At 51.6% G+C, this 41,985-nt stretch carries 32 protein-coding genes and 1 pseudogene (1 of these 33 only partly in view); 17 read left to right on the top strand and 16 right to left on the bottom strand.

Annotation, left to right across the window (positions count from 1 at the left end):
• From ACUVOF_RS13220 to ACUVOF_RS13205, 4 genes and pseudogenes are all read left to right on the top strand, one after another.
• Positions 1-380: pseudogene (locus ACUVOF_RS13220) on the top strand (FAD-binding oxidoreductase); the annotation flags it as partial.
• A 14-nt stretch (positions 381-394) separates the two neighbouring features.
• The gene (gene hglS / locus ACUVOF_RS13215; protein ID WP_447044802.1) at positions 395-1,756 is read left to right on the top strand and encodes a 2-oxoadipate dioxygenase/decarboxylase HglS; all 1,362 of its coding nucleotides are present in this window, start codon (positions 395-397) and stop codon (positions 1,754-1,756) included.
• A gap of 243 nt (positions 1,757-1,999) precedes the next feature.
• Positions 2,000-2,086, top strand: coding sequence for a hypothetical protein (locus ACUVOF_RS13210; protein WP_447044814.1), 87 nt, complete (start codon positions 2,000-2,002; stop codon positions 2,084-2,086).
• Positions 2,087-2,569: 483 nt separating this feature from the next.
• Positions 2,570-2,734: a hypothetical protein gene (locus ACUVOF_RS13205; RefSeq protein ID WP_447044801.1), complete on the top strand. Its 165-nt coding sequence runs from the start codon at positions 2,570-2,572 to the stop codon at positions 2,732-2,734.
• Positions 2,735-3,105: 371 nt separating this feature from the next.
• Here the strand turns inward: ACUVOF_RS13205 and ACUVOF_RS13200 are convergent, their stop codons facing one another.
• The 3 genes from ACUVOF_RS13200 to amaB all read right to left on the bottom strand — a co-directional run bounded on the left by ACUVOF_RS13200 (position 3,106) and on the right by amaB (position 7,513).
• Positions 3,106-4,503, bottom strand: coding sequence for a Na+/H+ antiporter NhaC family protein (locus tag ACUVOF_RS13200; protein ID WP_447044800.1), 1,398 nt, complete (start codon positions 4,501-4,503; stop codon positions 3,106-3,108).
• Positions 4,500-5,798 carry an NAD(P)/FAD-dependent oxidoreductase gene (locus ACUVOF_RS13195; protein WP_447044799.1) on the bottom strand — a complete coding sequence of 433 codons (1,299 nt, stop codon included), beginning with the start codon at positions 5,796-5,798 and terminating at the stop codon, positions 4,500-4,502. Before ACUVOF_RS13195 ends, ACUVOF_RS13200 begins: the two co-directional genes overlap by 4 nt.
• Positions 5,799-6,019: 221 nt before the next feature.
• A complete protein-coding gene (gene amaB, locus ACUVOF_RS13190) occupies positions 6,020-7,513 on the bottom strand; it encodes an L-piperidine-6-carboxylate dehydrogenase (RefSeq protein ID WP_447044798.1) in 1,494 nt (497 codons plus the stop codon).
• A 124-nt stretch (positions 7,514-7,637) separates the two neighbouring features.
• Here amaB and gcvA point away from each other — a divergent pair, with 124 nt between their 5' ends.
• Positions 7,638-8,522, top strand: a complete 885-nt coding sequence (gcvA, locus tag ACUVOF_RS13185) for a transcriptional regulator GcvA (protein ID WP_447044797.1) — start codon at positions 7,638-7,640, stop codon at positions 8,520-8,522.
• Positions 8,523-9,335: 813 nt separating this feature from the next.
• On the opposite strand, the gene ACUVOF_RS13180 is transcribed toward gcvA, so the two are convergent.
• Together ACUVOF_RS13180 and ACUVOF_RS13175 are read right to left on the bottom strand one after the other, a co-directional pair.
• Positions 9,336-10,693 (bottom strand): IS3 family transposase gene (locus tag ACUVOF_RS13180; protein ID WP_447044796.1). Its coding sequence is split into 2 segments (ribosomal slippage): positions 9,336-10,228 and positions 10,228-10,693, totalling 1,359 coding nucleotides; the frame shifts between segments, so codons are not numbered across the junction.
• 492 nt (positions 10,694-11,185) lie between these two features.
• Positions 11,186-11,968, bottom strand: coding sequence for an alpha/beta fold hydrolase (locus tag ACUVOF_RS13175; RefSeq protein ID WP_447044795.1), 783 nt, complete (start codon positions 11,966-11,968; stop codon positions 11,186-11,188).
• 484 nt (positions 11,969-12,452) lie between these two features.
• Here ACUVOF_RS13175 and ACUVOF_RS13170 point away from each other — a divergent pair, with 484 nt between their 5' ends.
• The 4 genes from ACUVOF_RS13170 (at position 12,453) to ACUVOF_RS13155 (ending at position 19,049) form a co-directional block, all read left to right on the top strand.
• Positions 12,453-12,647, top strand: a complete 195-nt coding sequence (locus ACUVOF_RS13170) for a hypothetical protein (protein WP_447044794.1) — start codon at positions 12,453-12,455, stop codon at positions 12,645-12,647.
• A 1,189-nt stretch (positions 12,648-13,836) separates the two neighbouring features.
• Positions 13,837-16,113, top strand: a complete 2,277-nt coding sequence (locus tag ACUVOF_RS13165; protein ID WP_447044793.1) for a copper amine oxidase — start codon at positions 13,837-13,839, stop codon at positions 16,111-16,113.
• Positions 16,114-16,182: 69 nt separating this feature from the next.
• A complete protein-coding gene (locus ACUVOF_RS13160; RefSeq protein WP_447044792.1) occupies positions 16,183-17,538 on the top strand; it encodes a hypothetical protein in 1,356 nt (451 codons plus the stop codon).
• A gap of 101 nt (positions 17,539-17,639) precedes the next feature.
• A complete protein-coding gene (locus ACUVOF_RS13155; RefSeq protein ID WP_447044791.1) occupies positions 17,640-19,049 on the top strand; it encodes an aldehyde dehydrogenase family protein in 1,410 nt (469 codons plus the stop codon).
• A 58-nt stretch (positions 19,050-19,107) separates the two neighbouring features.
• Here the strand turns inward: ACUVOF_RS13155 and feaR are convergent, their stop codons facing one another.
• Positions 19,108-20,022 (bottom strand): transcriptional regulator FeaR, encoded by a 915-nt coding sequence (gene feaR / locus ACUVOF_RS13150; protein WP_447044790.1) that lies wholly within the window; start codon positions 20,020-20,022, stop codon positions 19,108-19,110.
• Between the two features lie 323 nt (positions 20,023-20,345).
• Entirely contained in the window at positions 20,346-21,023 is a 678-nt protein-coding gene (locus ACUVOF_RS13145) for an IclR family transcriptional regulator (RefSeq protein WP_447044789.1), read from the bottom strand.
• Between the two features lie 145 nt (positions 21,024-21,168).
• On the opposite strand from ACUVOF_RS13145, the gene ACUVOF_RS13140 reads away from it, so the two are divergent.
• The 3 genes from ACUVOF_RS13140 to ACUVOF_RS13130 all read left to right on the top strand — a co-directional run bounded on the left by ACUVOF_RS13140 (position 21,169) and on the right by ACUVOF_RS13130 (position 25,358).
• Entirely contained in the window at positions 21,169-23,508 is a 2,340-nt protein-coding gene (locus ACUVOF_RS13140) for a cytochrome P450 (RefSeq protein WP_447044788.1), read from the top strand.
• A gap of 118 nt (positions 23,509-23,626) precedes the next feature.
• Positions 23,627-24,685: a TRAP transporter substrate-binding protein gene (locus tag ACUVOF_RS13135; RefSeq protein ID WP_447044787.1), complete on the top strand. Its 1,059-nt coding sequence runs from the start codon at positions 23,627-23,629 to the stop codon at positions 24,683-24,685.
• 229 nt (positions 24,686-24,914) lie between these two features.
• Entirely contained in the window at positions 24,915-25,358 is a 444-nt protein-coding gene (locus ACUVOF_RS13130; protein WP_447044786.1) for a hypothetical protein, read from the top strand.
• Between the two features lie 57 nt (positions 25,359-25,415).
• Here ACUVOF_RS13130 and ACUVOF_RS13125 read toward each other — a convergent pair whose 3' ends face one another.
• A complete protein-coding gene (locus tag ACUVOF_RS13125) occupies positions 25,416-26,201 on the bottom strand; it encodes a helix-turn-helix transcriptional regulator (protein WP_447044785.1) in 786 nt (261 codons plus the stop codon).
• Positions 26,202-26,367: 166 nt separating this feature from the next.
• On the opposite strand from ACUVOF_RS13125, the gene ACUVOF_RS13120 reads away from it, so the two are divergent.
• Together ACUVOF_RS13120 and ACUVOF_RS13115 are read left to right on the top strand one after the other, a co-directional pair.
• A complete protein-coding gene (locus tag ACUVOF_RS13120) occupies positions 26,368-28,068 on the top strand; it encodes an FAD-dependent monooxygenase (RefSeq protein WP_447044784.1) in 1,701 nt (566 codons plus the stop codon).
• Complete coding sequence (locus ACUVOF_RS13115) at positions 28,068-28,289, top strand: hypothetical protein (RefSeq protein ID WP_447044783.1); 222 nt, start codon at positions 28,068-28,070, stop codon at positions 28,287-28,289. Before ACUVOF_RS13120 ends, ACUVOF_RS13115 begins: the two co-directional genes overlap by 1 nt.
• A 3-nt stretch (positions 28,290-28,292) precedes the next feature.
• Here the strand turns inward: ACUVOF_RS13115 and ACUVOF_RS13110 are convergent, their stop codons facing one another.
• Positions 28,293-28,781, bottom strand: coding sequence for an Lrp/AsnC family transcriptional regulator (locus ACUVOF_RS13110; protein WP_447044782.1), 489 nt, complete (start codon positions 28,779-28,781; stop codon positions 28,293-28,295).
• A 177-nt stretch (positions 28,782-28,958) separates the two neighbouring features.
• On the opposite strand from ACUVOF_RS13110, the gene ACUVOF_RS13105 reads away from it, so the two are divergent.
• On the top strand, positions 28,959-32,471 hold the full coding sequence (locus tag ACUVOF_RS13105) for an indolepyruvate ferredoxin oxidoreductase family protein (protein WP_447044781.1): 3,513 nt from the start codon (positions 28,959-28,961) through the stop codon (positions 32,469-32,471).
• Here the strand turns inward: ACUVOF_RS13105 and ACUVOF_RS13100 are convergent.
• The 7 genes from ACUVOF_RS13100 to ACUVOF_RS13070 form a co-directional block, all read right to left on the bottom strand.
• Complete coding sequence (locus ACUVOF_RS13100) at positions 32,460-33,686, bottom strand: multidrug effflux MFS transporter (protein WP_447044780.1); 1,227 nt, start codon at positions 33,684-33,686, stop codon at positions 32,460-32,462. The genes ACUVOF_RS13105 and ACUVOF_RS13100 overlap by 12 nt on opposite strands.
• 164 nt (positions 33,687-33,850) lie before the next feature.
• Entirely contained in the window at positions 33,851-34,495 is a 645-nt protein-coding gene (maiA, locus tag ACUVOF_RS13095; RefSeq protein WP_447044779.1) for a maleylacetoacetate isomerase, read from the bottom strand.
• Positions 34,496-34,509: 14 nt separating this feature from the next.
• Entirely contained in the window at positions 34,510-35,538 is a 1,029-nt protein-coding gene (locus ACUVOF_RS13090) for a fumarylacetoacetate hydrolase family protein (RefSeq protein ID WP_447044778.1), read from the bottom strand.
• A 74-nt stretch (positions 35,539-35,612) separates the two neighbouring features.
• Positions 35,613-36,923: a homogentisate 1,2-dioxygenase gene (gene hmgA / locus ACUVOF_RS13085; RefSeq protein ID WP_447044777.1), complete on the bottom strand. Its 1,311-nt coding sequence runs from the start codon at positions 36,921-36,923 to the stop codon at positions 35,613-35,615.
• Positions 36,924-36,942: 19 nt separating this feature from the next.
• Positions 36,943-37,158 (bottom strand): DUF2783 domain-containing protein, encoded by a 216-nt coding sequence (locus ACUVOF_RS13080; protein ID WP_447044776.1) that lies wholly within the window; start codon positions 37,156-37,158, stop codon positions 36,943-36,945.
• Complete coding sequence (locus ACUVOF_RS13075) at positions 37,145-38,866, bottom strand: FAD-dependent oxidoreductase (protein ID WP_447044775.1); 1,722 nt, start codon at positions 38,864-38,866, stop codon at positions 37,145-37,147. Before ACUVOF_RS13075 ends, ACUVOF_RS13080 begins: the two co-directional genes overlap by 14 nt.
• A gap of 82 nt (positions 38,867-38,948) precedes the next feature.
• Positions 38,949-39,917, bottom strand: coding sequence for an MBL fold metallo-hydrolase (locus ACUVOF_RS13070; protein ID WP_447044774.1), 969 nt, complete (start codon positions 39,915-39,917; stop codon positions 38,949-38,951).
• 293 nt (positions 39,918-40,210) lie between these two features.
• Here ACUVOF_RS13070 and ACUVOF_RS13065 point away from each other — a divergent pair, with 293 nt between their 5' ends.
• Together ACUVOF_RS13065 and ACUVOF_RS13060 are read left to right on the top strand one after the other, a co-directional pair.
• Complete coding sequence (locus ACUVOF_RS13065; protein WP_447044813.1) at positions 40,211-40,723, top strand: MarR family winged helix-turn-helix transcriptional regulator; 513 nt, start codon at positions 40,211-40,213, stop codon at positions 40,721-40,723.
• A gap of 411 nt (positions 40,724-41,134) precedes the next feature.
• On the top strand, positions 41,135-41,985 hold the 5' portion of the coding sequence (locus ACUVOF_RS13060) for a TRAP transporter substrate-binding protein (RefSeq protein WP_447044812.1). It continues 202 nt past the right edge of the window; only the first 851 of its 1,053 coding nucleotides appear in the window; its start codon is at positions 41,135-41,137; its stop codon lies beyond the right edge, outside the window.

Genomic DNA, 41,985 nt, shown 5'->3' with positions numbered 1-41,985 from the left:
GCGCATTAACGCTCACCGACCCTGGCTTTAAGCTGCTTTCCCACTGCACGGAAAAAACCAACGCCCCCGGCAGCCCCAAAGCATGGCAGCAGGTATTTGCCGCGTTTGGATTAGAGCTTGAGCTAATAGCAACCGGCTGCTGCGGTATGTCGGGCACCTATGGTCACGAAACACGCAACGCCGCCACCTCAAAGGCTATCTATGCGCAGTCCTGGCAGCCGCAGGTGGAAGCGAGCACAACCGAAGGCAAGCTATTAGCCACTGGCTACTCATGCCGCACTCAGGTGAAGCGCTATTCAGCGCAAACTCTGGCCCATCCTCTTCAGGCACTACTGGCGCAATTAAAGTCGGCATCCCATCTTTATCCCAAAAATCTGTAATAAAGAGCTACGAAATGACCCAAATAGACCTACTTTCAACCAATGATGTTCGCGACCGTTTTTCTAAAGCTATGTCGGCCATGTATCAAGCAGAAGTGCCGCAGTACGGCACGCTGCTTGAACTTGTCGAGTGCGTTAACCAAGAAACGCTTAGTCAGCAGCCTGAACTGCGTCGCCGCTTGGAAGCACAGGGTGAATTGGCTCGTTTGAGCGTAGAGCGCCACGGGGCAATTCGTGTGGGGACCGCTGCAGAGCTTTCCATGTTGCGTCGCCTGTTTGCCGTCATGGGCATGTATTCGGTCGGTTATTACGATCTTTCCGAAGCGGGTGTTCCGGTTCACTCAACAGCCTTCCGGCCCATCGACGATGACGCGCTGGCAATGAACCCTTTCCGTATTTTTACCTCGCTCCTGCGTTTAGAGCTTATCGAAAGCGAGACGCTGCGCCAGCGCTCAGAGGAAATTCTGGCCAAGCGAGATATCTTTACCCCAGGCGCGCGGGAACTCATTGAGCGTCACGAAACTCAGGGAGGATTAACCAGTGACGAGGCCGACCAGTTTATAAAAGAAGCTCTGGAAACCTTCCGTTGGCACCAAGACGCCACTGTCGATTTGGATACCTATCATGCGCTTCACGATGAGCACCGTTTGATTGCCGATGTGGTGTGCTTCCGTGGGCCACACATTAATCATCTGACGCCACGCACCTTGGATATCGACGAAGTACAACGCCGCATGCCGGACATGGGCATGAACCCCAAAGCGGTAATTGAAGGTCCGCCCCGTCGCGAATGCCCCATTTTGCTGCGCCAAACCAGCTTTAAAGCGTTAGAAGAATCGATTCGCTTTGCTGGTGATGCGCAAGGTACCCATACCGCTCGTTTTGGTGAAATTGAGCAGCGTGGTGTGGCGCTAACGCCGAAAGGTCGTGCACTCTATGACCAGTTGCTTAACGAAGGTCGCAAGCAAACCACTGGGTTGGATAACAACGCACACCAAACGGTTATGAAAAATGTATTTGCTAAGTTCCCTGATAACGACGAGGCAATGCGCCGTGAGAAGTTAGCGTATTTTTACTATCATTTGACCGAGAAAGGTCAGGCTGCTAAAGATGCTGGCAATGCCGATATTGAGGCGTTAATCGCGCACGGGCTGGTGGAAGCACAACCGATTACCTATGAAGACTTTCTGCCGGTCAGCGCGGCGGGTATTTTCCAGTCAAACCTGGGTGGTGCAGAGAGCGAAGCCTATGCCGGTAACGCTAATCGCGATGCCTTTGAAGAAGCGCTGGGTGCTCAAGTAACGGATGAGCTATCGCTCTATGCTGAACGAGAGCATATGTCAAAGCAGAAAGTGCTGGCTGCACTGGTAGGTTAAACACGCTTTTCTTGCTCTATCAAACACTTTAACTGCATAAGGCTGCGGTCTGAGTGTTTGATAGCCAGTAGATATATATTCAACTTATCGCTTTTAAACGGTATTCTCCTACTAAAATAAGTATACATATTGAGTTAAAAAAGGGCGGTCTCAATAATCAGATGCAACACCTGACTCACTTGATAAGCAATCACCACAACTTATCTCTATCACCATCTTTCCACTGGAGAACGTGCTGCTTTAATGTTGATGTACGCGAAGCCCTCATTGCGTGATATCGCTCGCCACCTTGGCCGCTCTGCGAATATCGTATTGCGCGAGATATGGTAATCTCTCCATTTTTAGAGGGGGCACATTCAACCCGCCACTACACCAAATCCCTTCATACTGAAGCATATGTACCCCTATAACCCAAAACGCCACGTCTCGTATAAGACCATCTAAAATGCGCTCCATGTGATAGCTCAAGAGAATGAGTTCATCGCTTGTCTATCTCATGAAAGATGTAAGTGACGTTCTCGCAGTCGATGCAACGACAAACCCCAACGAATTTCAAAGCTAGTGAGTATGCGCATGTGACCGCCTGAAATGGACGTTAGCCTAACGACTAACTATTGTGAAGGTGTCCAATAGTTCTGCTATAGACACGTTATGAGGGCGCATCACCCGGCTCGTCATTCTGGCGAGGCTAGAGTGCACACTGCAACAGCTGTTGCTGTGTGTTTTAGCGACAAACTGAGTGAAGTGCCGAGGGCCTAGTCTCTGCCCATGACTTACGATTAAAGGCACGGAATGGTAAAGTAGGAGGAGATTATGCAGCGCAAGAGCAGCACCACCATCTACTTTGCTGATCCGCGCTACCCTTGGCAACGTGATTCAAATGAGAATACCAAAGCCTTCACCGCCAGCACTTACCGAAAGATGCCGACTTGCCGGTGTACAACCAAGAAGAACTCAATGAAATTGCAGATTAGTTGAATACCCGGCCAAGAAAGATACTAAACGCACGGATGCCTTTAAAAGGTAACGTTGACGTAATAAAGAAAACGATACCCTACATCCAGCTCTTATAATAGTACTGTGCTTAGAGCTTAAGGCCGCCCAGTATACAGTTAATTGTATCTAGTTCCGGAGGTACTTTAGCAATACGTTATTTATTGAGAGGTTTGTATTGACATATGGGATTGGCTGAGGTGGGAAAGTAGCTTGCTGATATAGGTAGGAAAAACGTACTTATGGCAATATAATATAATGTTAAATTTATTTAGTTCAATTTGATTATGGGTCAATTAATTAGCTATTTCTAATTAGCCCATAATAGTTCTAACGCATTTGATAAAATGTTAATTTTATAATATAAAACCGGCAGCCAAATAAAAGATAAAGCTAATGAAAGCTACCAATAATGCATATGGGAACTGTGTTCTGATGTGATCCATATGGTCTGAACCCGCACCAATGGATGCTAGAACAGAAGTGTCTGAGAGGGGAGAGCAATGATCTCCAAAAACGCCCCCTCCAGTGGCTGCTGCAATTGACATAAAGACCAACGGATTATACATGCTGCCAGTAAGCTCCATTGACATTGCTAGTGCAATAGGGATGGTAATAGCAAATGTTCCCCAAGAAGTGCCCGTTGAAAATGATATTACAGCAGCCACAAAAAATATGATTGCCGGGAGAAGGTTCGGAGTAATTAAACCCTCAGAGATGGACACCAAATAATTTGCTGCACCTGAATCTTTGGTAATGCTGTTTAAAGCATATGCGAAAAGCAATATGAGCACGGCGGGGATAACAGCCTTAACTCCTGAGACTACGGCTTTAGATAGCTGTTTGGTTCCGAATTTTTGTAGCGACATCGTTATGAAAAGGTAAAGCAAAGCTGCAGAGAAAGACTCTACGATTTTAACACCGCCTATAACGATGTAAGTGGTAACGTTTATTCCGATGATTAAAATGACGGGTATAAGAAAGTTTAAAGTAAAGCTTGGCGAAGCGCCTGCAGGTTTTTTAAGTACTTTAATCTCTTCACCTATCATAGGAGTTGAGCCATCTCGAACAAGTTTTCCTTGCTCGAAAGCTCTGTCTTCAGCTTTTTTCATAGGCCCAAAATCTTTAATGACTCCAAAGCTAATTAGCCCTACAAAAATTACTGATAAAATTGCATAAAAGTTATAAATTATCGAGCTTGCAAATACTCCAATTGCCTCAGAGGACGACAGACTTGGAGACTGATCCCCAATGATTCCAGAGATATAGAGAGCCCATGAGGTAAATGGAATTATGACAATAAGAGGTGATGACGTAGAGTCGGCTATATAGGCAAGTTTCTCACGTGAAATTTTCACTTTATCAGTGATTGGTTGAAGCGACGTCCCTACAAAAACCGGACTAAAGTAATCGCTGAAAAATACACACATACCCGCTAGCCAAGCGTATATTTGTCCTTTTCTTCTTGTCACTTTCTTTCTTTGAGCTATAGCTGAGAAAATATTTGGGACATCAGATAGTTGAAATAAGGCAATTAAAATTCCAATTTGTATCTCAATATAAAATACCCAAGCAAAACTGTCATTTGCAATAGTTTCAATAAGGAATCCAGGATAGTCCCATAAGGCCCCACCAATAAAGAAGAAACCAAGAAGACTAGCAACAAACAATGCTATTATTGCGTCCTTAGTAATAAATGCTAATAAAATTGCAATTGCCGCCGGCAGTATGGACAAAATGCCTATGTTATTCATTTTTTACTCCAATAATTGTTTTTGTGGGATCTTTCTTTCATGTAGTCTTTTGCAATGTATCGTTTATAGGTTGCTTCAACTGCAATTTTACCGAAAACGCCATAATTTTTTTGTAAGTTGAAATTTTTAAAGAGCTTTAATTGGTCTGTTTTCCCTAATACAGCTTTTGCTATAATATTTCCACATGCAGTGCCGGATCCTAGGCCTCTTCCACCAAAGGCGGTGCAATACCATATCCCATTTTTTAACTGTCCAATATATGGCATTTTATGTGTTGCGTACCCCATTACCCCGCTCCAAGAGTAAGAAAATTTTATATTTGAAAGATCAGGAAAGACATTAGAGATATCTTTTCTTATTTTGTTTTCTATTGTTTTTGTATTGTTGGCTGGAAATGCAGTTATTCTTCCTCCCCATAGAACTCTATTGTTGTCTACTAATCGATAGTAGTCTGAAGCTCTTCTGTTATCTCCGAGAGCATATTTGGTTTTTATGTAATTATTAGGTATTTTGTTGTTTGGTTCACTCGTTACGACATAAGTTGTAATAGGGAGGATTGATTTTTTAATTTCCCGAGGTTCATCTCCAGGATACCCACCTGTGCAAACAACAACTTCTTGACATGTTATTTCTCCCCTGGAACAAATTGCTTTAAAACCGCTCTCGGTTTTTTTTATAAATTCGACTTTGCTTCTTTCATAGAACTTAATTCCACCTTTTTCGAGTTGGCGTGCCAGCCCAAAGCCATAATTTAAAGGATGTATATGGAATCCTTCGGGGTGAAAGAAACCATGGCAGTAAGCATCTGTATTTAGGAGACCTTGTACTTTTTCCTTCTCCATTTGTTCAATCTTATAACCATAATTTCTGGCCATCATTTCTGGATAGTTAAGCTCTTTTGTTGAGGGCCGGTATCTCAAAAGGTCAAGCTTTCCAGGCTCCATTTTAGCACTGTCAATTTTGTATAATAAGATGTTGTTTTTAACCTTGTTGACACCTTTGATGGTTGCTTTAAATAATTCTTTTGCATCTTCAAGACCTACTTTTTTTTCTATTTCATTAAGGCCCAATGCGTATCCAGGGACAACAAAGCCACCATTTAGTCCAGAGGCTCCAGAAAAAACTTGTCCTTTTTCTATAATTGCTACACTTATGCCATTTTTATTAAGAGTTTGAGCACATGATAGCGCAACAATGCCTCCTCCTATAATGCATACATCAGTAATTAAGTTTTCGCATAGCTTGCTTGTAGAAAATTTTTCTTTTGCTGTGGCTGAGTAATATGATTCGCTCATAGTCTCCCTCTAGAAAATTATTCTTGGTTATAAATAGGTTTTACGAGTTAGCTTATGTCTAGTAATGAATATCAATATGTGCTTCTTTGCACTAGATGTGTAGCTGCAGAACCTTTTGTTAGTTAATGAGTAAAGTGCCAATTTTTGCCATTTTAAGTACGTTAAAGATTCTGGCGAGAGTCTGGGTAGAGCGGGCTCTCGCCTTTTTAAGTAAGCTTGTATTAGTCGAATTTAATACCTTGGGCTAACGGCAGTTCACGGGAGTAATTCACGGTGTTAGTTTGACGACGCATATAGCTTTTCCAGACGTCGGAACCGGACTCGCGACCACCGCCGGTTTCTTTCTCGCCCCCGAACGCCCCACCAATTTCAGCACCACTGGGGCCGATGTTGATGTTAGCAATGCCACAATCACTACCTACTGCAGATACAAAGGTTTCTGCTTCGCGAACATCGGTTGTAAAGAGGCAGGAGGAGAGTCCTTGGGGAACGTCGTTATTAGCGGCAATGGCCTCATCCAGCTCCTTATAGGTGAGCACATAGAGAATGGGTGCAAAGGTTTCGTGCTTGACCAGCGAGTTTTGCTCGGCCACTTCAACAATGGCGGGTTCCACGTAGTAACCTTGTTCGCCGTTAGCGATCTCGACACGCTCTCCACCGAAGACATTGGCACCATGTTTGCGCGCTTTGGCCAGAACACTCTGCATCGCATCAAAGGCTTGATGATCAATCAGTGGGCCGACCAAGTTGCTTTTCAGCGGGTTGCCAATGGTAATTGCGCTATAGGACTTTTTCAGGCGGGTCAGCACTTCATCTTTAATGGATTCATGAACTATCAGGCGGCGCAGAGTGGTACAACGCTGGCCAGCGGTGCCCACTGCGGAGAATAGGATTGCTCGGGTTGCCATATCCAGATCCGCGCTTGGCGCGAGAATCATCGCATTATTACCGCCCAGCTCAAGAATGCTGCGACCAAAACGTGCCGCCACTTTAGGCCCGACTTCGCGACCCATACGAGTGCTGCCGGTAGCGCTGATAAGTGCTACACGTGAGTCATCTACTAGCTGTTCACTTACCGCTCGCTCACCAATAATCACTTGGCTCAAATGCTTGGGCGCTTCAACACCGAACTCTTCTATGGCGCGCTCTAGCAATGCTTGGCATGCCAGTGCCGTTAACGGCGTTTTCTCAGAGGGTTTCCACAGCAAGCTATTGCCACACACCAGCGCTAAGGCTGAATTCCATGCCCAAGGGGCAACCGGGAAGTTGAAGGCGGTAATCAGGCCAATTGGACCTAATGGGTGCCAGCTCTCGCGCATATGGTGACCCGGACGCTCGGAAGCGATGGTCAGCCCGAATAACTGACGGGATTGGCCAACGGCAAGATCACAGATGTCGATCATTTCCTGCACTTCGCCCAGGCCTTCCTGAAGAATTTTGCCGCACTCCCAGGTCACCAGCTCACCCAATGACTGTTTATGCTGGCGCAATTGCTCGCCAAACAGGCGAACCAATTCACCGCGACGTGGTGCTGGTACACGCTTCCAGGTTGAAAAAGCTTTTTCTGCATTCGCGATAGCGGCATCCACTTCGCTGCTGGAGGAGGTTGTTAGGCGACCAATCTCGCTGCCATCAATGGGGGTATTAACAACGAGGTCACCGCCTTGATACTGTTCTTTTGTGACGCCCATTTTTTCCATCAGGGAATGAATCATTGCTTCACCAAATATTTAGTTGTGAGTAAATTGATTACCGGGTCAGTATTGCCAAGCTTGTGGTAGCTCATCAAACGATGTTTGTGAAAAACATCATTCCTTAATTTCATCAAGTAGGGTTGCTATGCGTCGTCGAAACTTACCTTCTTTGACCAGCCTGAACTGCTTTGTAGCAGCGGCGAGACATCTCAGCTTTACGCGGGCCGCGGATGAACTTAGCCTGACGCAAAGTGCGGTGAGCAAACAGGTGTCGCAATTAGAATTGACGCTGCAACATCCATTATTTAGGAGGGTGAGAAAGCGTCTCCACTTGACGCCAGAGGGGGCGGTCTATCTTGGCGAAGCGCGTAAAATATTAGCTCAGGTCGAAATGTCAACGCACTATATGCAGTCTTACGGGGTAGAGGCCGATGTGCTTAATATTGCTACGTTACCTACTTTTGGGGCGCGATGGCTGATCCCACGATTGAACGGGTTTCGTTTTAAACACCCTAGTATTAACCTCAATATTTCTAATCGTTCCGAGCCTTTTGATATGCAAAAGGAGCGTATTGAAATTGCCTTCTTTTTTGGTCATGGGGTATGGCCACGTGCCGAATGCATTAAATTACTAGATGAGGAAGTAGTCCCTGTCTGTGCGCCTGCTGTCATGAGACAAACGGTAGTCAATGACCCGCTAGCGCTAACGAAAATGATTCTGTTGCAGGTGTCTGCTCGGCCAGAAGCCTGGCACGAATGGTTTGAAACCCAGCATCTCTACACCGAACACAGCTACCATGGGCCAAAGTTCGATACATTTTACATGGCGCTTCAAGCAGCGCGATCAGGTTGTGGTGTAGCATTAGTACCAAAATTCCTTGCTCAAGAAGAACTTGATGAAGGGAAATTAGTCATTCCTTGGCAGTTTTCATTGAACAGCCAAGATGCTTACTATATGGCCTACCCAGAACATATGGCTGATCTGCATAAGGTCAAATCCTTTACCGAATGGATTAAAGTGCGACTTTAAGTGTTAAGAAGCTTGTAGTATTTTAGGCACATAAAAGTTTGCTTTTCAGCCATGAGATTGACGGCAGAGCCAATGATAACCCCCTCTCAATATCCATCATTTGGAGAATCAAACTGTTGGTAGCTCTGTTATTTTAATGAGTGATGTCGCGAGTGCCCCTGTATAACAGATAAAATTATGGGGTAGTCAGAGGCAAAAGCCAGTTGAAGAATTGTCGGTTTTTCTTTGGCCCCAATGCAGACTACCGTAAACGCAAAATAGATATGCCTAATCCGGCAAAAGCACCGTCCAAAATGCGGTTTACCCATATCACTCTGCGTGTAATGTTCAACCAGCACGAGAGGTGGTTAGCGAGATGTCCGTGTTCTGATTGATAAGGCACTTAATAAAGGGTGTCTTATCGCCTTATTGAGCAGTTTATCATGCTGCCAGAAGGGGAAAAGGGGGACAAGATGGTCATCATGGTATGAAGAACCGCAAGTAGGGCACTACCGCCAAAGGTCAAAACCATCCGAAAGCCGGACATTTTAAAATCACGCTATGTGACCGTTTTGATGGTGGCGAAGGGTAGCAGTCGATGTCAATCGGAATAAAGCGAGAAACGCTATTAGCACTCTATATTTTATTAAGCGTATGTTTTTATTAAATTAAACCGAAGTTTGTCAATAAAGTTTCTTTTCAGGTAAGCTTAATTAGAAGGCTTGAAATTAGCCTCCGAAGCCGAGGGTCGCATGTTCAAATCCTGCCGGGCGCGCTAAATTGTAAATGCCCACGACTTTGAACTGACCCTCAATAGTTGGACGGTTGGTTCTCTCAACTGGCGGCCATGGCCTGAGTCCTGTATTGCACGGGACTCAGGCCTTTTAGTTTCTGCTTGATCCGCTGATGATTATAGTAATGGATGTAGTCGACAATGCCTCGCTGCAACTGCTCAATGGTCGTGAATCGGTTCAGATGAAAGTACTCGGCCTTCAGAGTGCCGAAAAAACTTTCCATGGCAGCATTATCCAAACAATTTCCTTTCCTAGACATACTGCGGAGTATCCTTTGCTTCACCACCAAGCGACGATAGTTAGGGTGACGGTAATGCCATCCCTGATCCGAATGCAACAGAGGCCGATCGCCTGGTCTCAGACGATCAAAGGCGTCCTTCAACATGTGCTTTACTAGCCCGAGTACCGGTCGTGGCCCAGTCTGGAAGGCGATAATTTCGCCGTTATACAGATCCATGACCGGTGATAGGTAGAGCTTCTGATCATTGACATTGAATTCGGTAATGTCCGTCACCCATCGCTGATTAGGCCCGTTGGCCTGAAACCGGCGCCGTAGCGTATTTGGAGCAGCGTAGCCTTCTGCTCCTCGATAAGCACGATATCGTTTGGGGCGGACAAGGGATCTCAAGCCTAGTTGTTGCATTAACCGCTGGACGGTCTTGTGGTTGATCACTTCGCCTGTCTGCCGCAGTACCGTGGTGATGCGGCGATAGCCATAACGTCCCTGGTGGCGATCATAGATCGCCTGGATAAGCGTCTTCACAGACGCATACGAGTCGCCAGCGCCCAGAGCCTTGAGCTGGTAATAGAATGTGCTGCGCGGTAGGGCTGCCGCACGTAGCAGCAAGGCCAATGGATGCTTATGCCTTAACCCTTGGACGGCTTGGGCTTTTTGCCCCGTGTCGTCCGCTTCTCCTGGGTCAAGGCATCGAGCTTTTTTAAATAGTCATTTTCCGCCCGCAGATACGCTAACTCCTTACGCAATTCTTCGTGAGGACGCTCTTCATCAGGGAGTGACGGTGTTGAAATAGGTTTCTTATTCATCGGGCGTCGTCCTTTGCGCTTCGGCGCTAATGCGCTTGGCCCTCCACTATGATACTGCTGCTCCCATCTGCCAATAGCACTACGCTCACGAATATCAAACAGGGCCGCTGTCTGGCGTTGTGACAAACCATCTCTCCACATTCTCTCAAGCACTTCCAGTTTGAAAGCCACACTGCGGTGTGTGTATTTCTTTCTCAGCCCTCTCATACCATGCTGTCTATAGGTCTCTACCCATGGCCTTACGGTAGACTCGTCTACGCCGTGTTGATAGGCCACGTCCTTTAAGCTCGTCTGATCGTGTAAATACTGTTGCACCAGCAGCAGCTTAAAATCCTCGTCGTATTGCTTACTCATAAAAACACCCCGAAGATTGGATTGAGCGTCCAACTTTCGGGGTGCAGTCCATTTAAAGGGGTGGGATTTTTTGTTTTGCAGGGCATGGCGCGCAGCGCCTTCTCAGGCGCTATCTAATCAGCTGTGGTAGCTCTGTAGAGAGTACGCCAGTCCAACGGCGCAATCGGGAAGCCGTTGACCAACAGTCGCCCAGCTTTACATTTGCAGATAACGGCGAACAGTAAATGTTTGAGATGACACCGGCACAGGTAAGAGTTGAGGAACATAATGTAGAGAAAACACTGTTTTGTTGCCCCTGGTAGTATCAATCGACTTGTGAGCTGTAGCTGTTTAAAGTCGCCATGGAGTACAGAGTCAACGTGTAGAGCATCCCCTCTCCATAACTAGGGCGAAAATAGCCTTTTTCCTAGCTTATCTTACAAACAATAAGGCTGCCGCCGCTGTGTTGCTTCACTGCCTTGATCGCTAAGTGGAGGCCAAAAGAGGTAGCCTCTAACCCAAGAATGACCATAGCTCAGCCACTACCGAATCAGGCGCACTGTAGATGACATTATGACCCCAGTTAGGGATGGTCACTACCCGCTCCGCGCCAGTCATTTGGCTCGCTTGGTCGAGCCAGCGTTGTGGCGCGATCTTATCCCGTTGGCCACGAACCAGTAACACAGGCTGCTCAATGCAAGAAAGCTTCTCTTCGATAGGATAATTGAGCATGGCGATCGCTTCGGGCCAGAGCCGCGTTCCCATGCGCCAATAATCAGCCAGGACATGCAGGAGGAGCCCAGGGCGCTCGAAGGTACAGGCGTAGAGCGCCCGAGGCAGCTGAGCGCGGATGTTGCGATGTGAAGGATCGACTGTCGGCCCTATCAGGGCCAAGCGTCTTACCCGAGTGGGGAAACGAACAGACACATCAGACGCTATCTGACAGCCCATTGAATACCCCACCAGGTCGGCTTGTGCAATGTCCATGGCATCCAGCCAATCGATCAGGGCATTAGCCAAGCCGAGCATGTTCAAGGGCGATTCGGGTGTATCACTTTTGCCATGGCCGGGTAGATCGGGCACGTAAACGGCAGCACCCTTTGCGGCGAGTCGCTTTGCAGTGGGCATTAAATAGTCACCGGACATTCCCAAACCATGTACCAGCACGATCGGATTTATCCCCGGCGCTGAGGCAGTAAGGCTGCGCCTGGTGTGGTAAGTCATACCTCCCACATCACAAAAGAGACTTTCCCATTGCGCTTCGTCTCGCAGAACATATCCTGGCAGGCTGGTCATGCAAACGTTCCTTATCGCCATGGTCCATTGGTAATCGTGACACATTAGCCTAGTCGTGTTCTTCGAATTCACGATGGAGCAATTGCTAGGATTTTCTACCCTTCTACCCCCTTCGTGCAGTAACCCTTTATGAGCGGCGAGGAATCTGCGGACATTGAAGCAAGCGATGCGCTTTCACCCGGTAAGCCCAGGCACGTGGATTTTGAGGCCATCACAAAAAAAGTGGCGTAATAAGGTTAGGTCAAGTGTGTCAATTTAAGAGCTTGAGTTTTTATTAGCCTTTTTAAATTACTCTGCATATACTTTTATTTTCCTTTTGTTACATTATGGTGGCGTAAAGGATGGCCTCAGAGCGGCTGGCATAGAGCTTGACGGGTATAAATCGGGCAAGCAAACCCGAAGCCGCTCCAATAATAAGCAATATGTATAAACGAAGTGATTCGTGAAGCCATGACGCAAAATTAAGCAGAGGAAGGGGATAGAAATGATTAACCACATTGAACAGCAACAGGGACATTTTCAGCGAATTTTGGCGTTACTTGAAAATATTCGTCGATATGAAGGCGACAAAATGAATCCCGTGACTAGCGCATTAATTGAGGAAGCACTTTCTGAAGCCGCATTAGGCCGCGAATATGCGCAGCTAGTGTTAGACAGCATTGCCGAAAAAGCAGCTTAATTTAGAAAGCCCCCTGTATCGGGGGCAACGGCACTGAAGTATGACATCGAACCTGAGGAGATCACGAGACAATTCACTATTGCTTGAGCATCACCGTGAGGCATTTGCTGAAGAAAGCCGTCAGCACGACTATATCGTTAAGTGGAACCAGCGCAGCTCAACCCGAGACAATTTCGCCGCCTAGCGTCCAATTGCCGAGGACTATCGGCAAGCAGTACGTCCATGCCCAGAACACGTATTGGCTTCTCTCCCGCAGGAAAACAAAACCATTCAGACGTTTTATCAGCCTACCAATGCGGGCGGAAGGGACCGGTAGGACTTAAGTTTTTAATCAAAGGTAAAACCGAAATTTCTGTAACGGCCAAGGGGCAAAAACGTCCTAATTCTGGACATGTTAAAATCAAGCTATAAGCCGGTATTGTACCCTCAATAGGCACAGCACGGCGTTAATGGATGTGGAACTCCCCATCTTCAATAGGCATTTTTTTACATAAGTTTCTGAACTTAATATTATTTTAGATTTTCCCGATAATGAAAAAAGTGAGGGTAGCTAGAAATGGCCTCCGAAGCCGAGGGTCGCAGGTTGAAACCCTACCGGGCACGCCATAATTTCAAGGGTTTACGTTAATGCGTAGGCCCTTTTATTATTTGGTGCTAATGGCTGTAACCACGCTGGTAATTGCATTCGGCAATTCCAAGCCGTTTTTTATCGGCGCTATCCTGTGACCTCGTTCACTAAGAGAGTTGTGTAGCGGGTAAGCCGTTGGATGCTTCGTAAGCGTTACGTTTTGATTATTTGACCTTTCCCCGAAGTTAACGCTATGAACTTGCTATTTTTGTCGACATAAGCGGGATTTGGCAAAAAAGCGACAATGATTCAGTTCTTCCTATGGCAACTAATAGCAGCTTGGCGATACCCGCAGAGGCATGAGATGACGTAACAAGCGGTAAGGCATTCGTAGAATCTCTTTTTAAGCTTTCTGTAATTTTCCGGTTAGTTTCTATTTTTAGCCGGAATATATCGCTTTTCCTCTGCTTGGCACGTTTCCATAAGGCTCTGGCACCACCTCAAAAGTCCCTAGGCTCCAAAACTGATATTCCTATTGTTAACAAAACTTGGTTGGAGGCTATCGCTATCTTAACGGTATCGAACCTTCATCTAACATTGGAACCAGTGTCAGGAGTGATCATGGACAACAAGAAGACCTTACTCGCCCTATCGCTTGCATCATCCCTTCTACTGACGAGCCCTGCCACCATGGCCCATGGTGGTTCAGCAGATTATCTGCCAATAGATCAGGTGCTCAGTTCTTCAGGAGCAACCTATGAACTTAATGATGACAACAGTGAGCTGCTGATCACCTCCGGGGAGGCCGAAATAAGGGTGCCCCTGGGCGGGACTCAGGCGCTTTACAACGGGGAACCCGTTGAGCTTTCTGCTCCACCAAAACTGCATGACGGTGAAATCATGGTAGAGCGCAGCTTCGTGCACGATATTTTCAAGGATCATGTACCGCAGACCCTACGCACGGAAGGCCGGAATCATCCTCTCGACTCACTGACAGCCGAGGAGATTAGCCAGGCCGCAGATGCAGTTAAAGCATCGACGCACTACAAGGACAACATGCGTTTTACCGAAATACGGTTGGCGGACCCAGACAAGGGCAATGTCTGGGATTGGTCTTTTGGTGGCTCTCATGACTTTGAACGCCATGCCGAATTCACCGTTCTGGACGGAAGAAAAGTGATCGAAGGCACCCTGGATCTAAGCTCTGGCGACATACTTCGATGGGAACATATCGAGGGCGCGCACGGCATGGTCACGTTTGATGACTTCATGGCTGTGCAGGCGATCATCTCTGAGAGCGAGGCCTACAAGGAGGCGCTGAAGAAGCGCGGCATCGACGATATTGATAAGGTCGTCGCCACTCCACTGACCGTAGGATACTTCGAGGGTGAGGATGGTCTGGAGCATGAGTCGAGACTGTTGAAGGTGGTGTCCTATCTTGATGTCGGCGATGGCAATTATTGGGCGCACCCGATCGAAAACCTTGTTGCGGTCGTTGACCTGGAAGACAGCAGCATCCTGAAAATTGAGGACGAGGGCGTTGTTCCCATACCCATGACTCCACGCCCTTATGACGGGCGCGACCAGAATAATATAGCCGAAGTCAAACCGCTGGTGACGATGGAGCCGGAAGGGCAAAATGTGTCCATGTCGGACAACATGATCCACTGGCAGAACTGGGACTTTCACCTCAAACTGGATTCTCGCGTCGGCCCCGTCATCTCGACCCTTACCTATAACGACCAGGGTGAGAAACGAAAGGTCATGTACGAAGGCTCATTGGGCGGCATGATCGTGCCTTACGGTGATCCTGATGTAGGCTGGTACTTCAAAGCCTATCTCGACTCCGGTGAATATGGGATGGGTAATCTTACTTCGCCACTAGTACTCGGTACCGATGTTCCTGCCAATGCCACACTCCTGCCGGCAACGCTGGCGGATAATGATGGCAATCCCTTTACCATTCCTAATGCTATAGCAGTGTTTGAGCGTTATGCAGGCCCTGAGTTTAAACACACCGAAATGCTGGGCAGCAGCCCCGGCAACGAAAGCCGCCAGCGCCGCGAACTGGTTGTCCGTTGGGTCAGTACCATTGGCAACTACGATTATATGTTCGACTGGATTTTTATGGCCAACGGCAATATACAGTTGACGGTCGGAGCATCTGGCATTGAAGCGGTCAAGGCCGTGAGGTCACGCACCATACACGACGAGACTGCCGAAGAAGATACCCGCTACGGCACACTGATTGACCACAATATCGTAGGCACTACACATCAGCACATTTATAACTTCCGCCTGGATCTAGACATCGATGGCGAGCAGAACAGCCTAACGGAAATTGACCCGGTCGTTGAAGAGAATACCGCTGGCGGCCCCCGCAAAAGTGTCATGGTTACCAGAGAGCGCGTCGTTCCTACGGAGCTTGAATCCGTGCAGAAGTTCGACCCATCCACCATCCGCCTGATAACCAATCCAAACGAAGAAAATCGTATGGGCTATCCGGTGGGCTACCAAGTTATACCGTTCGCTGGCGGTACCCACCCAATCGCCAAGGGGGCGTTGTTCAGTGAGGATGACTGGCTTTTCAAACGCGTCAATTTCATGGATAAGCAAATATGGGTTACCCAATACAACCCTGATGAGCGTTTCCCGGAAGGTAAATATCCGAACCGGGCCGAAGCGGATACTGGCCTGAAAGCCTTTGTCGAGGATGATCAAACCATCGAGAACGTCGATACCGTGTTGTGGATGACAACAGGTGCTACTCATGTGGCTCGCGCCGAGGAGTGGCCAATCATGCCGACGGAGTATGTTCACTCCATGCTCAAACCATGGAATTTCTTCGACCAGACACCCACATTGAACCTGCCCGAGCCGGAAACCCCGGAGAACTGATCGAACTAGGTAAAGCCTGACCAGGCAGAAACGCCTGGTCACAAATCGGATCTCCAGGAAGTGAAGCTAATGAGAACAAAAATCTTTATTCAGCGTATAGCGGGCCTAGTCAGTGCCGCTACGGCGGTAGCGGCATTCTCCACGCCCTCTCTGGCTTACAACATTTATGAAAAAGACAGCACTGAACTGAATGTCGATATCGAGGCCGTTTTAGGCATTTTCTACAGTGAAGAGAGCTACAGCCTTGGCGCCAAGTCCGAAGCTGGCGATGCCAAGTGGCAAGAGGGTTATATCAAGTACGGGCTTTCTGGAAGCCAAGCGATGGGCGCGGGCAGTGGATTGTACGGTGCCGTCAGCATGGTGACGTCAGGCACTTGGGGTGATGGCGACGCGGGGGGATTTACCTCGGGCAATGAACGGGAAACCGAGCTGGAAGATGCCTATGTCGGTTGGCGTTCAGGCAATCTGATTCCGGCGCTTGGTGATGATGGTCTTGATATTTCCATAGGGCGGCAACCGTTCACTATCGGCGATGGTTTTCTCATCAATGACGATGCATTGAATTTTGGCGATGCACTTAGTGCTCCCGGCCTGGATTTTGATCGGGGTGGTGCGTACTGGCTTGCAGCGCGCAAGGCCTTTGATCAAACGGCCATTGCGCGTATTGGCGGCTCGGATGGGCTGCGTGCAGGCCTGTTTTGGCTGTCGTCCGATAACCGGGCACAGGCAGAGATGGAGCTTGCAGGTGCCAATGCCGAGTACGTTAGCCAGAGGGGCACCTTTGGCCTGACATATATTGAGGGGCTTGATGTAGACGATACCTTTGCCCCCGTCACCGGTTACAGCTCACGGGATGGACAGCAAACGGCAAGCTTGCGCTATCAGGGAAATGCCGGTGTTGAGAACTTTTTCCTGTCAGCGGAATTTGTTAACCAGAAACCGGGGGACAGTTCCGGCAAAGACGCTAACGCATGGTATGCCGAAGCAGGTTGGACCTTCAGCGACGTTCCTTGGTCGCCCAGTATTAACTACAGGTTCTCAAACTTTGACCAAGGCTTCGACCCACTGTTTTTTGGCTTCAATCGTGGCTATGGCACTTGGTTTCAGGGTGAAGTCGCGGCCAACTATGCGGGGCCTTTCAACTCCGATGCGGAGGTGCACCATCTGGGCCTAAAGGCAACGCCATCGGAGACACTCAGTGTTGGTGCGCTCTTCTTCGACTTCAGTGACACGGCGGGCGGTACAGGAAGCCTGAACGCTCAGGAAGTGAATCTTTATGCCGAGTGGGTGGCAACTCAACATCTGATTATCAGCCCGGTGGTTGGGTTTTATAACCCCAACAAAAGTGCTGCTGAAGGTGGTAGCCAGATCGGGGGTAATGACACCAGTACCTATGCTCAAATAATTGCGATTATGCCGTTTTGAAGCAGCACCGCTAAGCCCATGACCCTAAGCTTTCTGGCTTGATTCATGGCTCAGACGGTAACCGGCTCACAGCTCGAACACATCTTCAGAAGAGTAATATTATGCAGACCTATCATAATACGGTGAGTGGTAAACAGGCTGAAGCAGCCGATCACCAGGAGATCTTCAACCCCGCCACGGGCGCCTCCCTGGGGCTTGCGCCCCTTAATAGCGAACGCGACGTAACTCTCGCCGTAGACGCTGCTCGGCTGGCTCAGAATGCCTGGGCCAGTGTCAGTGACCAGGAGCGCCGGGAGACCGTAGAGAGAGTCGCCCAGGTGCTGAAGGATAACTCAGAATATTTATCCAAGTTGATTACCCAGGAACAGGGCAAACCTTTGTCCGGTCCCGGTTCGCGCTTCGAGATGCAAGCATGCGTAGGTTGGGCCCAAGTCCCTTCTGCCCTGGAGTTACTACCTGAAGTTGTATATGAAGACGATGAGCGTAAGGATGTGCTTTACCGTCGCCCCCTGGGCGTCGTAGCCGCTATAGCGCCCTGGAACTGGCCAGTGATGATCGCCATCTGGCAGATTATTCCAGCCATTCGAATGGGCAATACAGTAGTGCTCAAACCCTCTGAATACACGCCTATTGCAACGCTGGAGATGGTTCGGCTGATTAACCAAGTACTGCCCCCTGGCGTACTCAATACCGTTTCTGGCGATGGTCGTATAGGTGCTGCACTGACCAGCCATCCTGATATTAACAAGATCATGTTCACCGGCAGCGAGTCGACAGGGCGACGTATTATTGAGGCATCCTCACGAAACCTCGCCCCTATTACTCTGGAGCTCGGCGGCAATGATGCTGCCATCATCATGCCGGGCACGGACGCCAATGCCATATCAGAAGGGCTTTTCTGGGGTGCCTTCCTCAATGCAGGTCAGACGTGCGCCTGTATCAAGCGCCTGTACGTTCACGAGAATGACTATGACTCAGTGATTGCCGCCCTTAGCGGCTTTGCTCGCCAGGTGCCCATTGGCGACGGTATGGACGAGAGCAACTTGATTGGGCCTCTGCAGAACATGATGCAGTACAATAAAGTGAAAGAGTTGGTGTCCGATGCACGGGCCAATGGCTGCGATGTCATGGAATTTGGTGATGTTCCGGAGACTGGCTACTTTCTACCACTGACACTAGTGGGCAACGTCCGGGATGGTCAGAGGCTGGTCGATGAAGAGCAATTCGGTCCCGCCCTGCCCATCATCCGTTACGGTAGCCTGGATGAGGCCATCGATTCTGCCAACCGCCTGTCGGCCGCCCTTGGTGCGTCAGTCTGGGCCAACAGTCCAGAGGAGGCGGAGCCGGTTGCTTTGAAGCTAGAAGCCGGAACTGTCTGGATTAACCAGCATGGCGCGATTCATCCCATGGTGCCCTTCGGCGGTAACAAGGCTTCCGGATATGGCGTTGAGTTCGGTATGGAAGGGTTGAAGGCTGTAACCCAGCCGCGGGTTATTAGCATTAAAAAATAAGGCCTCGGTAATTCGCTCTCTTCAGGGTCTGCCTGGTGCAATGCCTAGCAGACCTTTTTCAATAACCGTGGTGCTGGCAATAACTGGTTGGGGTGATGCCGAAGTGCTGCTTGAAGGCCGTTGAGAAGGCACTCGGGCTAGCAAAACCGAAACGGTATCCAGCCTCGGTCAGATTCACCTTGCTTTTCGAAGCTGTGAGGTAATCAGCACACATCTCCAGTCGTTGGGTTTTAATGTACCCAGAAATGGTCATAGAACGGACGGCAAATGCTCGATAGAGGCTGCGTACCGACGCTCCCGTCGCAGTGGCCACTCGTTTAGGGCTCAGTGCAGGGTCGCCAATGTTTTCCCGGATAAAGGAGGCCGCTTGCAAGAATATTCTCTCATTAGGGCTATGCTGCCCCACGCTGCGGATAACGGAAGGCTTTAACAACATAATTAGGGAATCAATAATGGCGGAGCTTTCCTCAGCATCCAGGCTGTCGTAATGGGCAGCTTCGGCGATCAGATGGTTGGCAAAACTGGCAATATGACTGTGGGACGGAATGCGGACACCCAGTTCAATACCTGATAAGTTCAGAGTACGTTCGACGATTGGGCGAGGCAATATTAGCGGTATTTGCTGGGATTCCCGGTCATAGGTAAAGGAAAACGGAAGCGACGAGTCGACCAGGGCGATATCCCCTGTGTGGAGTGTTGAACTGTTTCCTGCCTGCTCAACACGGGACTTCCCCTCTACTTGGAAAACACAAAAAAACTCTGGAGTAACGCAGCGGCGTATCTCATCCAAACCACGAAAAAGCTGGGCACCACAGATCGTGACTCGGGACATCTCCAGAGCACCACCTCCCATTTTTTGGATGTTCCCAGAGAACTTACTATTCAAGGGTTCTGCTGAAAAAGGCCCACAAATTTGGTTAACCTCACTGATCCAGCGATCAAATACCCCCGTTGAGCGAGTATGTCTATGCATAGCTGGCCTATTGAAATTGTATTTTTAAGAGAGCTAAGCAGCGAAATTAGATAGCTTACGAATACATGTCAAGTTCATTTTGGTAGCGCAGCCGAAAGACTGAGCCTCAATTTATGATACGTAAATTATAGTCCTTTTTGGTTTTATGGAGTCAATTTTTATGCCCATCGTAACTAGGCCTCCAGAGGTCGTAATGGGAGCGAAGGGAGGCTCAAAGCGGGCTCGATCTGCCGCGCTAGCGCTCATTGAATCGTGACTATCTGAAAGCTACAAAGCGCGCATAAACAGTCAAAACTTTGATAAGCAATAGGATTAATGAAGGCTTATTGATTGATCAACTCGGCGATTCGCTGGGCATACGCTTTTACTTTCGCAATAGCGGTCTCTTCATCTAGATCCTCCATGGCCACCACGCCCACACAGGCCTCGATAGTGGGTCGAAACGAGGTGGATGAGAGGGGGCTGGCCACGCCAACTGCACCGCGCTGCAGTTGGCCATGGGTTAGGCTGTAGCCGTCGTTCCTTGCCTTCTGCACGGTTTCATCGTCATCCTGACTAGGTCGACGTCCAGACAGGATAGCGATGCCAGCCGCCCCCTGGGTCAAAGGATGGCGGCTGCCTACTCGATAACCGACCCGCAACATCCCCTCGTTAGGCTCTTCCACCATGATCACCACGCACTCTTCAGCCTGGGCGACCGATACGAAGGCCGTCGCTCTTGTCGCACCAGCCAGCTCTCGAAGTAATGGCTGGGCTACGCTGCGTAACTGAGGCTCGAAGCGGGAGGCGAGTAATGTCATTCCAGCGCCTAAACGGATGAGCCCTTCGGTTGTTCGTGCGATCAGGCCATGAGCCTCTAGGGTGGTGACGATACGGTAGGCAATGGCGCGATGCACCTCTAGCTGAAGAGCGAGTTCGGCAATGGTGATGCCGTCGGTGTGCTCCGAAACAACCTCAAGGACGCGAAGGCCGCGATCCAGGGTCTGCAGGGTCGTGGACATCAGTAGTGTGACCTTCTGGTTGGGAGGGTAAGTAGATAATAGGGAATTCTTGACGTACCTATAAAACCAGATTACCTTTTTGTTGTTCGTTATTATAAACAGAATGTGCGATAAAAGTAAATAAACGCACTCCCTGGAGCCCAACATGACGTCAACGACGGAGCACCTCCCGCTTGGGGCAGGTGCATGTCCCTTTCACCAGGCCGCCGTCTCACCTACCGGTTGCCCGGTTTCCCCTGACGCAGCCGAGTTCGATCCTTTCGATGCGCCTTATCAGCTTGACCCTGCAGAGGCGCTGCGCTGGTCCCGTGAACAGGAGCCGGTGTTCTACAGCCCCAAGCTTGGCTACTGGGTCGTGAGTCGCTTCGATGACGTGAAGTCGGTTTTCCGCGACAACCACACCTTCTCGCCCTCTATTGCGTTGGAAAAGCTCACTCCTGCGCCGCCCGAGGCGACGGAAATCCTTGAAAGCCACGGTTTCGCAATGCGCCGCACCATGGTTAACGAGGATGAGCCGGATCATATGGAACGCCGCCGTCTACTGATGGACGCTTTCTTACCTGAGAAACTTGAGAAACACGAGGTATGGGTACGTGAGTTAGTGCGTGACTATATGGACAGCTTCATCGACAAGGGGCGTGTCGATATAGTAGACGAGATGTTTCGGGAAATTCCCATGACCGTCGCGCTGCGTTTCCTTGGTGTACCCAATGAGGATGCCCAGGAGCTTCGCAAGTTCTCAGTCGCTCATACGCTTAACACCTGGGGCCGTCCCTCTCCAGAACAGCAGCTGCAGATTGCCGAGGATGTTGGCCAGTTCTGGAAGACGGCACAGGGTATCCTCGACCGTATGCGTGCCGATCCCACCGGTGAAGGTTGGATGTACGATTCGATCCGCATGCATGAAGTGAATCCCGACATCGTACCGGAGAGTTATCTGCGCTCGATGATGATGGCGATCCTAGTGGCTGCGCATGAGACCACGGCTTTCGCCACTACCAATGCCTTCCGTACCTTGCTATCGAATCGCGAGTCATGGAACGATATTTGCGAGAATCCCACTTTAATTCCCAGTGCGATAGAAGAATGCTTGCGCGCTGCCGGCTCGGTCGTAGCTTGGCGTCGACTTGCCACTGCTGACACCGAAGTGGGTGGGCAGAAAATTCCCAAGGGTGGCAAATTACTGATCGTGCAGGCATCGGCCAATCGGGATCCGCGCCACTTCGAGAATCCTGATGAGTTCGATATCTACCGCCATAACGCGTCGGAGCATCTTACTTTCGGCTATGGTGCACACCAGTGCATGGGCAAGAATATTGCCCGGCTGGAGATGCGTGTCATCCTCGATGAATTTGTTCGTCGTCTGCCCCATATGCACCTAGTCGAGGATCAAACATTCGAATATTTGCCTAATACCTCCTTCCGTGGCCCCACGTCGCTATGGGTAGAGTGGGAACCTGCGAAGAATCCCGAAAGGCAAACCCGCTCGGTGCTAGAAAATCCCACACATTTCCATATTGGCGCGCCTATCAAGGATGATATCCTGCGTCGGATCGTGGTCACTGGGGTGAAGCGTGAAGCTGAGGCGGTGATTTGTATCGACCTGGCCGATCCCCATGGGCGTGAGTTGCCTGACTGGTCTCCTGGCTCGCATATTGAGTTAGTATCGGGCGATTGGCGCCGTTACTACTCGCTATGCGGAACACGTGGAGATCCTAGCCGCCTATCTATCGCCATCCTGCGTGAGCCTGTGGGGCGTGGTGGTTCGGTACATTTCCACGATACGGTCAAGAAAGGCGATGTCCTGCATATTGCCGGCCCCAAGAACCATTTTCATCTAGACGAAACCGCGCAGCGTTATACCCTGATTGCCGGTGGCATTGGTATCACGCCGATCCTGGCCATGGCCGATCGCCTCAAGGAACTTGGCAAACCCTACGCGCTGCATTATTGCGGAGCCGGACGACGGACTATGGGCTTTCTTGAGCGGGTCGAGCGCGATCATGCAGCTTCACTGACCGTCCATGCAGGTGACGAAGGCTGCCGCTTAGATTTACCGGACGTACTGAGCCGTCTATCCGCGGGTGAGCAGGTCTACTCCTGCGGCCCGGAACGCATGCTTGAGGCGCTTGAGGCGATGGCGGTGAATTGGCCCGAGGGCACGCTGCATGTTGAGCATTTCTCCGCCCGCTCCAATATTCTTGATCCCGAAAATGAGCATGCCTTCGAAGCGGTACTGGCGGATTCTGACCTGAAAGTACAGGTCGGCAACGACCAAACGCTGCTTGAGGCACTGACGGCTGCCGGCGTGGATGTGCCTAGCGATTGCTGTGAAGGCCTATGTGGTACCTGCGAGGTGGCGGTGGTAGAGGGTCATATTGATCACCGTGATTTGGTGCTCAGTCTTGCCGAGCGCGATGCTAATAATCGTATGATGGTTTGCTGCTCGCGTGCTAAGGGTAAGCGCTTGATACTCTCACTCTAGATACTCTCACTCTAGATACTCTCACTCTAATAAGAATGACAATTAAGACCCTTTAAAGCGTACGCCAACCTTGATGTGAACAACAACGATGTAAACAACAACATAGAGGAAGCTAACAATGAAGAAACTGGCAATACTAACGACACTCACTGCGCTATCCTTTAGCGCCTTACAAGGCGTTGCGGCAGCCACTGAATTGCAGGTTAGCACTTGGGCAGGCCCCAACCATGGCGTCAATACCATCGTTTGGCCGACCTGGGGAAGTTGGGTGGAAGAGGCTACAGAGGGCCGTGTCACTATTAATGTCATCCATGATATGGGCCCGCCCGACGCTCAGATGGAACTAGTGGCCGACGGGGTGGCTGATGCTACTTGGCTATTCCATGGTCTAATGCCGGGGCGCTTCGAGCTGACCAAACTGCCGGAGTTGCCCACCTTCGAGGACTTTTCTTCCGAGGCAGCCTCGGTTGCCTATTGGCGCACCCATAACGAGTACTTGGCCGAGGCCGGCGAGCACCGCGGCGTCGAGGTGATTGGGGTTGGGGTGCATGGTCCTGGTGCTCTCTACCTCGATGAATCGATCGATAGTCTTGATGACCTTGATGGCAAGCGTGTGCGCATCGGCGGTGGGATCATGGCAGACATCTCCAATTCACTTGAGCTCACTGGCGTGGCACTGCCCCCGGGCGGTACTTACGAGGCCGCTACGCAGGGGGTCATCGACGGGGCCATGCTGACGCTTGAGGGGCTTAAGAGCTTTCGTCTAGCCGAGGTGCTGCCTTACACCGTGCAAATGCCCGGCGGCTTCTACCGTGGCAGCTTCTCATTGGTGATTAACCCTGATACCTGGGCCTCGTTGTCCGAAGAGGATCGTGCGGCCATTGAGGAAGTTTCGGGCGAGCCTCTTTCCCGCCTGTTCGGCTATATGATGGATGTGGTAGACGAGCGGGGTGTTGAGTTTGCTGAGCAGCAGGGCAATACCTTCATCGAGCTGCCCGAAGAGGAAATGGAGCGCTTCCAGCAGATGGCAGCGGACCTGCCTGGGCAGTGGGAGACCGAGGCCAGTGAGCGCGGTGTTGACGGTGAGGCCGCCCGTGCCTTCTTCCTCGAACAGCTTGAAGCAGTGGGCAGCGAGGAGGGTCTAAGCGCTGATGACGTGATCGAACAACAGCCCTGAAGCGCCATTAAGGTCTGAATGTAACCAGTCCTAAGCGAGTATGAACTATGTTCATGCTCGCTTTTGCGTTAAGCGGTGCCGTGAGATGAGAGGTGAAAGATAAGGGATAATCTCGAAGAGCCAAACCCTTACAGGCTTATAGTTTCAAATGAAAAAATTTGATCCTGGTCAAAGCAAGCGTCGAATATTGCAACGATACTGCAGGTATTCATCAGAAGGGAGAACCGTCATGACTCATCCCCATTCCCAAGCGCCTGTAAACCGTCCATCCTGGTGGGAACGTGTCAGTGAGCGTTGCTACCGTGCTTCCACGCCCGCGCTAGCGCGAAAGATGCAGAACGAGTCGCCGGGAGCCTTTCAAACGGTGGTCAACGATATCACCATACCGCTGGATGCCTTCTTCGAACGGGAAGTAGCCAAGCAACTGGCCCAGGCAACCTATGTTGGCTTTCGCCCCGCCAAATCATTGATGCCGTTAGTGATACAACGCTTTGGCCTAGTGCTCGAAAGTCTTGGCGAGGAGCAAAAAACTCTTGAGACCATCTGCAATACTTGTCCTGTGATGGGCCATTGTTGGAAAACGCTGCGTCATTCCACCGATGTCGCAACCTACCGTGACTTCTGCCCCAACGCCGAGGCATTTGATCGACTGGGTGCTCGGGTCGTCGAATAACGTATCGAGCATGCCTTGCTTCACTCAATAAATTTCAACCTTGTCGGGGTTAGTCGTTCAGTGCCTACGCTTGCACAATGCTACCAAGCGCGCCTTGGAGGGCACGCCCAACTTGGCATAGGCACGCTTGCGGTAGGTCTCAGCGGTAGAAAAAGCGATATCGAGTTCGGCGGCAGCGGTTTTGAGCGTGTGACCACGCAATAGATAATGGCATAGTTGACGTTCACGCTCGGAGAGCGGGGCCAATACCGCAGCTTCATAGGCGCTAGGTTTTTCGGGGCCAGCGTGAATACTGCTGTAATGGCGACGAATCAAACTTGCCAATAGCGGTGCCAGGCCATTTAGACAAACCAGATCGGTCGAGGTGAAAGGGCCTCGCTGGGCGTCTCGATAGAGATTGAGGTAATAAGCCCCATCACTGGCCGGCACATTGAGCGAGACCTTATCGATAAGATCGGGAAACGTGAACAGGTGACTACGATAAGCCGGTGACATGGCTTCGCCCTGCATGGTTCTCAACACTTGTGTGGAAAGGTTTTCCTGGTTGTCGACCAGCCGGCGCAGTTGCAAATAATTGGGATCCTGACGAAACAGCCCACCGGCATAAAGCCGCGCTAGGCGCCCGGCAACACGAGGTTTGTTTTGATTGGCCGCTAGCAGGCAGTCAACTTCATCATTGCCTGCGTAGGCAAAGATCATGCATTGCTCAATGCCCACAGCCTGTTGCAACAACGCGAGCAGGTGGGTTTCGAAAGTGTCGCTTCCCATCGCCTCAATACAAGCGGCTACGCCGGGCAGCAGGCTTGGCCAGTCGGTCAGCTTGATATCGAAAGTTTCATTCATAGAAAGGCCTTGATGGTGGCAAGGGTTAACGCTATGGCTTGGGGTTAAGCTGGTGTGGTTTAAACATATGACAGTGTCCCGGCTTTTACGGGACACCCCTCCCGGCGACTTGGGTATAGGCTATCTCTAATGTGAGTTTTAAAAATAATAGTAACAGGAGAAAGCCATGCGACCCGCCGGTAAAGGCGAGTTCGACTCGCTGTATTTCGATTATCCGCATTTTCCTTTTGTGCGCCCTACTGAATTGAGCGGTGACCAATCTCTACACGACCAACCTCGCCATCGGGTGGCTATCGTTGGTGCTGGTCCAGTCGGCGTAGCAGCAGCTCTGGAGTTGGCCCGCCAAGGTATCGAATCGGTAGTATTTGATGACAAGGCCACGCTCAATGACGGCTCCCGGGCGATCTGTCTTTCGCGTCACAGCCTGGAAATTCTGCAGCAGCTAGGCGTCGAAAAGCCGTTTATCGACAAAGCTCTGGGCTGGACAAAGGGGCGTACTTATTTTCATGACCATGACGTCTATCGCTTCGAGATGCCGCATTCCGAACAGGAACGTTTTCTGCCGATGTACAACTTGCAGCAGCAATACATTGAGCAGTTTCTGGTCGACAAGGCCATGCATAGCCCCTTGATCGATATGCGCTGGCAGCAAGCGATCACCGACGTGACCCAGAATGACCACGGCGTGACATTGAACGTTAGCACCCCTGAAGGGGATTATCGGCTTAAGGCCGACTATCTGCTAGCGGCTGATGGAGGGCGCAGCGTGGTACGCAAGGCGTTTGATCTGCCCTTGCATGGCGAGGCCTACGAAGGCCGCTACGTGATCGCTGATGTGCGCATGGAATCTGAGTTTCCAACCGAACGCAGGGCTTTCTTTAGCCCCTCGGTATTGCCTGAATCCACGCTTCTGGTGCACAGGCAGCCCGACAATATCTGGCGTATCGACTATCAACTGCTGCCCGATGAAGACCCCGACCAGGCGGTAACCGAAGCAGCTATCCGCGAACGGGTGGGCATGATCATTGAGATGCTTGGCGAAGATAGCGACTGGAAGCTTGAGTGGTGGAGCCTCTACAAGGCCTACACCTTGGCGCTGGATGACTATCGCCATGGGCGTGTACTGTTCATTGGCGACAGCGCACATTTAGTACCCATCTTCGGCGTGCGCGGGCTTAACAATGGCCTGGCGGATGCGGTCAATGCTGCCTGGAAACTGGCCTGGGTGCTCAAGGGTGAGGCATCGGAGAAACTGCTGGATAGCTACAGCCCGGAGCGACGCGGGGCCACGCTTGAGGTCTTCGCCAATGCCGGCAAGAGTACCCGCTTCATGACCCCGCCCAGCCGTGGCTACCGGCTGATGCGCGATGCTGCTTTATCGTTGGCCCTGCGTAATGATTACGCCAGCCACTTCGCTGACCCTCGCCAGGTCACTCCCTACACCTATGTCGAAAGCCCGTTAACCCCGAGCGATGATGCCGATTTCATCGCCGGCCCGATGCCCGGTGCTCCCTTGATTAACCGTCGTTTGGGCGAAGACGATTTTCTGCTCGACCACCTGGGCTCGGGATTCAACCTGTTGGTGTTTAGTGAGGATGGTAGCTTGACACCTGAACTGCAGAAAAAACTGGCCGACCTACAGAAACACTATGCTGGCTTGGATGTACTGGTAATCGCTAATCATCCCGGTACAACAGAGTTGGCCACTACCTTGTTTGATCGAGACGGTGCTTGCTTCACTGGCTATGACGCCGAGCACGGCAGTGCCTACTTGGTTCGCCCTGATCGCCACGTGGTCTCTCGCTGGAAGACACTTGATCTTGACGCCATCGACACCGCCTTCAAGACTGCCCTGGGAGAACACTAATGACCACGCCGACTTCGTTACAAATACAGACACCACCTACCCTGCCGTTTGCCGAACTTGAGCAGGTCTATGAGCAATTGGCCGTTACGTTGGACGCGGTGCCAGCAGCTCAGGAAGCCTTGTTTCTCGCTCAGTTGGCGTTGACGCTGGCCCATCGCGTACCTGACGTGGAGCAGGTAATGACGGCGATAAAAGAAGCCCGCGAAGGCCTGCAAACCTAACGATTAGCCCTTGCTAATAGGAATGGCGGTCTCCTCCTTGATATTACGTAGCACAAAATTGGAGCTGACCTGAGATATCCCGTTCAGGGTGAAGAGTTTCTCATTGAGAAAGCGGTCATAGGCCGCCATGTCTTCGATCACCACGCGCAGCACGAAGTCGGCGTTGCCGGTGGTGGCGTAGCACTGCAGAACTTCGGGGTATTGCAGAATACGACTTTCGAACTCAACGGTATTGTCGATATGATGGCGAACTAGCGTCACCATCACTAGTGCCGATAATGGTTGGCCTACTCGGCTGGGTTCCACTAAGGCAGCGAAGCGACGGATGACGCCGCTCTCCTCTAAGGCTTTGACTCGTCGCCAGCAGGCGGCTGGGGAAAGGCCGATCTGTTCGGCAAGTTCATTATTGGTAATACGCCCATCCTGCTGTAGCAGGGTGAGAATGTGTCGATCATGCTTATCCAGCGTCGTCTCTTTAGTGGTTTCTTTCATAGCGGTACTTCATGTTTTGAGAGATATGTGAATATAATTTCGTTTAAGTTGAAAAAGTGAAAGGAATTATCCAAATATAGGATTTTTGAGAGTGATTTAGCAAGCACCTTTAGTGTTCTCTTAGCTAGACTTCAGGTTATTACAAACATAACTATCCAACCTGATGGGTGACACCTCATGTCGATCTCTCCTCCTGTTGAGCTAGAAGGCTCATTCGCAAGCGCCGCTGGTATCACGCTTGATGACTATGCGCTGGCTGACCGCTATCGCCGTGACCAAGGGCGTATCTTTCTGACCGGCACCCAAGCCCTGGTGCGTATCGCCTTGCGCCAGGCTGAGCTCGATCGGCGAGATGGTCGTCATACTGCGGGACTGATCAGCGGCTACCGTGGTTCGCCCTTGGGAGGGGTCGATCAAGCAATCTGGCAGGCTAAGGCCGCTATGGATGAACATCATATCGATTTCGTACCCGCGATTAACGAGGACCTTGCCGCCACCATGATGCTGGGTTGCCAGCAGGTTGAGACCGACCCCGACCGACAAGTGGATGGCGTATTTGGCATGTGGTACGGCAAAGGCCCGGGGGTCGATCGGGCGGGCGACGCTTTAAAGCACGGTAATGCTTACGGCAGCTCACCTACCGGCGGTGTGCTGGTGGTCGCAGGTGATGACCATGGGTGTGTGTCGTCCTCAATGCCGCACCAGTCTGATGTCGCCTTTATGGCTTGGTTTATGCCAGTGGTGAGCCCCGCTTCATTGGCGGAATATGAAAGCTTCGGCCTCTGGGGCTATGCGCTGTCGCGTTTCTCTGGTTGCTGGGTGGGCTTCAAGGCCGTTTCCGAAACCGTGGAAAGCGGTGCTTCGGTTGAGGTACCGCCGCTGCCTGAGTATGTGATGCCGGCTTTCACGGCCCCCGAAGGTGGGCTGCACTACCGCTGGCCTGACCTGCCGGGGCCCCAACTCGAAACTCGCCTTGAGCACAAGCTGGCCGCCGTGCAAGCCTTTGCCGAGGCCAATCCTATTGATCAGCGGCTGTTTCGTCACGAACAGGCAAGCTTCGGGATCGTCACCACGGGCAAGGGGCATCTGGACCTGCTCGAGGCGCTGCGCCTGCTGGGGCTGGATGAAGCTAAACTGTGGGAGTTGGGGATCGAACTCTACAAGGTCGGCATGGTTTGGCCGCTGCACCGGCGTGGCATCCTGGCGTTCATCCATGGCAAGCGCGAGGTGCTGGTCATTGAAGAAAAGCGCGGCATCATCGAAAGCCAACTGAAAGAGTATATGTCGGAACCCGATCACCCCGGTGAAGTGCTGATCACTGGTAAGCAGGATGAAACCGGCAAGCCGCTGATTCCCTTTGTCGGCGAGCTGGGCCCGCGGCTCTTAGCGGGTTTCGTGGCGGAACGTCTGGGACGCTTCTTCGGGATTGATCTTAGCGAGACGTTGGCGGCGATAGATCATTGCCAGGCCGGGGTCAAGGAGCTGGGTGGTGTCCGCCGCATGCCGTATTTCTGTTCCGGTTGCCCACACAATAGCTCGACCAAGGTGCCTGAAGGCAGCAAGGCCTTGGCGGGGATCGGTTGCCATTTCATGGCGTCATGGATGGAGCGCAGCACCGAATCGCTGATCCAGATGGGCGGTGAAGGTATCAATTGGGTGGGCAAGAGCCGCTTTACCGGCAATGGCCACATCTTCCAGAACCTGGGTGAGGGTACGTGGTTCCACTCGGGCTCAATGGCGGTACGCCAGGCAGTCGCCGCCAACGTCAATATCACCTACAAAATACTGTTCAATGACGCTGTGGCCATGACTGGCGGCCAGCCGGTGGATGGGCAGATCAGTGTACCTATGATTGCACGGCAATCGCTGGATGAAGGTGTTCGCCGGGTGATGGTAGTGAGTGACGAACCGGAAAAATACCGCGGGCACGAAAAGGAATTTCCCAAGGGCGTGACCTTCCACGGTCGCGAGGAGATGGATACGCTGCAGCGTGAGTTGCGCGAGATCCCCGGTTGTACCGTCTTGATTTATGATCAGGCCTGCGCAGCTGAGAAGCGTCGGCGTCGCAAGCGTGGCCTGATGGAAGATCCGGCGCGCCGGGTGTTCATCAACCATCACGTCTGTGAAGGTTGCGGCGACTGCTCGGTACGGTCCAACTGCCTGTCGGTCGTGCCACGTGAGACCGAGCTGGGCCGCAAGCGCAAGATCGACCAGTCCTCCTGCAACAAGGATATGTCCTGCGTCAGTGGGTTTTGTCCCAGCTTTGTCACCGTGGAAGGCGGCGAGCTGCGCAAAGGGCAGGGCGTGGCGGCGGACAATGCCTTCTGGGAGCGCATTTCCCGTTTGCCGACCCCGACGCTTGCCACGCTCCAGGCGCCTTATGACCTCCTGGTAGGCGGTGTTGGTGGCACAGGGGTTGTCACGGTAGGTCAGCTGATCACCATGGCGGCGCACCTGGAAGGCAAGGGCGCCAGCGTGCTCGACTTCATGGGCTTCGCTCAGAAGGGCGGAGCGGTACTCAGCTACGTTCGCCTAGCACCGCGTCCCGGCGAGTTGAACCAGGTACGTATCGAAGCCGGCCAGGCCGATGCCTTGATCGCCTGTGACATGGTGGTGGCAAGTTCGCAGAAAGCGCTCAATGTCTTACAGCCAACCACTCGGATCGTCGCCAACTTGGCGGAACTGGCTACGGCGGATTACGTTTTATACCGCGATGCCGACATGCAGCCCGACAAGCGGCTTCAGTTGCTGCGTGATGCGGTGGGTGAGTCGCGTTTCGCCACCCTGGATGCGAACCGCCTGGCTGAACAACTGCTGGGGAATACGATGTTCTCCAACATGATGATGCTGGGTTTCGCTTGGCAACAGGGACTGGTGCCACTTTCCGAACCAGCGCTACAGCGTGCTCTTGAGCTTAACGGCGTGGCCGTGGAAAAAAATCGTCAGGCATTTGCCTGGGGACGTCTGGCGGCAGTGGAACCCGACTACCTCCAGCAGCGCCTGGATGCGGTGCCGCTACCCACGGGCGCCACCTTGGATGACGTGGTGGCGCGCAACGGCCGCTACCTGGAACGTTACCAGAACCGTGCCTGGGCTGAGCGTTACGCTGAACGGATGGCCAAGGTGCGGGCGGCCGAGGCATCTTTGGGAGGTGGCGAAGCCTTGAGCGAAGCAGTTGCCCACCAGCTCTACCGCTTGATGGCCTACAAGGATGAGTACGAAGTGGCGCGGCTGTATACCCAGAGCGATTTCCTCGATGAGGTCAAGGCAACCTTTGCCGGTGATTACCAGTTGAACTTCCATCTGGCACCGCCGCTGTTGGGGGGGCGCAAGGATACCCAGGGGCGTCCGGTGAAACGCCGCTTCGGCCCTTGGGTGTTGAAGGCGATGGGAGTACTGGCGAAGATGCGCGGCTTGCGCAATACCGCCCTCGACCCCTTCCGTTTCAGTGCCGACCGCAAGCTCGATCGCAAGTTGCTGGCGGATTACGAGCAGCTGGTCGATGAGTTGCTGGCGCGCCTGGACGGCACCAACCATGCCACGGCAGTGGCCTTGGCCAAACTGCCGGAAGAGGTACGTGGCTACGGCCCGGTACGCGAGCAGGCCGCCGAGAAAGCCGCCGAGCGTCAGGCTCGGCTGCTTAAGGAGCTGCGCGAAGACAAACCGGTGACCATTGCCTCAGCGGCCTGATTCCGGTTCGCTGCTGACGGCCTGGGCCGATGCTGCGTTGTTACGCATCAGGCTTAGGTAACTCACCAGCGCAAGCAGGCCGGAGGCACCGATCGCCAGAGCCATGGTGAGCGATGTACCGTCATGCAACTGCCCGACCACGCCGCCGACCACGGCGGCGATGGTCATCTGCAAAAAGCCGAATAGCGAGGAAGCCGCCCCAGCACAGTGGGGGTTAGGCGAAAGCGCACCGGCCATAGTCTGCGGCATGAGAATGCCGACACCTATCATGAAGATGACATGCGGACCGACCACCGCCCAGGAAGAGAATACTCCGGCGATGGCCAGTGCCGCCATGCTACCTCCCCCCAGCGCGCACAATAGCGTACCCCGATGTATCAAGCGGTCACGCCCCAGGCGATGGCTATAACGTCCACTGAGCAAGGTTCCGGTAAAAAAGCCTGCCACAATCAGGATAAAGAAAAGCCCGTATTGGGAGGGGGCGACGCCGAGAAATTCGATCAACACGAACGAAGAGCCCGACAGGTAAGCGAACAGCCCCGAAAAAGCAGTGGCATTGATCAAGGTATAGCCGATAAAGGTGCGCTGGGTAAGCAGCATACGAAAATTGTCGAGTATGGCGCCCGGATGAATCGATTGGCGTCGCTCGAGAGGTAACGACTCGGGCAGAGCCAAGCTGAGTATCAGCAACATCACTGCGGCATATAGCGCCAGCACTACGAACACCGACTCCCAACCGAAGAACACCAGAAGCCCGGCGCCTACCAGAGGGGCCAGTGCTGGCGCCAACGCCATGGCACTGGCCATGTAGGAAAGAATTCGCCCGGCTTCCAGCGGATTGTAGATATCACGAACCGCTGCCCGTCCCAATACTGGGCCGGCGGCACCGCCGAAGGCTTGTAGGAAACGTCCTAACAGCAACACCTCAATGCTGGGAGCAAAGGCGCATACCAGGCTAGCCACCAGGAACAGTGTAATGCCTCCGACCATGATCGGCTTGCGGCCAAACCGGTCGGATAATGGACCGCAGAGTAGCTGCGCCACGGCGAAGCCCGCCATGTAAAGGCTGAGGGTCAGTTGTACTTGGTCGGGGCCGGTATTTAAGACCTCGGCCATGGCCGGCATGGCTGGCAGATACATGTCGGTTGCCAATGGACCTAGCGCCGTCAGGGCCGCGAGCACTGCTACAGTGGTAGGTGAAGTAAGTTTCAGCACCCGAATCTCCTTGGTGGACAGCCAGGAAGTGAACGGGGCTGCCTTGAAAGTAATGGTATTGAAAACAGCGGTATTGAAAGCAATAAAACGAGAAGTGGGTGAGCCCCAAGGAACACACCCACTTAATTAGCCTGCTTATTGTAACTGCAGAAGCGTGCGCCTATTTAGCTAGCGTCAGGTTGTTCGCTAGGTGCTGCTAAGCGGAATGCTTTCAGGGCGCGGCAGTTGGCGGTTATGCGCTGGATGGTAGGGTAAGCCGCCAGGTCGCATTCAAAGCGTTCGGCATTAAACACCTGAGGGACTAGGCAAATATCTGCCAGCGTCGGCGTATCGCCGTGGCAGAAGTCGCCGGTACCGGCGGTTGGTTTGAGCATCGACTCGAGGGCATTGAAGCCTTCGATGACCCAGTGGCGATACCAGTTTAGCTTGTCCTGCTCGTTGGCCCCCAGCTCGCCCACCAAGTATTTAAGCACTCGCAGATTGTTGAGTGGATGCATTTCACAGGCAACCAGTTGGGCCAGAGCCCGGACGCGGGCGCGCTCCTCGAGATTTTCGGGCAACAGGGCCGGCGAGGGATAGCGCTCCTCAAGGTACTCGCAGATCGCTAATGATTGCGTGAGTGGTATGCCTGCTTCGGTCTCCAGTAAGGGGACTAGCCCCTGAGGGTTGAGCGTGCAAAAAGCATCACTGCGGTGCTCGCCTTTGACCAAATTAACTGGGACATGGTCATGCTCTAGACCCTTAAGGTTCAGTGCAATGCGTACCCGGTAGGCGGCTGACGAACGGAAATAGCCGAATAGCGTCGTCATGCGAGCTCCTTTTGTTATTTATCCGTTCCAGGCTGGTACTGGACGACCTGCTGGTCGATTATGCCAAAAATGCTCTTGCCCTCGCGGTCGAACATCTCAATGCGCACGCGGTCACCAAATCGCATGAAGGGGGTCTTGATTTCATCGTACAAAATCTTTTCTACCATCCTGATTTCCGCGAGACAGCTGTAACCCACGCCGCCTTCAGCCACCGGCTTACCGGGGCCACCGTCCGGATCGGGGTTGGAAACCGTGCCAGAACCGACAATGGCGCCAGCACCTAAGTAGCGTGTCTTAGCGGCGTGAGCGACCAGTTGTGGAAAGCTAAAGATCATGTCGGGGCCAGCTTGCGGCTCACCGAATTTTTCGCCGTTCAGATGCACGGTAAGCGGTAAATGTACTTTGCCTTCCTGCCAGGCATCGCCGAGTTCATCCGGGGTGACGCAGATCGGCGAGAAGCTTGATGCCGGTTTTGCCTGGAAGAAACCAAAGCCTTTAGCGAGTTCTCCTGGAATTAAGCCTCGCAAGCTGACGTCGTTGACCAACATAATCAGCTTGATATGCCCCGCGGCCTGTTCTGGCGTGATATTCATGGGCACATCGTCGGTAATAACAGCGATTTCACCTTCGAAATCGATGCCGTGCTCTTCACTGACGGCTTCAATGTCTTCGGTTGGCGCGAGGAAGTGGTCGCCGCCGCCCTGATACATTAAGGGGTCGGTCCAGAAAGTATCCGGCATTTCGGCATTACGCGCCTGACGCACCAGCTTGACGTGGTTGAGGTAAGCAGAACCATCAGCCCAATGGTAGCTGCGGGGCAAGGGTGAGTGGAGGGCGCTCTGATCCAGGTCAAAGGCTTTTTCTGCCTTGCCATCATTGAGCTGGCTATAGATCGCTTCTAGCTGAGGCGCGAAATCATCCCAATTCTCGATGGCTTGCTGCAAGGTGGCTGCAATGCCAGAAGCACGCACGGCACGGGTCAAATCTTTCGAGACGACGATTAATTCTCCGTCGCGGCCGTTCTTGAGAGTGGCAAGTTTCATCTGTGTTCTATCCTTTTTGTCAGGGGCAAACTTCGCTACAGTGGCAACATCCTAAATTGTGTCGCGACGATAGTTCACGGCTTGTTGGGGTCAAAGTGAGAGCGTAGGGTTGACCACACGTCGACGTAGTCACGTTGGCGAATATCGGCGTTCAGTGCCGTTTCCGTCGGATGGTAGACATAGCGGCTTTCAAACATGAACGCCATGGTCGCGCCCTGGTACTGGGGGGATAGTTCGGCATTAGTAGCTTTTTCGAAGGTATCGGCATCGGGTCCATGGGGCGACATACTGTTATGAAGGCTGGCGCCGCCGGGTAGAAAGCCCTCTGCCTTGGCATCGTACTCGCCATGTATTAGCCCCATAAATTCACTCATGAGATTACGATGGAAGTAAGGGGGGCGGAATGTGTCGTTGGCGACCATCCAGCGCGGTGGGAAAACAACGAAATCTAGATTAGCCGTTCCCGGTGTATCGGACGCCGAGGTTAGGACAGTAAAGATTGATGGATCCGGGTGGTCGAAGCTCACTGTGTTGATGGTATTGAAATTGGCTAAGTTGTATTTATAGGGTGCATAGTTGCCGTGCCATGCCACAACGTCCAGCGGTGAATGATCAAGTTTGGTTTCCCAGAAGCGTCCGGAGAATTTGGCGATAAGCGAGTAATCGCCTTCAAGGTCCTCGTAACGAGCCACAGGGCTCAAGAAATCGCGCGGATTAGCCAGGCCATTGGCGCCGATCGGGCCAAGCCCAGGGAGTTCTAGTGGGCTGCCGTAGTTTTCGCAGATATAGCCACGGGCAGCATCTGCTCCATCGCTTAGGCGAACCTGGAACTTAATGCCGCGTGGGATCACCGCTATTTCCCCATTCGCAACTTCCAGTTCGCCCAGTTCGGTACGTAGCAGCAGCGTGCCCTGTTGCGGTACGAATAACAACTCACCGTCGGCGTTATAGAAAAAGCGTTCGGTCATGTCGCGGTTAAATGCATAGACATGCACTCCGACACCCGTTTGGTTTCCCGCATCACCATTAACGGCAATGGTTAGCAAGCCATCGACGAAGTCGGTTGGTTCAGTTGGTAGCGGTAATGGGTCCCAGCGCATCTGGTTAGGATCGGCGGCGGGCTTGGTTAATGGTGCGGTCGCTACTGCTTTATCCGGCAGCGGTTGGTAAGCGCTTTGCGCTACCGAAGGGCGGATACGGTAGAGCCAGCTACGCAGGTTCTGGTGGCGAGGCGCAGTGAACGCCGAGCCGGTGTACTGCTCTGCATACAGTCCATAAGCGCAGCGTTGTGGAGAGTTCTGTCCTTGCGGCAGAGCGCCGGGCAGTGCTTCGGTTGCGAAGTGATTACGAAAACCACTCTGATAGTGAGGTGTTTCATTTAACATGAGCGTTTCCTCTTATATATTATTGTGACTGGCTAGGTGCTGATACGATTTGACTCGCTATCTCTAGCGCTTCTTCAAGGACTTGTTGGTCGCCAATGTGATTGGCCAGCAACAGGATCAACCTGGCATTGATACATTCGCTTTCGGGCTCGCTGCGCTCGCGGTGAGCGGCGGTCAATGCCGCATAGAAAGCATCTGGCTGAGTAAAGTTGGGTTTAAGCTCAAGCCGTGACATGGCATTCCCCCTTAATACTGGCGTTCTCAGTAAGGTGTTTGCCTAGAGCACGGTCTAAAGCATCATTGGCACTTAGTGCAGTGAACTTCTTCCAGCGGGCGGCAACGTGTTGGTCGGGGCGCAGCAGGTAGCCTCCATCGCCAGTAAGACCATAACGCTCGCTAACTAGGCCATCACCATCCTCAAGCAGAGTGCATCGCGGTAACTGGCTGAAGATATGAGGTGATGGCCCGATAATCACGAGGCCTAGTTCGATGTGGCGTGTCAGCAGCTCGCTGAGCTCTGCTACGAGTGTTTGGTAGCGTGCACTGTCGACACGGCCATCAATCATCAGTACGAAACGGTTGCCGAACTGGTTGAGCAGCCATGCATCCGTCCCATTGCGTTTGACGGGAGCGTCTTTGGCTGGGCTACCAGGACAAAGATCATCGGGGAATGCGGTATCGTCAGCACCATTAAGTGGAGACTCGAGATAGTGGCAAGGCTGGGATAACCGACCGCTATTCACCAGAGTCCGGGCGAAGGGGTATTGTTCAGCCAGTTCTAGAGCAGTATCGCGGAATAGCCGGCTGATACGGCTCTTGGGAGTAATAAAATCAGTGGCACGGGTAGAATTAAGGAGGTTTTCTTTAGCTCCATGGCGACGTTCGGTGTTGTAGGTCTCAAGCAGGAATGGGGGGGCTTCACCCTTAAGCACTCGTGCCAGTTTCCACGCTAGGTTATCAACGCTTTGCAAAGCACCATTGGCACCGCGAGCACCGAAGGGCGATACCTGGTGAGCGGCATCGCCTATGAAGCACACACGATGATGGATAAAGCTATCCATCATGCGGCAACGGAAGGTATACACGCTTGCCCACTCCAGCTCGAACTCAACATCTTCACCAAGCATTGCTTGTACCCGTGGACGAATATTCTCTTCCTTTTTCTCCTCGTCAGGGTCAACATCCCAACCTAACTGGAAATCGATTCGCCACACATTATCTGGTTGCTTATGCAGCAATACCGATTGGTTGGGATGGAAAGGGGGGTCGAACCAGAACCACCTTTCAGTGGGAAACTCTACTTTCATGACCACGTCAGCAATTAAGAAACGATCTTGAAAAACTTGCCCCTTGCACTCCAGGCCTAACATGTCCCGAATTTTACTGTTGGCGCCATCGGCAACTAATAGGTAATCGCAGCTTAGCTGGTAAAAGCCGTCTTTAGTTTCTACACCCACCCAGCTCTGAATGGGGAGGCTATCCACATGGCTAACCTTGTTCTGCCAACGCAGATCAATATAGTCGCTAAGCTCCATGGCCCGGTCGACAAGATACTCTTCCAGGTAGTATTGCTGCAGATTAATAAAAGCCGGAATCCGATGGCCTTTTTCAGGCAGTAAGTTGAAGCTATAAACCTCCCGGTCCTGGAAAAACACACGACCGTGCTGCCAAGTGATTCCCTTGTCGAGCATCTTCTGGGCAGTGCCTAAACGGTCAAGAATTTCCAGCGTACGCTTGGAAAAGCAAATTGCCCTAGAACCAACGCTTACAGTGTTATTATCATCAAGCACAATACTCTTGATACCTTGAAGCGCTAAGTCGATTGCAGCTGCCAGCCCACTAGGTCCTGCGCCGATGATAATGACCGGGTAGTGATGGGTGATATCGGCATCTAGCTCCGCTGGGCGACGGTAGGGATAGACGGGGTTCTTGTAAGTTGTCATGTTGTTATGCTCCCACTGCGTTGCCGAAGCAATGCTGCTTCGGCAACGTTTCATGTTCCAGGAAAACCTGGAAATCTAATAGTTACTGCTGATCTAGGACCTCTTGTAGCGAGTGCCACATTTCAGTGTCGCGTTCCGCCGTCCAGATACGTGGGTCAGGGTACTCTCCGCCAGCCTCGTCATAACAACGAGTAATATCAAAAGGCAGGCAGTGATCGAAGATGACCCAGTGGCCATATTTGAGCTTGAGCTTGGCATAAGTGTCGGCATAGCATTCTGAAAGCGTCTTGCCAGCGGCTTTGCCGGCTTGAACACTTCCATACATGTCCGCTAGGAAATCACGCGTGCCTTGGATGGCTTCCAGACATTTTTCCGGAGACTCCAGCGCATCTCCGCGGCCTGGCACCAGTTTCTCTGGCTGCATGGCCTGTAAACGATCCAGTGTGGCGGGCCAGTCTTCGTGGTAGGCGTCACCTGTATAAGGGGTGGCACCGTACTCGACCAAGTCGCCAGCAAACATGATCTTTTCTTTAGGCAGCCAAACGACGGTATCGCCCTTTGTGTGGCCACGGCCTAGGTGGATAATGCGTACTTCGCGATTACCCATGAAAACGGTTAGTTCTTTCTGGAAAACGATGTTAGGCCAAGTGAGTCCAGGGACAGATTCCACACCCTGAAATAAACGCGGGAAGCGTCCCACCTCAGATTCATAATCTTGTTGTCCACGCTCGACGATCAAGTCATAAGTATTTTGACTAGCGTAAACATTTTCCGCCTCATAGGCTGAAGCACCTAGCACGCGTACCGCATGGTAGTGAGTCATCAGCACATGCTTAATCGGTAGGTCAGTTATCTCGCGGATACGGCGAATTACGTCTTGCGCCATGATGGGGGTGGCCTGGGTGTCGATGACCATCACACTGTCATCGCCAATGATGATGCCACTGTTGGGGTCGCCTTCCGCTGTGTAGGCGTAAACGCCTTCTGCCAGTTTGGTAAAGCTGATGTTCTTCTCTTCTGTGTCTGCGTGGGATGCGAATTTTTTGTTCATGGTTCCTCCAATGACGTCATGGCTCTCATAATCAGGCAGCGTTTCGATAGGCCGCCAACGCATGAAAGTTTTTTGATGATAGTTTCTATTGAAACTATATGTCCAGGAGGAGATGATCTTGCTGGGCAAGGTTAGTGTGAATTCCGCATTAAATAGCTTAAAATTCAGTAGAATAGTTCATTTTATACTTAAGTTGTAAGTATCATGGTTCAAAATTAGTTGCATTAGAAATTAATATGGGTGCAGGCTATATGCCAAGAAAGCAAAAAGAGTGTTTAAAAGAAGAGTTCTTAATGGAAAGCAGGCTGGAGCCGATGATGTCCGAAGATAAGAGAGAGGCTCGCGCTAAGGGCGATAAAGGAGCTAGGGCTGAACTCGATCTGGATCAATTCTTACCTTATCAATTGAGTAGCCTTTCAGACCGCATCAGTGAAGAACTATCGCGGCTCTATCAGCAGCGCTTTTCACTCAATGTCGCCCAGTGGCGGGTCCTGGTCTGGCTTAGCCATAAGGATGTACTCAATGCAAAAGAGATTTGTGAAACCACTCGCATGGATAAGGCTCGTGTGTCTAGGGCAGTGCAGGCATTAGTCGACCGTAACCTAGTGGGTCGTACGCAGTCACAACGAGATCAACGCCTACATGATTTGCGACTAACCGAGAGTGGAGAAGCGCTGCTAGTGGAACTGGTTCCCTTGGCTCAGACATGGGAGGCCGGTTTAGTGTCCTCACTGACAGCCGCTGAGTACCGCGACCTATTACATATCATGCGTAAGCTGGAGCGCCAGCTTGAGAGGCTGGCTTGAAATGTGAAAAATTCTTATTTAAAGCAGGTTATAAATATATTAACCACTGTCTGCGTAACGTAAAGTTTTTTGTTTTTGTACTCTAGTCAGATGATATAAACGAGGAATTTGTTTTAAAAAAGTATATAAAATACAAAGGTTTTTTAGAAATTAATACTTAAGTTGTAGATAAAAATAAGCGTTTAGATATTGCTTGTAGAGCTGCATTGCAGGCATTGTGTCACTTAATGCGTTCCTTTTTTCTTGTTTTTTTACAAATTTGTGTATCGATTTTATAAGGCGATTCAAGCGCCACATGAAACACCAAAAATAAGTACGATTAGCAACCCCAAACGGGAATCTCCTTCTCTATATAACAATAGCAAACAGCTCGTCACTCACCGTGACGGCGGAGGTAAGAAAATGAGCATAATGAATAAAACCAAGCAAACCCTTTTGTTAGGGGCTGTGGCGGCTGCCACTATAAGTACGACTGCCTTGGCTCAGACCACAATTACCGTTAGTACATGGGCAGGCCCCAACCATGGTATTAACACAATGGTGTGGCCGACCTGGAAAGGCTGGATTGAAGAAGCCACTGACGGACGAGTGACCGTTGAAGTCGTGCACGATCTTGGGCCACCTGCTTCACAAATGGCAATGGTCGCCGATGGCATCGCGGATGCCACATGGGTGTTTCATGGCTATAACGCAGGTCGTTTTCTCGCCACTCAATTGCCTGAGTTCCCTACCTTTGAGGACTTCTCTTCGGAGAATGCGTCTGCCGCTTACTGGCGTACTCACCAGGAGCACTTAGCGCAAGCTAATGAGCATCGCGGTGTTGATGTCGTAGCTGCCGGGGTGCACGGGCCGGGGTGGATTTTTAGTAGTGAGCATTATGAAACGCTTGCTGACCTCGAAGGTGAGCGCATCCGTGTGGGCGGTGGGGTGATGGGAGATCTTTCTAACGCCCTAAACCTGACCGGCGTAGCTTTGCCTCCAACTGGGGTCTATGAGGCTGGCTCACAAGGCGTTATTGATGGCGCCATGCTGGTGCCAGAAGGCCTTAGAAGCTTTCGTGTAGCCGAGATATTTCCTCATACTTTGACGGTTGATGGGGGCTTCTATCGTGGAAGCTTCACCATTGTGGTCAATCCGATGATCTGGGATGAAATGTCCGCAGAGGACCGTGCCGCTGTGGAAGAGGTCTCCGGTGAGCGCTTGTCACGCTTGTTCGGTTACATGATGGATGTTTCTGATGAGCGGGGTGTCGAGTTCGCTAA

The organism is Vreelandella sp. H-I2, from assembly GCF_052959335.1.
This window is presented reverse-complemented; position numbering and strand designations above follow the sequence as displayed.

Excerpts from the sequence above, each read along its gene's own strand:
- ACUVOF_RS13075 (WP_447044775.1), bottom strand. The coding sequence starts at position 38,866 with ATGACAACTTACAAGAACCCCGTCTATCCCTACCGTCGCCCAGCGGAG.
- hmgA (WP_447044777.1), bottom strand. The coding sequence starts at position 36,923 with ATGTTAAATGAAACACCTCACTATCAGAGTGGTTTTCGTAATCACTTC.
- ACUVOF_RS13175 (WP_447044795.1), bottom strand. The coding sequence starts at position 11,968 with ATGACCAGCCTGCCAGGATATGTTCTGCGAGACGAAGCGCAATGGGAA.
- ACUVOF_RS13115 (WP_447044783.1), top strand. The coding sequence starts at position 28,068 with ATGACCACGCCGACTTCGTTACAAATACAGACACCACCTACCCTGCCG.
- ACUVOF_RS13140 (WP_447044788.1), top strand. The coding sequence starts at position 21,169 with ATGACGTCAACGACGGAGCACCTCCCGCTTGGGGCAGGTGCATGTCCC.
- ACUVOF_RS13160 (WP_447044792.1), top strand. The coding sequence starts at position 16,183 with ATGAGAACAAAAATCTTTATTCAGCGTATAGCGGGCCTAGTCAGTGCC.
- ACUVOF_RS13135 (WP_447044787.1), top strand. The coding sequence starts at position 23,627 with ATGAAGAAACTGGCAATACTAACGACACTCACTGCGCTATCCTTTAGC.
- ACUVOF_RS13195 (WP_447044799.1), bottom strand. The coding sequence starts at position 5,798 with ATGAGCGAATCATATTACTCAGCCACAGCAAAAGAAAAATTTTCTACA.
- ACUVOF_RS13155 (WP_447044791.1), top strand. The coding sequence starts at position 17,640 with ATGCAGACCTATCATAATACGGTGAGTGGTAAACAGGCTGAAGCAGCC.
- ACUVOF_RS13130 (WP_447044786.1), top strand. The coding sequence starts at position 24,915 with ATGACTCATCCCCATTCCCAAGCGCCTGTAAACCGTCCATCCTGGTGG.
- hglS (WP_447044802.1), top strand. The coding sequence starts at position 395 with ATGACCCAAATAGACCTACTTTCAACCAATGATGTTCGCGACCGTTTT.
- ACUVOF_RS13090 (WP_447044778.1), bottom strand. The coding sequence starts at position 35,538 with ATGAAACTTGCCACTCTCAAGAACGGCCGCGACGGAGAATTAATCGTC.
- ACUVOF_RS13070 (WP_447044774.1), bottom strand. The coding sequence starts at position 39,917 with ATGAACAAAAAATTCGCATCCCACGCAGACACAGAAGAGAAGAACATC.
- ACUVOF_RS13200 (WP_447044800.1), bottom strand. The coding sequence starts at position 4,503 with ATGAATAACATAGGCATTTTGTCCATACTGCCGGCGGCAATTGCAATT.
- ACUVOF_RS13065 (WP_447044813.1), top strand. The coding sequence starts at position 40,211 with ATGGAAAGCAGGCTGGAGCCGATGATGTCCGAAGATAAGAGAGAGGCT.
- ACUVOF_RS13125 (WP_447044785.1), bottom strand. The coding sequence starts at position 26,201 with ATGAATGAAACTTTCGATATCAAGCTGACCGACTGGCCAAGCCTGCTG.
- amaB (WP_447044798.1), bottom strand. The coding sequence starts at position 7,513 with ATGATTCATTCCCTGATGGAAAAAATGGGCGTCACAAAAGAACAGTAT.
- ACUVOF_RS13110 (WP_447044782.1), bottom strand. The coding sequence starts at position 28,781 with ATGAAAGAAACCACTAAAGAGACGACGCTGGATAAGCATGATCGACAC.
- ACUVOF_RS13080 (WP_447044776.1), bottom strand. The coding sequence starts at position 37,158 with ATGTCACGGCTTGAGCTTAAACCCAACTTTACTCAGCCAGATGCTTTC.
- ACUVOF_RS13145 (WP_447044789.1), bottom strand. The coding sequence starts at position 21,023 with ATGTCCACGACCCTGCAGACCCTGGATCGCGGCCTTCGCGTCCTTGAG.
- ACUVOF_RS13105 (WP_447044781.1), top strand. The coding sequence starts at position 28,959 with ATGTCGATCTCTCCTCCTGTTGAGCTAGAAGGCTCATTCGCAAGCGCC.
- feaR (WP_447044790.1), bottom strand. The coding sequence starts at position 20,022 with ATGCATAGACATACTCGCTCAACGGGGGTATTTGATCGCTGGATCAGT.
- ACUVOF_RS13205 (WP_447044801.1), top strand. The coding sequence starts at position 2,570 with ATGCAGCGCAAGAGCAGCACCACCATCTACTTTGCTGATCCGCGCTAC.
- ACUVOF_RS13120 (WP_447044784.1), top strand. The coding sequence starts at position 26,368 with ATGCGACCCGCCGGTAAAGGCGAGTTCGACTCGCTGTATTTCGATTAT.
- ACUVOF_RS13170 (WP_447044794.1), top strand. The coding sequence starts at position 12,453 with ATGATTAACCACATTGAACAGCAACAGGGACATTTTCAGCGAATTTTG.
- ACUVOF_RS13210 (WP_447044814.1), top strand. The coding sequence starts at position 2,000 with ATGTTGATGTACGCGAAGCCCTCATTGCGTGATATCGCTCGCCACCTT.
- gcvA (WP_447044797.1), top strand. The coding sequence starts at position 7,638 with ATGCGTCGTCGAAACTTACCTTCTTTGACCAGCCTGAACTGCTTTGTA.
- ACUVOF_RS13165 (WP_447044793.1), top strand. The coding sequence starts at position 13,837 with ATGGACAACAAGAAGACCTTACTCGCCCTATCGCTTGCATCATCCCTT.
- maiA (WP_447044779.1), bottom strand. The coding sequence starts at position 34,495 with ATGACGACGCTATTCGGCTATTTCCGTTCGTCAGCCGCCTACCGGGTA.